38 protein-coding genes and 1 tRNA gene (1 of these 39 only partly in view) are annotated in these 43931 nt (G+C 38.0%); 9 read left to right on the forward strand and 30 right to left on the reverse strand.

From position 1 onward, the window contains the following. The 3 genes from ACG9ZL_RS03130 to ACG9ZL_RS03140 form a co-directional block, all read left to right on the forward strand. Positions 1 to 323 carry the 3' portion of a DNA polymerase III subunit chi gene (locus tag ACG9ZL_RS03130; protein WP_004718406.1) on the forward strand. It extends 85 nt beyond the left edge of the window, so the window shows 323 of its 408 coding nt (coding positions 86-408); the start codon falls outside the window, past its left edge; it ends in the stop codon at positions 321 to 323. Between the two features lie 35 nt (positions 324 to 358). Further along, complete coding sequence (gene blhA, locus ACG9ZL_RS03135; protein ID WP_419359061.1) at positions 359 to 985, forward strand: cell division protein BlhA; 627 nt, start codon at positions 359 to 361, stop codon at positions 983 to 985. 188 nt (positions 986 to 1173) lie between these two features. Beyond that, on the forward strand, positions 1174 to 1392 hold the full coding sequence (locus ACG9ZL_RS03140; protein WP_336952344.1) for a hypothetical protein: 219 nt from the start codon (positions 1174 to 1176) through the stop codon (positions 1390 to 1392). A 102-nt stretch (positions 1393 to 1494) separates the two neighbouring features. Here the strand turns inward: ACG9ZL_RS03140 and ACG9ZL_RS03145 are convergent, their stop codons facing one another. The 7 genes from ACG9ZL_RS03145 to lpxO all read right to left on the reverse strand — a co-directional run bounded on the left by ACG9ZL_RS03145 (position 1495) and on the right by lpxO (position 9038). Further along, the gene (locus tag ACG9ZL_RS03145; RefSeq protein ID WP_419359038.1) at positions 1495 to 2655 is read right to left on the reverse strand and encodes a hypothetical protein; all 1161 of its coding nucleotides are present in this window, start codon (positions 2653 to 2655) and stop codon (positions 1495 to 1497) included. Positions 2656 to 2875: 220 nt separating this feature from the next. Next, positions 2876 to 3463: a CDP-diacylglycerol--glycerol-3-phosphate 3-phosphatidyltransferase gene (pgsA, locus tag ACG9ZL_RS03150; protein ID WP_004718416.1), complete on the reverse strand. Its 588-nt coding sequence runs from the start codon at positions 3461 to 3463 to the stop codon at positions 2876 to 2878. Positions 3464 to 3568: 105 nt separating this feature from the next. Beyond that, a complete protein-coding gene (locus tag ACG9ZL_RS03155; protein ID WP_336952346.1) occupies positions 3569 to 4363 on the reverse strand; it encodes a thioesterase family protein in 795 nt (264 codons plus the stop codon). A gap of 126 nt (positions 4364 to 4489) precedes the next feature. Then, positions 4490 to 6289, reverse strand: a complete 1800-nt coding sequence (gene uvrC, locus ACG9ZL_RS03160; protein WP_336952347.1) for an excinuclease ABC subunit UvrC — start codon at positions 6287 to 6289, stop codon at positions 4490 to 4492. Between the two features lie 510 nt (positions 6290 to 6799). Further along, positions 6800 to 7225, reverse strand: a complete 426-nt coding sequence (locus tag ACG9ZL_RS03165; protein ID WP_336952348.1) for a PH domain-containing protein — start codon at positions 7223 to 7225, stop codon at positions 6800 to 6802. A gap of 136 nt (positions 7226 to 7361) precedes the next feature. Beyond that, a complete protein-coding gene (locus tag ACG9ZL_RS03170) occupies positions 7362 to 7985 on the reverse strand; it encodes a PH domain-containing protein (RefSeq protein ID WP_336952349.1) in 624 nt (207 codons plus the stop codon). A gap of 108 nt (positions 7986 to 8093) precedes the next feature. Then, positions 8094 to 9038, reverse strand: coding sequence for a lipid A hydroxylase LpxO (gene lpxO / locus ACG9ZL_RS03175; protein WP_336952350.1), 945 nt, complete (start codon positions 9036 to 9038; stop codon positions 8094 to 8096). A 508-nt stretch (positions 9039 to 9546) separates the two neighbouring features. Here lpxO and fadB point away from each other — a divergent pair. Both fadB and fadA read left to right on the forward strand, forming a co-directional pair. Beyond that, on the forward strand, positions 9547 to 11700 hold the full coding sequence (gene fadB, locus ACG9ZL_RS03180) for a fatty acid oxidation complex subunit alpha FadB (protein ID WP_004818537.1): 2154 nt from the start codon (positions 9547 to 9549) through the stop codon (positions 11698 to 11700). 12 nt (positions 11701 to 11712) lie between these two features. Continuing rightward, complete coding sequence (gene fadA / locus ACG9ZL_RS03185; RefSeq protein ID WP_004718442.1) at positions 11713 to 12885, forward strand: acetyl-CoA C-acyltransferase FadA; 1173 nt, start codon at positions 11713 to 11715, stop codon at positions 12883 to 12885. Between the two features lie 34 nt (positions 12886 to 12919). On the opposite strand, the gene ACG9ZL_RS03190 is transcribed toward fadA, so the two are convergent. Together ACG9ZL_RS03190 and ACG9ZL_RS03195 are read right to left on the reverse strand one after the other, a co-directional pair. Then, positions 12920 to 15841, reverse strand: a complete 2922-nt coding sequence (locus ACG9ZL_RS03190) for an HD domain-containing protein (protein WP_419359040.1) — start codon at positions 15839 to 15841, stop codon at positions 12920 to 12922. 162 nt (positions 15842 to 16003) lie between these two features. Beyond that, on the reverse strand, positions 16004 to 16513 hold the full coding sequence (locus ACG9ZL_RS03195) for a hypothetical protein (RefSeq protein ID WP_419359042.1): 510 nt from the start codon (positions 16511 to 16513) through the stop codon (positions 16004 to 16006). 241 nt (positions 16514 to 16754) lie between these two features. On the opposite strand from ACG9ZL_RS03195, the gene ACG9ZL_RS03200 reads away from it, so the two are divergent. Beyond that, a complete protein-coding gene (locus ACG9ZL_RS03200) occupies positions 16755 to 17120 on the forward strand; it encodes a MerR family transcriptional regulator (protein ID WP_419359044.1) in 366 nt (121 codons plus the stop codon). A 12-nt stretch (positions 17121 to 17132) separates the two neighbouring features. Here the strand turns inward: ACG9ZL_RS03200 and ACG9ZL_RS03205 are convergent, their stop codons facing one another. Both ACG9ZL_RS03205 and ACG9ZL_RS03210 read right to left on the reverse strand, forming a co-directional pair. Continuing rightward, the gene (locus ACG9ZL_RS03205; RefSeq protein WP_419359045.1) at positions 17133 to 17948 is read right to left on the reverse strand and encodes a DKNYY domain-containing protein; all 816 of its coding nucleotides are present in this window, start codon (positions 17946 to 17948) and stop codon (positions 17133 to 17135) included. A gap of 50 nt (positions 17949 to 17998) precedes the next feature. Further along, entirely contained in the window at positions 17999 to 18748 is a 750-nt protein-coding gene (locus tag ACG9ZL_RS03210) for a hypothetical protein (protein ID WP_419326989.1), read from the reverse strand. Positions 18749 to 18938: 190 nt separating this feature from the next. Here ACG9ZL_RS03210 and ACG9ZL_RS03215 point away from each other — a divergent pair, with 190 nt between their 5' ends. Both ACG9ZL_RS03215 and ACG9ZL_RS03220 read left to right on the forward strand, forming a co-directional pair. Further along, positions 18939 to 19640, forward strand: a complete 702-nt coding sequence (locus ACG9ZL_RS03215; RefSeq protein WP_004818526.1) for a DsbA family oxidoreductase — start codon at positions 18939 to 18941, stop codon at positions 19638 to 19640. A 1150-nt stretch (positions 19641 to 20790) separates the two neighbouring features. Beyond that, positions 20791 to 21936, forward strand: a complete 1146-nt coding sequence (locus ACG9ZL_RS03220; RefSeq protein WP_336952361.1) for a hypothetical protein — start codon at positions 20791 to 20793, stop codon at positions 21934 to 21936. 81 nt (positions 21937 to 22017) lie between these two features. Here ACG9ZL_RS03220 and ACG9ZL_RS03225 read toward each other — a convergent pair whose 3' ends face one another. The 7 genes from ACG9ZL_RS03225 to ACG9ZL_RS03255 form a co-directional block, all read right to left on the reverse strand. Further along, positions 22018 to 22428: a hypothetical protein gene (locus ACG9ZL_RS03225; protein ID WP_336952362.1), complete on the reverse strand. Its 411-nt coding sequence runs from the start codon at positions 22426 to 22428 to the stop codon at positions 22018 to 22020. A 61-nt stretch (positions 22429 to 22489) separates the two neighbouring features. After that, positions 22490 to 24421: a molecular chaperone HtpG gene (htpG, locus tag ACG9ZL_RS03230; RefSeq protein ID WP_419359047.1), complete on the reverse strand. Its 1932-nt coding sequence runs from the start codon at positions 24419 to 24421 to the stop codon at positions 22490 to 22492. A gap of 92 nt (positions 24422 to 24513) precedes the next feature. Then, the gene (locus ACG9ZL_RS03235) at positions 24514 to 24855 is read right to left on the reverse strand and encodes a lysozyme inhibitor LprI family protein (RefSeq protein ID WP_336952364.1); all 342 of its coding nucleotides are present in this window, start codon (positions 24853 to 24855) and stop codon (positions 24514 to 24516) included. Between the two features lie 167 nt (positions 24856 to 25022). Further along, positions 25023 to 25634, reverse strand: coding sequence for an OmpW/AlkL family protein (locus tag ACG9ZL_RS03240; RefSeq protein WP_034617314.1), 612 nt, complete (start codon positions 25632 to 25634; stop codon positions 25023 to 25025). Positions 25635 to 26185: 551 nt separating this feature from the next. Further along, positions 26186 to 26542, reverse strand: coding sequence for a hypothetical protein (locus ACG9ZL_RS03245; RefSeq protein WP_419359049.1), 357 nt, complete (start codon positions 26540 to 26542; stop codon positions 26186 to 26188). Between the two features lie 412 nt (positions 26543 to 26954). Further along, complete coding sequence (locus tag ACG9ZL_RS03250; protein ID WP_004818515.1) at positions 26955 to 28373, reverse strand: Na+/H+ antiporter family protein; 1419 nt, start codon at positions 28371 to 28373, stop codon at positions 26955 to 26957. A 144-nt stretch (positions 28374 to 28517) separates the two neighbouring features. Next, positions 28518 to 29393: an alpha/beta fold hydrolase gene (locus ACG9ZL_RS03255; protein WP_419359062.1), complete on the reverse strand. Its 876-nt coding sequence runs from the start codon at positions 29391 to 29393 to the stop codon at positions 28518 to 28520. 119 nt (positions 29394 to 29512) lie between these two features. Between ACG9ZL_RS03255 and ACG9ZL_RS03260 the strand changes: the two genes are divergently transcribed. Beyond that, positions 29513 to 30001: a PaaI family thioesterase gene (locus ACG9ZL_RS03260; RefSeq protein ID WP_336952368.1), complete on the forward strand. Its 489-nt coding sequence runs from the start codon at positions 29513 to 29515 to the stop codon at positions 29999 to 30001. A gap of 150 nt (positions 30002 to 30151) precedes the next feature. Here ACG9ZL_RS03260 and ACG9ZL_RS03265 read toward each other — a convergent pair whose 3' ends face one another. From ACG9ZL_RS03265 to ACG9ZL_RS03320, 12 genes are all read right to left on the reverse strand, one after another. Further along, on the reverse strand, positions 30152 to 30508 hold the full coding sequence (locus tag ACG9ZL_RS03265; protein ID WP_336952370.1) for a YMGG-like glycine zipper-containing protein: 357 nt from the start codon (positions 30506 to 30508) through the stop codon (positions 30152 to 30154). A 230-nt stretch (positions 30509 to 30738) separates the two neighbouring features. After that, positions 30739 to 31311, reverse strand: coding sequence for a hypothetical protein (locus tag ACG9ZL_RS03270; protein ID WP_419359051.1), 573 nt, complete (start codon positions 31309 to 31311; stop codon positions 30739 to 30741). Between the two features lie 83 nt (positions 31312 to 31394). Further along, the gene (gene rpoC, locus ACG9ZL_RS03275; protein WP_336952374.1) at positions 31395 to 35588 is read right to left on the reverse strand and encodes a DNA-directed RNA polymerase subunit beta'; all 4194 of its coding nucleotides are present in this window, start codon (positions 35586 to 35588) and stop codon (positions 31395 to 31397) included. 144 nt (positions 35589 to 35732) lie between these two features. Beyond that, entirely contained in the window at positions 35733 to 39821 is a 4089-nt protein-coding gene (rpoB, locus tag ACG9ZL_RS03280) for a DNA-directed RNA polymerase subunit beta (protein ID WP_004718475.1), read from the reverse strand. Between the two features lie 304 nt (positions 39822 to 40125). Beyond that, positions 40126 to 40491 (reverse strand): 50S ribosomal protein L7/L12, encoded by a 366-nt coding sequence (gene rplL / locus ACG9ZL_RS03285; RefSeq protein ID WP_004818508.1) that lies wholly within the window; start codon positions 40489 to 40491, stop codon positions 40126 to 40128. Between the two features lie 48 nt (positions 40492 to 40539). Continuing rightward, complete coding sequence (gene rplJ / locus ACG9ZL_RS03290; protein ID WP_336952377.1) at positions 40540 to 41046, reverse strand: 50S ribosomal protein L10; 507 nt, start codon at positions 41044 to 41046, stop codon at positions 40540 to 40542. Between the two features lie 361 nt (positions 41047 to 41407). Then, positions 41408 to 42103: a 50S ribosomal protein L1 gene (gene rplA, locus ACG9ZL_RS03295; RefSeq protein ID WP_004718482.1), complete on the reverse strand. Its 696-nt coding sequence runs from the start codon at positions 42101 to 42103 to the stop codon at positions 41408 to 41410. Between the two features lie 3 nt (positions 42104 to 42106). Next, positions 42107 to 42535, reverse strand: a complete 429-nt coding sequence (rplK, locus tag ACG9ZL_RS03300; RefSeq protein WP_004718484.1) for a 50S ribosomal protein L11 — start codon at positions 42533 to 42535, stop codon at positions 42107 to 42109. Between the two features lie 117 nt (positions 42536 to 42652). Continuing rightward, complete coding sequence (gene nusG, locus ACG9ZL_RS03305) at positions 42653 to 43186, reverse strand: transcription termination/antitermination protein NusG (protein ID WP_004718486.1); 534 nt, start codon at positions 43184 to 43186, stop codon at positions 42653 to 42655. A gap of 7 nt (positions 43187 to 43193) precedes the next feature. Then, complete coding sequence (gene secE, locus ACG9ZL_RS03310) at positions 43194 to 43634, reverse strand: preprotein translocase subunit SecE (protein ID WP_004718489.1); 441 nt, start codon at positions 43632 to 43634, stop codon at positions 43194 to 43196. 74 nt (positions 43635 to 43708) lie between these two features. Continuing rightward, positions 43709 to 43784: transfer RNA gene (locus ACG9ZL_RS03315), tRNA-Trp, on the reverse strand. 50 nt (positions 43785 to 43834) lie between these two features. Continuing rightward, positions 43835 to 43931 (reverse strand): EF-Tu C-terminal domain-related protein (locus tag ACG9ZL_RS03320; protein ID WP_017385214.1); only part of this gene is annotated, 97 nt, incomplete at its 5' end.

Genomic DNA, 43931 nt, shown 5'->3' on the forward strand with positions numbered 1-43931 from the left:
GAAATGCAGCCAAAGTTTGGTTGCATTGCCCTGATGTAGAAATGCAGCAACAACTGGATGAACGTTTATGGAGTTTTGATCCGACCAGTTTTATTGCGCATGGAATTGATCAAATTGATGCACCGATCTGTATTTCTTCAAGATTACCTGAGTCTTTAGACTGGATTGTGTTTAATTTTAACAATCAAGCACTTGAACAAGTGACACAATTTAGTCACATTATAGAAATTATTGAAAATGCTGAATCAGCAAAACAAATTGGTCGAGAGAAATATAAAGCCTATCGACGAATGGGTGTTTCGCCTCAAACATTTAAACTTTAATTCTTCATTCTCATTTTATATCAAGGAGATGCGTGGTGACATTAAATGTCGGTCAAGATTTTAAAAAGCGCTGGTTAGATACGCCTGTAGCCGTACGCCAAACTTTTGTAGATGACCTTAACCGCATCTGTGACCTTCTCAGCCCTACAACAAATGTACAGGACTGGCTAAGTAATGACCAACGCCAAATGCAAGTGGCGCAACTCCAAGTTGAACAAGCCTATGCTGAGCTAAAAGCCCAGCTGATTGAAGAAGCACGTATCCGTAGACAATTGGCACTTGAAAAATCTTTAGCTGAAAAAAGAGCATTACAGCACGCATATAATTTAGAACTACAACAAGATGAAATTCAGCAGTTTGAACATCAAAAATTGACCTTACAAAATTTACGTCAACAAATTGATATTGAAATTTCAGAATATAGTGAAAAATACACTAAAAATCCTGATTATCCAGCAATAGATTATGCCAATGGGCAATTCCGCATCACAGATGCACAAATGACTTCAGAGTTGGAAAGTGTTCGTCTACGTCTTGAGTTAGAAGCAGAAACGCTAATCGAAGAGAGCTTAAATGCTTTACGTAGCAAACTGCAAACTGCGGCAAAAGAAGAGATTGAATATATTTTGGCAAATTCGAATTTCTCGGCAGACAAAAAATAAAGTTTATTTATTATAATCGGATATCCAAGTTTACTTGTCACGAAAATGCAATATTAATGTCACATGATAGTCATCTCGGATGGCTTTAATGCTTATGTGTACAGGTTAAAAATATTTTAAGTGATCAATTCAGTGAATTTTTATTTTCAAGATAAAATTTTCCAATCACTTGGATCAGGATGAATAAAATGGATCTGCTTAACCATATTTCGAACCAAATTGCGCGACTACATTCAGGTGAAAAATGGACTGTTTCTATACAAGACTTACTGATTAGCCGTGTAGATTTTCAATCACTTTCAGTATTTCTTTCTCGGGAGTCTGAAAAAGGGATGTTCTCACTGACAGATACACACAAACTAAAATCACGCTTTGAACATACCTCTTTGACCATTATCAAAAACTAATTAAGCCTGATACTTTGTCTCTTTCTCAAAGCAATTTCTAAGATAAACCAAAGTCTCATTTCGGCTTTGATTTATCTAAATGTAGTGTAGAAAAACAAGACCTCAACAGATAATTTTTGAAATTAGCTTTGCTTCAACCCTCAAGTTCTCATTGTTGTTTTGATCAATTTCAACCAAATATTTTCCATTGGAATAAAAAATAGAATTGTCTTTTAAAGCAAAACTCATCACACCTTTTTTTAATACAATCATTTCACCAGAAGCTGTCATTTTGATCAACTCCCACGAATTTGGAATCATCCCAGGATATTTTTCGCCCGCCTTCTGATTACGTTCTAAATTTTGCTGAGCCTTAATCAAATTACCTTCAACAAATAGTTCTTCTTCTGACTTTTGTTGCGATTTGGCTGGATTATTTCCAGACGTTGTTTTTAATGATTCACCTGTATAGCGTTGAGTAAAGAAATCTAACCACCCTACAATCGCACGAATAATTTTAAAAGGTGCAACAATAATATCTTTAAATGTCGTTAAGGGAGATTGAGGAGAACCATCACGGGAATAGGGGCGTTTAATAAAATACAAATTACCCAGCCCATCCATTTTTGGTTTAAAGAAATCAAACTTTGGATCTGAAGCGATTGTTTGCAACTCGCCTGTTGCCATATCCAAATGAAAAATTTCTTTGGGACTATAGGCAATACGGTATTCACCATAGGCTAAACCACACGAATCATAATATAACTGCATGGTATCTCGTGGATCAAAACATGGATTTGAATCCTGACAATCTCCTTCGGTCAAATACTGTGTTCGATTGGCGTCTAAAGGTAGAATACAAATATGTCGTTCATAGCCCTGTGTGTTAACAGATAGTGCTAAACGCTTTTTGGACTCATCATAAGCCATGTCCTGCACCACAAAATCATTCTTTCTTAACACTAAGCCTTCGGTTTCTTGTAAATCTGTCAATGATTTGATGTTGATCGAAGTGCCTTCTTGCAAACAAGCAGTATAAATCATTTTATGATCAGCGGTCAGAGCTACATCTGTTGGGAAAATATGGGTTAAATCCACCTCATCATCTTGTGAAGATGTTCGCATGAACTGTGCACCCGTACCTTTGGTTTTCCAATCTTTACGTTGTTGAATCTCAACTAAATTCTTTTTATATAAGTCAATGGATTGGCATTGAACCGTAATACTTTTATTTCCATCCAATAAATACAAATTTTGATTCGATAAATAAAGCAATGCTGCCATGTATATTCCTTAATTTTACCTGCACCTGCAATGACGTGTTTCTCAATATTCCAGTTACAGTGTTTCTTGTAATTTGATTAATTTTCAATATAGCACAAGGTGATGTTTAACGATTTGTATTGGTTTTCATCAATCTTTCTATTGTACTAACTTTCAAGCGCAAAAAAAGCCTTTCACGAGAGAAAGGCTTTGATCTATATACTGCATTATATTGCGCAGATTAAGGCTGTTTTAAATATGGCCACGCTGCTTTTAAATAAATAAACATCGACCAGAGTGTCAAAATGACAGCGGTATATAACAAAGCATAAGCCAATATTTCAAGCGGTTGCCAATTTAATAAAAACACCGTGATCGCAATCATCTGAAAGGCTGTTTTATATTTACCTACCGTGGAGACTGCTACATTGGTACGCGCACCTAATTCAGCCATCCATTCACGTAGTGCTGAAACTGTAATTTCACGTGAAATAATCACAATTGCAGCAAATGCCATAGTGATTGATGGTTGCCACTGCACTAACACAATCAGTGCTGCTGCCACCATTAATTTATCTGCAACTGGATCTAAAAACCGCCCAAAAGCTGAGGTCTGATTTAAAGTTCTTGCTAGATAACCATCAAACCAATCTGTGACTGCAGCAACAACAAAAATTGCAGTCAAGATAATATGACGCGTCATACCACCTGTATGTCCAGCCACTCCAATTGCAGGTGGCCAATAGGCAATAATTAAAAAAACAGGAATTAACGCGATTCGAGCAAGCGTCAAGATATTTGGAATATTCAGGATACGACCTGTAGTCATAGACACCGCCAGTGAGTCCCCTACTTACCCGAATGAAGGTAAATAATAATTTAGAGTAAAGCTCTATTTCCTTAGTACTTTAAACGATTCACATTAAACTGTCGACTAGGTAAATACCGTAACCGTCTGTCTTGCAATCGCAATGAGTCGATTTTGTTCATCCCAAAGATAGGCATGTTCAGTTGCATATCCATGCTCAGCAAAGTCTGTAAACACTTTATACTTAAACCAATCATTCAACTGATTTTGTAAAGGATGGATAAACGTCACATGCCAAGTTAGTGTACTTGCAGGTGCTGGCAATTTAAACATCGGCAATACACCAGGTGGCCAAACATCCATTAAGGTCATGATATCTGAAACATTCATTGCTCGATTGGCATGTAGCTCAGGGTCAAAACGACACCAACCTGAAAAATCAGGCTGCTTACTGCCTGACATTGGATAATTCCCTTCAGTCCATGCCAGCTGGAAGTTCTTTACACACTCAGGAAAGGGTAAATATTTAGGGACAATATTAATCTGGTCAAGTGGCGGAAAATCAGGGGCTTGAGGCTCTAAAGATACTTGAATTTTAGAATCGCGTTGGCTACCAAAACTTGCAATTAAAATACTTTGCACAGCCTCATTCTGCCACAGTCTGACTTCAATTGTAGTGACTGATTTACCCTGTCTCAAGATTTCAGCAGTTAATTTCACTGGTGTTTCTTCAACAGGCCCAGCAAAAGTGACACTACAACTCAACAACTTTTTAACTGGATCGTGAATGGTTGCAATTGCTTTATAAACCAACATACCCGCTACAAGACCGCCAAAGATCGTGCGCCCCTGCAACCACCCTTGAGGAATATCAATCCACTCTTCTTGTTCAATCTGCTGAAATAGTGATTCTAATGACATGATCCGTCCAATTTTTCGATCTTTGCTGTACTGTTTCATATTTGACGCGAGATGAAAATGATCAGTGACTCATGCGTCAATGGTTGTTTTGGCAAATGCTACTCATCATCGAGAACAATAACGACGTTATTCATGCAACACTTTATAAATCATTCGTGCCATAACATCACCCAAACCTGGAACATTTTTTAAATCATGTTCAGAAGCTTTAAGTACCCCCTGAATCCCACCAAAATGAGTCAGTAAATCACGACGACGTTTTGGACCTAAGCCCGGAATAGCCTCAAGTACCGATCCTCCACGACGTTTATCTCGCTTAGCACGATGCTTGGTGATTGCAAAACGATGCGCTTCATCACGGACTTGCTGAATCAAATGCAGTGCTTTATGGTCTTCGGGAAGCTGAATCTTAGTGCCGTCGGTAAAATGTAGTGTTTCTAAACCGGGTTTACGTCCTTCACCTTTGGATACACCCACCATAAATGCATCTAAGCCAAGCTCTTGCATAACATCCATCGCCATATGAAGTTGCCCTTTGCCCCCGTCAATCAGTAACAAATCGGGTAACATGGCTTTTTTATAACGGCGTGTTAACGCTTGCCGCATCGCGGCATAATCATCACCACCTGTAATATCTTCAATTGCAAATTGACGATAATCTCGCTTACGTGCTCCGCCTGCATCAAAAACTACACATGATGCAATGGTCGCTTCGCCCATCGTATGAGAAATATCAAAGCATTCAATACGATCTATAGGACGACCACAGACTTGTTCTAGTTGATGAAAGCGTTCATTTAATTCTAAATGATTGGCTAGTTTTCCTTTAATCGCATGCTGAACATTCATCTCAGCCAATTCCAGCCATTCAGCACGAGTTTCTCGAACATTATGTTTAATCTGAATTTTCTTTTCAAATTGCTGATGTAAAGCTTCTTCCAATTCTTTTCGATCTGTAACATTTACATTAACAATGAGTTCGGCTGGAACCTCGTCTGCAACTTGGAAATAGAAATTGGCGATAAAATCAGACAGCATTTGACTCAAATCATCATCCAACATATCTGGAAAATAACTTTTCCCGCCCAGCATTTTCCCATTACGTACATGCATAATCTGTACACATGTCACACCCGCTTGATAGGCAATCGCAAGAATATCAGCTTCACCTTTGACTTTATAAATGGCTTGTTGTGCTTGTACATCACGGAGTAAGGCCATACGATCCCGAAAAAAAACTGCTTTTTCAAATTCTAGATTTTCTGCTGCCTGTTCCATTTTTTGGATCAATTCTTGGTTCAGCTCTTTGGTATCACCATTTAAAAAACGAATCGAATTTTGTACATCCTCATTATAGGCTTCAGGTGAAATCAAACCCACACAAGGCGCAGTACAACGTTTAATCTGATATTGTAAACATGGACGTTTACGCTGTGAGAAATAGCTGTTTTCACATTGCCGGACATTAAATAGTTTTTGTAGTACTAAAAGTGTGTCTCTTGCATTATAAGCACTTGGATAGGGTCCAAAAAACTTACCTACTTGATGTTTGCCTTTGCCTCGTCCTGAAGCAATCCGCGGATAAGGTTTATCTGCGGAGACAAAAATATAGACATAAGATTTATCATCGCGCAACATAATGTTATACGGTGGGCGATGCAGTTTTATCAGATTCTGTTCGAGTAATAAGGCTTCAGTTTCAGAACGGACTACGAGAGTTTCAATATTATAAATACGTGCAACCAAAGCCTGTGTTTTCGGGTGTTCAATGGTTTTTACAAAATAACTCAGTACGCGATTTTTTAGATTTTTGGCTTTTCCGACATATAATAATTCACCATCTTTTCCCAGCATTTTATACACACCAGGTAGCGTCGTCATATTGGCTAGAATCTTTTCGATATTTTCACGTGCGTTTTCGTTCACAGTAGGCTTTTAAATTTGGACTATAAATGGATGATGTAGTTAGATCATGCATTTTTCAAGTCTACTTGAGTGAATTACTTTTTCTTTCTATTGAATAAGATCTTGATTTTTATTTTTCAAATGACTGATAGATAACCAACTTATCCTTAATATTGCAACTAAAATCTAAACAATCGTATTACTGTTGATCTGACAGATTAGATTATGAATATCTTTTGTGATCGATTCACATAAAACATCAACTTTCTTATAGAAATGAAATAAAACCAAAATTTCGAGAAATATAACCACTCTATAAATATTTGAGTTCTTCAGTATCAAATGTTACTCATCCACTAAAAAATATTTCATCCAATGACCAAGGAGCATAAATATAAGAACTCCCTCTCTAGTCAGATAATATTATGCAGCTCCTTCTGTAGAAGTACTATTAACCAAAAGCTTTCTGCCATTCATATTGTATTTTTCCGCTATTAAACCTTCATATCGGAAATGTTTTGTTTGGTATATTTATGTGCAAGAATCAAAAAAAGGATTATTTACAACCTTACTGAAAGCCTGCTGATCTCTTGGAGAAACAAGGACCTGTTTAATTTTCCCATCCTTGATATATTCAATTTTCAAACGATCTAAAGATAATGCAGGTGATGAAATCGAATTATTAGTTTTACTTATTTTCTGAATATTTGCCAATGGAATACGCCATTTTAAGAATAGACTATGAATCGTCAGTATTTCATCTTGAATGATATAACGTGTATTTAAAACTGGCCACCAAATCACCGCAATGGTTAAAATATAAACGACCGAATGCTCAGGATATTCAACCATTGTGCCCTTAGCATACATGGTAAAGAGTAACTGAATGAGTAGGCCTGTCATCGCGATTATAAAGCCTAAAATCCACCAATCAATTTTAGTATGAAATTTTTGCATAATGTGCTTCAAAGTTCCCCCATACAAAATACTATTTTACCTGAATTCTGACTAAAAAATGACTATAAAATCATTGATTTACATAATAGAAAACGCCCTTACGAGCGTTTTAATTCTTGACTAAATTTATAAAAAATCAATTTTTCAAATAACGATCAAAAATTTCAGAAAAATCATAATTTTCGATTTGTCGAATACGCTGATTCGCATAGTCTTCAACTTGTTGTGCAGTCTGGTTAATGATTTCAGGTAAATTTAAAATTGCCTGCTCACTGAGCTCTCGCAAGTTAAACATTTTCTGAACATTGTCAGTACTTTGTAATAGTACATTACGTTTACGATTGATTTCTTTGCAGGTCTCACCAATGGTGAATAATGCTTTATATAGATCACGAATTTTCTCTATTTGCTTTTTATCAATATCAATAGAGAAGTGCTGATCACCTAACTGGAACTTAATTTCAGCATCTAAATCCACGGTACCTGCTGTTTCTAAAAGAACATTTTTCACAGGATTATGTTTGTACAAATAGCGGTACAACATGCGCTTTTTACTGATTGCACTTTTACCATCGAGATGCATAAAGGCGACATTAGTAAAGCAATATTCATCTGTTTTACTTTTGATTACAAAGAAAATTTTCTCGTTATCTTCATGAAAAATATAATCATCAATATCTGTTTTATTGAAATCATGCGGTTCAATAATTGTTCCAATATCACTCATACCCATCATTTCTGAGGCTAAATTTTTAAACATTTTGTGTTTTCCAGCACTTTTATAAATTATGAAAGTAAATTAAAAAAATCGAGCGTTAAACTCAAGTCAAAATTTGTTATTAAAAAACGCCCTGACGGGCGCTTCAAATCAAATCATTTTTTCAAAAAATGCAATGATCTGTGACATATATGGTCGAATAAAAATCAGGAAGAAAATCCCTAACATCAAGAACCACTTTAAAAAGTAATACAACTGACGATTGGATTTTTTCAAGGCTTTGGCTTTAATACGAATTTGATACACATAACCAAAAACTTTGTTTAACCCTCCTGTTTGATCCCCTGCTTCATTTGGAGAGCTGGCAGCAGTCATCACTTTTTTACCGAACCAGTGATTAAAGCGCTGCATAAATCTTGTTTTTAATGGGCGCTCTACATCAGCAAAAAAGATAATACGATTTTGGTCTGTAGTATTTTCTGCATAATGAATATAAGTTTCATCAAAAACCACACTTTCACCATCACGCCATGAATAACGCTGACCATCTACATCAATAAAGCAACGATCATCATTTGGCGTAATGAGCCCCAAATGATAACGTAATGAACCGGCATAAGGATCACGATGGCGTACTAATCGACTATCAGGTGCAAGCTCCGTAAACATTGCCGCCTTGATAGTTGGCAAATTTTTCAGCAATTCAGTTGTTTTTGGACAGAGTTCTGTTGCTGATGGATGCGCTGAATCATACCATTTTAGGTAAAAACGCTTCCAACCTGTTTTAAAAAATGAATTAAAGCCTAAATCATCATATGTACTTGAAGCCTTAATTCCACCTTTGGCATATAACGCTTGCGCCTCTTCACGAATCATTTCCCAGTTTTCATCTAACACTTTTAAATCTTTAAAATGTTGCGTGTCGATATACGGTTGATTCGGCACTTTTGAAAACATATACATGAGAAAGTTAATTGGTGCGAGTATCGTTGAATGGTCAAAAAATTGACGATAAAACGAATGTCGCACTTTACCGCGATTTTGGATATACAAAGCAGAAATCACAAAAATCGCCAATATGATCCATTTAATCATACAGCACTCTTTTCATTAATCAGGTTAATCAAGCAACATGTGCTGATAGAATTTTAAATCTCAAAAAGGGAGAATGTTTCTACAAATTATAACAAATCTATAAATCAAAAAGCCAATCGCATTAAAGCCTAAACTTTATAAACTACCTTACACAGCTTAAAATTGTTTAATAAAACACTCAATTGACCAAAATGACTAAAAATTCATTGGTAAAACCAGTCTATTACAATGTTCTTTTTCGATATAAAAGTCTTATCTTATGATTAAAAAAATTAATTTAAACATATGCTTCATTACATCATTTGAAATAACTACCTATTCAACACATAAATGGATAAGTTTCTGCAACAAAAAAATTGATGACCCTTGCGTCACGGCTTGATACAACTTGTTAGGTTATTTTTAGATATAGTTATCGTAAGATTAGTGAAGTTGAAATGTGTGCGGGAATTGCATACACACTTCAAAACATCAACTTAAGAAGTCCTCCAAAAAAGGAGATCAGGGCATGATCCACGCTGGCAATGCCATTACCGTCCAATTGCTTTCGGACGGAATTGCAGAATTCCGCTTTGACTTACAAGGTGAGTCGGTTAACAAATTCAACCGTGCAACGATTGAAGACTTTAAAGCTGCTATTGAAGCTGTAAAAAATAACAGTGAAGTGAAAGGTCTAATCGTAACCTCTGGTAAATCAACATTTATCGTTGGTGCAGACATCACTGAGTTTGGTGAAAATTTTAAGCAAGGTGAAAGTGCAATTGTAGAATGGGCAATGCCTGTTCACGAGATTTTTAACGCTTTTGAAGATCTAGAGATTCCTAAAGTTGCTGCGATCAATGGTATTGCATTGGGCGGCGGTTTTGAAATGTGTTTGGTATGTGACTACCGCGTAATGTCAAATGCTGCAACAGTTGGCTTACCAGAAGTTAAACTGGGGATCATTCCTGGTTTCGGTGGTACTGTTCGTCTAAGCCGTTTGATTGGTATTGACAATGCGGTTGAGTGGATCGCGACTTCAGCAAACAAACGTCCAGATGCTGCACTGAAAGACGGTGCTGTAGATGCAGTGGTTGCGGCTGACAAACTCCAAGAAGCTGCGATTGATCTTGTTAAACAAGCAATCTCTGGTCGTTTAGACTGGAAAGCAAAACGTCAAGAAAAATTAGAGCCTGTTAAATTAGACATGCTTGAACAAATGATGGCGTTTAACTCATCTAAAGGTGTAGTCCTTGCGAAAGCAAACCCTGCTCAATACCCAGCACCAAAACTTCTTCTTGATTCACTTCAAGCTGGTGTAAGCCAAAAACGTGATGAAGCGTTAAAAATTGAAGCCGAAGCGTTTGCTAAAGCTGCTATTACACCACAAGCTGGCGCATTGATCGGTTTATTCATCAATGACCAAGTTGTAAAAAAAGCATCTAAAAAACATGAGAAAGGTGCTCACCCGGTTAACCAAGCAGCTGTTTTAGGCGCGGGTATTATGGGTGGCGGTATTGCTTACCAAGCGGCAAGCAAAGGCACACCAATCATCATGAAAGACATCGGTAACCCACAGCTTGCTTTAGGTATGTCTGAAGCAAATGGCTTATTGACTAAACAAGTTGAACGTAAAAAGATGACACCTGCAAAAATGGGTGAAACACTTGCACGTATCCGTCCTACTTTAAGCTATGACGAGTTTAAAGAAGTCGACATCGTGATTGAAGCAGTCACAGAGAATCCTAAAATCAAGGAAGCTGTGTTACGTGATACAGAAGCAAAAGTTCGTGAAAATACGATCATTGCTTCAAATACTTCTACGATTTCAATCACGCGTCTTGCAAATGCATTGACTCGTCCTGAAAACTTCGTAGGCATGCACTTCTTTAACCCAGTTCACATGATGCCTTTGGTTGAAGTGATCCGTGGTGAGAAAACATCTGAAGAAGCAATTGCGACAACTGTTGTTCTTGCTCAAAAAATGGGTAAAACACCAATCGTTGTAAACGATTGTCCTGGCTTCCTTGTAAACCGTGTATTGTTCCCTTACTTTGGTGCGTTTGACCTTCTGCTTAAAGATGGCGCAGACTTCCAACAAGTTGACAAAGTCATGGAAAAATTCGGCTGGCCTATGGGACCTGCTTATTTGATCGACGTTGTGGGTATCGACACTGGTGTGCATGGTGCTGAAGTTATGGCTGAAGGTTTCCCAGACCGCATGAAGCCTGACTATAAAGGCGCGATCGAAATCATGTACGAAAACAAACGTCTTGGTCAAAAAAATGACATCGGTTTCTACAAATACGAGCTTGATCGTAAAGGTAAGAAAGCGAAATCTATTGATCCAACTGCGTATGAGCTTGTTGCAACGATGGCAACAACTGAAAAGCACGAGTTTGATGCTCAAGAAATTATTGACCGTATGATGCTCGCGTTCTGTAACGAGACTGTTCGTTGCTTAGAGGACAACATTGTTTCTACTGCTTCTGAAGCAGATATGGCAATGATCATGGGTGTAGGTTTCCCTCCATTCCGTGGTGGTCCAGCGCGTTACATCGACCAAACAGGTGTTGCTGAATATGTTGCGCTTTGCGACAAATATGCACACTTAGGTAAGGCTTATGAAGCGCCACAAATGTTGCGTGACATGGCTGCAAACAACAAAAAATTCTACGGTTAAGGAGCAACGTGAATGGCTACTTTAAATCCACGTGACGTTGTCATCGTTGATGGCGTACGTTCTGCAATGGGTAAAACCAAAAACGGTATGTTCCGCAATGTACGTGCTGACAGCTTATCTGCTGAATTGGTTCGTGCTTTAGTTGCTCGTAACCAGTTTGATGTAAATGAAGTTGAAGATTTGATCTGGGGTTGTGTGAACCAAACCCTAGAACAAGGTATGAACATTGGCCGTAACATCGTGTTATTGGCTGACTTGCCGAAGACTGTTGGTGGTCAAACTGTAAACCGCCTCTGTGGTTCTTCTATGCAGTCAATCCATACTGCTGCGGCGCAAATTGCAACCAACCAAGGTGATGTATTCATCATCGGTGGTGTAGAGCATATGGGTCACGTTGGTATGATGCATGGCATCGATCTTAACCCAGAAGCATCTAAGCATTATGCGAAAGCATCTAACATGATGGGCTTAACTGCTGAAATGTTAGGTCGTATGAACGGCATTAGCCGTGACGAACAAGATGCGTTTGGTGTTGAATCTCATCGTCGCGCTTGGGCTGCAACTCAGGAAGGCCGTTTCAAAAACGAAATCGTGGGTGTTGAAGGTCATGATGCCAATGGCTTCAAAATCCTTTGCGACATCGACGAAGTAATTCGTCCAGATGCAAACCTTGAAGCATTCAAAGCGTTACGTCCAGTATTTGACCCTAAAGGTGGTACTGTGACTGCTGCGACTTCTTCTGCATTGTCTGATGGTGCATCAGCAATGTTGTTGATGTCGGCTGAACGTGCTCAAGCTTTAGGTCTTAAGCCACGTGCTGTGATTCGCTCTATGGCGATTGCAGGCTGTGATGCTGCGATCATGGGTTATGGTCCTGTTCCTGCAACACAGAAAGCGCTTAAACGTGCTGGCTTAACGATGGAAGACATCCAAACCATCGAGTTAAACGAAGCATTTGCTGCTCAAGGTCTTTCTGTAATGAAAGGCTTGAACATCTATGACAAGCAAGACAAGATCAACTTAAACGGCGGTGCGATTGCATTGGGTCACCCATTGGGTTGTTCTGGCGCACGTATCACCACTACATTGTTGAACGTGATGGAACAACAAGATACGCAAATCGGTCTTGCAACCATGTGTATCGGTCTTGGTCAAGGTATCGCGACAATTATCGAACGTGTTTAATTCTTAATTAAATACCAAGATATAAAATCCCCGCTTAATGCGGGGATTCTTTATATTTATCAATCTCTACAATTAATCTCTGATACAAGTCCTTATATTCTTTTACACTAACTAAATCATTTTTTCTATTCGCGACATAGGCGCTTAATTTATCCAAGTCCAAAAGTTCAATATTATTATTAATATTTTGGTAAGGTGATAAAATACCTAACTCACCCAAATACTCTTGATGCTTAAAGAGAAGTTTTTCGAATTTTTTTAGTAAACCTATCTTATCATTACTATTATTCAAATACTCTGTAAATATAGCATTAGATTCCACTTCATAAGTATTTTGCCTTCTCAGACTCACCCATAGACTTTGGAATACATTATCCTCTTCATGATTATGATGTAAATCTTTCTTTTCCCAAACCAAATCGTTATACTTATTATCAGGTTCAATAGATTTACTATAAAATGTTAAACCAAGAGGCTCAGGATAGCGATATGCATTTTCTGACAATCTTAAGGTATAAATATTATATCTTTGTATATCACAAAAATTATCTAGAGAATATAACATCAACTCATCAAAATATTGCCTCCCTTCTAAAATAATATAATCATCAAACAATTTTATTAGATTATCTCTTTTATTCTCATAATCTTCCGGATTAGAATTTATTTTAATTATATAAAATCCATCTTGACTTAAAATATCTTGTACTTTATTCCCATTTATTATTTGACTCTCCCACTCCTTAGACAATTCAAAATCAACATTATAGTCAACACAATAAGTTAATTTCAAAAGATCAGTTTCAAATGTTTTAATTTTTGAAATATGCTTATCAAATAATTCTTTTAAATAATCTGCATGTCTATATTCGAAATCCACATTCCAAAAATCTCTACTTATATTTAAAATCTCTTTAGCATTACTACCATATATATCAACCAGATAGTCAAAATAACTATAACTATGAAGACTATAGCCTCTATAATCATTTATTTCTACTTTTTGACCTTTAAATAAAAACTCATATCTACCCTCATTATTACTAGTTTTAGCTTTTATATAAAATGCTACATTTTTTTCCTTATCCCAAATCACATCTGGTATTACTTCCTTTATAAATCCAAAAGTATAAATTGGTGCATTTTTTAAAATTCGCTCATATATTTTTCCTTTTTGATAATCACCCCATTTTTTTTCAAAAACATCTATATCTATCAAATTAAAATCTTTATTATTCTCTACTTTATCTAGATCAAAATTACTTCTGATATAAAAATTTGTCGTTGTGCCAACTTTTCTAGTATCACTGATATTTTTTGTTATAAAACAATAACCTTGCTTTCCACCTAAGGGTGAAAACATTTCAATATCTAAACTCTCATGTGAAAAATAGCTATACGTATTAAATCTAATACTTTGCATTTCATCAGATAAATCTTTTGTAAGCAGAAATGCGCTATGTAAACCTATGCCAAACTCACCCGAAGGTCGCATCCACTGAGGCATTTCATTAATAATTTTCTTTTTATGAATATTTTTGCTCGATCCTGCCATAGTCTGCATATAGCCAAGATCAATCATACTCATTCCAATACCTTGATCTATAATCTGAAACTCCCAAATACTATCCAATGTTCCTTCAATATTTTTAACCTTATTAATTTCTAATCGAAGCGGATATTTTTGGAGAATTTTTAGAAAGTCTTCATGGTAAGGATGTAATTCTTTAAGAATTTCTTGATCTTCTTCAAGCCATATTCTTAACATTGTTGCATCAATAGAGTTTTGAATAAGTTCACGATAAATACTGTACTCATCACTATACAAGTTTGCTCCTTGTAATAGCTCCATAGCATTTTTTTCATCCAACTTAAATTTCATTGGCTTATTATTTAGAAGTAATTTTTCTTTCTTAACCCCATTTTCGTATTTTATCTCCATTTTTACATCTAATTGTTCAATAGTAGGTAATGAGCCAAATTTCAGACTTGGTACAATTAAATTCCATTGTGACATTTGATTTTGAAATTCTTCACGTATCCATCCAAACCAGTTTTGAGTTTCAACATAAGACATTTCATCAGGACATTCTGCGACAAGTTTTACAGTTCGTTTATCAAGCTGAAATTCACGTAAAGATAGATGCTTATCATAATGATGCTTACTCACTGAAGGCATATTACTAACGTGCTTTGCCATCACAGGGCAAAAACGATTATCATCTAAATCAAATAAATCACCTAAACGAAGTAAACATCCTATAAAACGTGGGTGACAATCTTCCGTACCTAAACCAGTTTGTTTATAAGGAATTGTTTCCATCAAAGTATCAAAATTCATTCCATGAGAAACACAAATTTGTCCTAAATAACGATAAATTCGATTTGGTAATAGTTCAGTTCTAGGTGAAGTTATTCCCAAATCCTTAAAAGGATCCTCAACAATTTTACCAACTCGTTTATCATGACCTCTTCTAAACCACTCCGCGACTAATTGACGATATTGTTCAATTCCATCAAAAGGATGATCAACAGTGCCAATTGCTGATAACCAATTTTGTTCAACATAAGCTTGACAGAATTTTTGAAGATCATGTCCCTTTTCATTCGCTATCGTTTGGATCATGAAATTAAAATCTGGATTGGAATGTACTTCTTTAGCATTTTTTGCATCGACTAACATTCCAACATCATGCCAATATGCTGCTTCAAGAATTAACCATGTATCTGTAGCACTTAATAATTCAATATCGTTACCTAGAATTCGTTCAATATTGACTAAAATTTGCTGTGAATGTGAAGCATTATGATTGCTAAAATGTGGATAAAAACCACCAATATTTTCTAAAGCTTTACCTACAAGCTTTTGATCAAATTCCCACTGCGACAGTAAAATTTTTACATTGTCATCTTCTTCACATTTCTTTTTTAAATGGGCAATTAAATTAGTGCTCATAGCTATTCATCAATTATTATAAAGTTATTGATATACTAACAAATATTCTAATTAAATCACTATTTAGGCGATTATTCTTTTCACTCAAATTTAGATTCATAATTAACAAAAAGCCAATCAATAGATTGGCTTAATGAAATAATGAAAATTTTAAATAACGAATCACTTAGGCAGAGCACTTCGCCATTTATCACCTAACATCAAATCTAAACGGTCAGCATCGATATTCAACTTAAAAGTTCCATTACGAACTGCTTCTAAAGCTTTCTCGCGATTCATACCCATCGAAAGTGGTTCCATCATGGTAAACAAACCTGATGTCGGGTCAGAAGACTGCAAACCAGCAGCCACAGCTAAAACATACTCTCTAAGTAATGGTGAAGAAATTTGATTTATATTCGGTTCAGAGGCTTTGGGCTGTATATCAAGCGTAGTAAAATTATCGCCAATCACATAATTTTGGATCTCATTATCTTTTTTAATGATCTGATGCTGTAACGCCTTACGTACATCTTTATCTTCTTGATAAGGAACAACACCTACAGCTTCTTGACGCAGTTCAGAATCCGCCATCACTTTAATCGTAGGCAATGAGGCAACTTCTTCTGCCTGTACAGTGGGTAACCAAACAGAAAGAGCAGTTACAAGTATCGAAACTTTGATAAAGTTCATACATTTCACCTAAAAAATAAATCATCGTATATATTCAATAAAATGATTCAATACATTTAATATTGTCTATTAAACAGGCTATAACAAATTATAGCGAGATTCACTAAAGCTCAGATAAACGGTAAATACTGTTAAAATTCTGAAATAAAGATTAAATAGGTTTTGCTCATTCAACAGCTTAAATAGAGCCACCAATAATTTTTTTTCCAACTGGTCCGTTTTAGTTTATAAGAGGTCTATTATGAATCTTGCTAAAGTTGCTGAGATAACTCAAGTAAGCCCGCGTATGTTACGTTATTACGAAGAGCTAGGATTAATTCGCCCGCAACGAACAGCGAATCACTATCGAGCTTATAATCAAGCAAACATCGAGGATATTCAAAAAATTAAAGTTCTCAATGATGCCGGCATGCATTTAAAAGACATTAAATTATTATTGCCATGTTTCGATTTGGGTGAGGAAAAATTTACCTTATGCCCTGTTGCCAAAGAAACATTAAAAATAGAGTTAGAACATATTTCAGAAAAATTAGTCAAACTCAAAAAATCTCAAAGCCTATTAACATCTTTTTTAATGCAAGGAAAAGCTGAAGAAACCAAGCGTTAATCGAGATCAATCTTATTGAAGCGCCTGGACCCGCTCTTTTTCTTCACTATTCATATCTTTCCAAGCTTTTCGATTATTCCAAAACCAATAGCCATTTTTATCCTGTGCAACGCATCCCATATCAGATTTGGTTTTAAAACTTGCATAATCTGCACCCTCAAGTTCGCCAAAACGTTCTTCATAAATATGCTGCTTGTCTTTTGCGTAGCAATCTCCGAGTAGTTCAAAACTACTGGCATCTGCACCCTCTAAAATCGAAAACATGCCCCCATCCAGCATGCTAAAGTAGTGATAAACATGCCGTTTATCTTTATACAAATTAGAAGGGTTTAACTGCTTAAAGCTCGCTAAATCTATAGTGTCATTCAAAGAAGGCCCATCTTCACCACCAAAACCCAAATGTCGATAAAAACGCTCACCCATGATCGACAGGCTTTTGCTGGGCAGAACATGTTCAGATAGAAACACGCTACAACGATTTGCATAAGGAAACTTTAACGCCAATTCTCGTTGAGGATTGATATATAAATTGTCCCGCACAAGGCTCCATTGCTGTTTTTCCTGCTCAGCATTTAACCCCGCTTGCTTTTCCTCCACGACACATTGGTCATACTCAATTTGTTCAGCACATAAAATAGGGGCTAAGCCTAAAAAATGCTTCCATCCATAAACCTTTTTATAAGTATCGGCATCCAGCATTGTGTCTTGATCAATTTGATAAACACCAAAATGATAGCGATATAAAGCAACGCTTTTACAATCTTGCTGAACGAGAAATGGCGTCTGGTAGACATAGCCAATCCCACCCAGCAATAGCAGTATAAACATTGTAAAAAGCAAACATATTTTTATATTTTTCATTCATCTACTTCTAAAATTTACAAGGCTTCTTCTAATACTTCCGCATTTTGCTCTTTTTTCTGATTGATTTGGCTATTCAATTTCAGCACATCCTGAAACAACTGGTTAAACTGTTTCACTTGAGCATCGTCTTTAAACAAAATTTGATTACCCTGCTTCTGCCACTCATATTTTTTTAACAAATCAAACATGGTTTCAGCTTTACCTAAAATTTGTAGCTCATTTAGGATTAGGGTATTTTCAGGGTCAAGTTCAACATTCTGTTCGAGCTTATCCTGTAAGGGTTTCTTGAGGTCCTTGCGCAAATCTATTTTTTTTAATTCGTTTAAAGCCTCGGTTTTATTTTGTCTATTTTTTTGCTGATATTGCTGCATTGCTTGTCGTACAGTCACCAGCATCTGTGTTGTTTCTACATAGTTCTGTTTACGGTCTGCATCCAAACGATTTACATCTAAAAAATGATCCCATTTGGCCGCTGCGAGCTGATTTAAATAAGTGTTCCGTGTATCAACATTCTTGGCCCAATATTTCAATAAAAACTCAGACAAGGTTTTGTAATCACCTTTGAGCCGATTATCATGAATATCAATATTTACGGGTTTAGAACGGTCTTGGGCTTGTTCAGAAAGTTGCCGCATTTTTTCAGTCATCACCAAATCAAATGCTTGGCGATTGGCGTCTTCATTCTTTATTGAAGTATGGTCATAGTAGAAAAATCCAATAACAGCCAGAAAGATGATACCGAAAACAATCAAAAGTCGACGCATACCAAACCCCGAACATCCTTATAGATTACTTAGAATATCCTAAGCGACTCTTTTTTGTATATTAATTATGCAAAATAACAATAAATAACCTTTGTTGAATCACCTTAAAATAAGACTGCTTAAAAGTTTCACTTTAAATTTATGCAAACAAACCCCATCATAATCCAGAATTAGATTGTAGAGATTTCCCATGCGCGTAGATATTTGGTCAGATGTGGTTTGCCCTTTTTGCTATATCGGTAAAAAACGTTTAGAAGCTGCTGCTGAACAAGCAGGTATTGAGCTTGAAGTCCATTGGCACAGTTTTGAACTTGATCCTGAAGCACCTACGCGTCAAGAAGTTTCAAACTCTGAACGTCTTGCGCAAAAATATGGGCGTAGTATCCCTGAAGTCGAAGATATGCAACGCAATATTGCAGCAATGGCAAAAGAAGAAGGCATCCAATTTAACTGGGAAAATGCCAACTCAGGAAATACCTTTAACGCCCATCGGATCATTCACCTTGCACAAAGTAAGGGTTTAGGTTCAGAAGCAGAAGAAGCTTTTTTCTATAGCTATATGACTCAAGGTTTACCGATTGGTGAACGGGAAACAATTGAAGATGTCGCATCTCGTATTGGCTTAAATCCAATAGAAGTTGATGATGTTCTAGACTCTGAAGAATATGCTGACTTTGTAAAATTCGATGAACAAGTTGCTCATGAACAATTAAAAGTAACAGGCGTACCATTCTTTGTCTTTGATCAACGTGTGGCTTTAGCGGGTGCTCAACCACGTGAAGTCTTTGTACAAGTGTTAGAAAAAGCCCTTGAAACTGCGAATGATGCTGAAATCGAGCAACAGGATGGCCCTGTTTGTGCTGATGAGTCTTGTGAAGTTCCCAACAAATAAAATCAGCTACTGGAGAAATTCCTTGAAGGAGTTTCTTCAGTATTCAATAAGCATAATAATATTTAAGAAAATGATTAAAAAACCAACCGAAACAGATCATAAAAAATATACTGAATGATTTCTATGTCTTATTTTTAATGAGTCATTTTTTAAATTTTACGTGCCATTTTTGCAATACAGCGTTGCAGAAAAGCAACTATTCATCACCTTTTTCTTAGACTAAGATCAATAAATATTTTTCGTTCCCACGAAATTCATGCGCTGTAGTTTCTTTTTTAATTTTCTTATTTTTTAAGACACAACACCTCCTCTTTTGGAGGTGTTTTTGTTTATGCCGCAATAAAATAGGCTTTGAGGATAAAATTAAAGTTATCCACAACAGCGTATAATTTTTCTTCATTCTCGCTTTTCAAAAGTGCATTGCTACTATAGTCAACCTGTCAAAAACTCATACACAAGAATATAATTTCTCTTGATTAATATTTTCAACTAAATCAATTGCCTTAGGAAATAATTTGTTTGATTATAAAAAGCTTGCAATGCCGTACCATACATTCAAAGCTTAAATACCTTTGCGTAGGCGATGCCTCACTTTTCAGAGATGAAAAGATGACAAAAATCTTTCGTTTAACAGGGCTCTTGCGCTGCAAACAAAGCAGTGCTTTATTTTTGCTCATATACCCCCGCCCAACGGCGACATCCATGTCGCCACACTGTAGGGCAACTATTTATGATTCAAAAGCACAAAAAATGAATTGATAACCCATAGTTTTTAAAAAGTTCATAAAAGATACATGCTTCATGTCTAATCAATGACTTGAAGCAAATCACTTGCATGAATAATTATGCAGTTTGACTATATTTAAAATCGCTTATCTATTCTTGGATAAGTGTAGATTTTGTCTCCAAAGAATTTTTAGCGTAAAAGCTTTACCATAATTGAGCTTTGGATAAAAAAGCGCTTATTTATTAAAAAATAGCTTAAGTCACGCTTTGATTCGCGATAATGTGGATAGAATACGCTTCATTTTAAATAAATTTATGTTTTTTGTACTTAAAATAGCGATTCCATTGAAATTTAGTGTTTTTTTAAGGCATAGTTATATCGAAAATGAAGTACTGAATGACTCAAAGTTTAAGAAGTGGGCATATGAATAAAATATCAATCTTCTCAAAACTACCTTATGTCTTAATATTAGGCGGTTTTTTTGGGAACACTGCGTTTGCAGAAGTAAATAGCAGTCTTGAAGCGAATGCTAAAACGGGGAAAGTCGATCAGCAACCTTCTTTAGCCAGCGCCAAAGAAAATGAGATGGGCTTGCTCAACTATATTCCAAAAATTGTTGACTCAACACCGACCATTTTCCCAGAACAATCTAATCAAGTTATTGTTCCCCCAACGGATGCAACAGAAGATCAAACTTGGGCCGACAAAAAGCAGAAAAAGATTAGCAATTGGGCAGACCGTACAGCCAATAAAATGGACAACTGGTTTGGAAAAACTGATCCTGCACATCCAGCGTCAGCAACGTTGCGGATCATTGTTGATAATCAATGGAATAAGCATGATGGTTATGATGTCAATCCTCGGATACGAGGAAAAGTTAAATTACCCACACTTGAAAACCGTTTAAGTGTGGTCTTTGGTGATGATTCATTAGATGATGAAATTACAAATAATATAGCGATCAACAATAATCATGCTGATGGCGATCCAGATAAACGAGTGGATGGTAAACAAATTCGTGATGATAACAGCTCGATTGCTTTACGTTGGTCACAGCTTTCTAAACGCTTACCTTTTGACTTAGATGCAGACCTTGGTATTCGTTCAGGTGATGATATCTATGCACGTTTAAAGGCTCAAAAGGATTGGAAACTGGGGAATGATTTTACTTTTCATGCGGAACAGATTTACCGCTATGGGATCGACAGTGAAAACTATTTGAGAACCAACTTAGAGCTGACCCATGCTCGCCCCAATCAGCCCTTTATTTCCAACCAATTCTATGTGACGTATGCAGATGAACAAGACGATGATTTAACTTGGGATAACCGTACTTATCGACAACATCAGTTCTTTAAAAATAATCGCTTTAACTATGGTATCTATACTGGCGGTTATTATAATAATAATGACCTTAAGCTCAACAGTTGGGGGCCTTTTGTTTCTTGGCGACAACCTGTTTGGCGTGAATGGTTTTACGTACAAGGCGACTTAAATTATTTTAATGATCGTCGTGAAGATCGTAGCCATTTCCCAAGCGCTTTGGTACGTTTAGAAGCGTTATTTTAAGCATAAGCTGAATCTTTAAGCTGAACTGTGGATAAGTTTCGACTTATCCACTGATGTTGGTAAAATGCCTGCCACACCCTTTTAATTCAATGGGGCAATTGAAAACAATTCAAAAGTAAAACTATAAGCGGGACCAAAGTCGCTAGAATTGGGCATATACATTGTTTCATAAGTCATTCGCCCAATCGCCCTAACTTCTTTATCGACTAAAGCATCGTCTATTTTAAGGCTTGGATGTACCGCTATCGGTAACGCCATTCCCCCTTTCCCATCGCTAGCAGCAAGTTCATAGTTCTGGCCATTTTTTTTCAATATACCCATCACAGCAGCCTGTGTATTTTGTCTTAAGAACATGGCGTTATGTACTGAAATATCTGTGGTATTTGCATTACGCTTTTCAACTGGTGGAAGTTCATATGCCATCACAACTGTTGTAGCTAAACTGAGCAATACAAAACAACCTATACATTGAATTCTTTTAAAATTATTCATTGAATGTGTTTATATAAAAAAGCCTATCTTAAAGATAGGCTCTGTTAAAACAAATTACGACTTATTTAAGCAATAAATTGTTAATACGTTTTACATATTCAGCAGGATCATCAGGTAAACCACCCTCAGCAATTACTGCCTGATCAAAGATCACATTGGCTAAATCATCAAACTGGGCTGAACTTTCAAGTTTTTTTACTAAAGGATGTTCAGGGTTAATTTCCAGAATTGGTTTAGATTCAGGTACAGCCTGACCCGCTTGTTTTAACATACGAATTAACTGCGGCGAAAGCTCACCATCGCTGGTCACTAGACATGCTGGTGAGTCCACTAAACGCGTTGTCACACGCACTTCTTTGGTCTTGGCTTTTAATGAATCAGAGAGTTTTTCAACCACAGGTTTAAACTGTTCTGCGGCAGCTTCGAGTGCTTTTTTCTCTTCCGCATCTTGTAAATCACCAAGATCGACTGCACCCTTTGCAACATTTTGCATAGGAGTGCCATCAAAGTCATGCACAAACTCCATCGCCCATTCATCAACACGATCTGCCATAAGCAAAACTTCAATGTCTTTTTTACGGAATAATTCAAGTTGCGGAGAGTTTTTCGCAGCCGCTAAGCTATCGGCAGTCACATAATAGATAGCTTTTTGCCCTTCTTTCATACGTGCTTTATAAGCTTCCAATGATGTTGATACCTCATCATTGCTCGAAGTAGAGAAGCGTAAAAGTTTTAGAATACGTTCACGATTACCAAAGTCTTCACCTAAACCTTCCTTGATCACTGAACCAAATTCAGCATAGAAAGTTTTAAATTTGTCTTGATCAGCTTGATCTTCTGATTTTACTAAAGCATCCAATGTTGTCAATACACGACGTGCATTACCTTCACGGATGGTTTTCACATCACGGCTTTCTTGTAGAATCTCACGGCTTACATTAAGCGGCAGATCAGCACTATCCACCACACCTTGTACAAAACGTAGATAATTTGGAATCAGATTATCTGCATCATCCATAATAAATACACGTTTTACATAAAGTTTGATGCCTGCTTTAGCTTCACGCGTGAAAATATTACTTGGTGCTTTACTTGGAATATAAAGCAATTGGGTATATTCAGTACTGCCTTCAACTCGGTTATGTGCCCAAGCCAATGGTGCATCAAAGTCATGAGTTAAATTCTTATAGAATTCTACATACTGCTCTTCAGTAATTTCGCCTTTGCTACGTGTCCACAAGGCACTTGCTGAGTTAATCGCTTCCCATTCATCTGTTTTAACATAATGACCTGGTTTTTTCTCTTCACCTTCAGCTGCTTCTTCTTCCTGCCAAACTTCCTTCTGCATTTCGATAGGTAAGCTGATATGGTCTGAGTATTTATTGATAATTTGTTTAACTTTATAAGATTCTAAATAATCCAGTGCGTCATCACGTAAATGTAAAATAATCGAAGTTCCACGTGAAGCCTTCTCAATTTGTTCGACTTCAAAGTCACCCGTACCACCACTGATCCAACGTACACCTTCTGATGCATCTAAACCTGCACGGCGAGATTCAACGGTAATTTTATCAGCAACGATAAAACCAGAATAAAAACCTACACCAAACTGGCCAATCAGTTGTGCATCAGCTTTTTGGTCACCAGATAACTTTGACATAAAGTCTTTGGTGCCTGATTTAGCAATCGTTCCTAAGTTATCAATTGCTTCTTGTTGGCTTAAACCAATACCGTTGTCTGAGATGGTGATTGTTTTCGCATCTTTATCTAGGCTTACACGAACATGTAAGTCTGGATCATTCTCATAATATTCAGGATGGTTAATTCCTTCAAAACGTAACTTATCACATGCATCTGAAGCATTTGAAATCAGCTCGCGTAGGAAAATTTCAGGGTTAGAATAAAGTGAATGCGTCACTAAATGTAAAAGCTGAGCCACTTCTGCTTGAAAGCTATGCTTTTTTGAACTGTGTTGTACGTTCTGTTCACTCATAAAATCACTCCGTAAATTCATAACGCTTTTTTATTGAATGCATTAGAAATGGAGTGGTTTAAGCATATTTCAATAGGCAAATTTAATTTTTTTTAAAATGGACCTTGTTGGTAAACTCGATTCATATAAATCTCTAGTTTTTGCTGGCGCATCTGATACGCATCGGTTAAACAACGTAGATTGTCCTGACATTGATTGCGCAGTTGTAACCATTTCACTTGCTGATCCTGTATCACACCCCGTGTTCCCATCGGAACAAGTTTACGGATAATGGTATAGGTGGTCGCCATTTTGACATCTGCATCGTTTAAACTGCGATGCTCACAAATGGCATGTTCGCTTTTGGTCTGAGCATGCTCACAATTAAAACTTGCTGCATTGGCTATTGTGCTGCTACTTAACCCTACCAATATTATAAAAATTAAATTTTTCATATCATGTCAAAGTCTTATTGATGTTCTGATAGATTAAATGGATTTAATCAGCGCTTATATAGCTAAAAATAACTATTTTTTATTGCTTCTTGTTTCAATATATAAGGCTCTGTAAAAATAAAAAAACTCGGTAAATTTACCGAGTTTTTTATGAGTCTAAAGCGAACTTAGAATCTATAGCTATAACCCAAAGTATAGATAACTGGATCAATATCTAAATCAAATTTTGCAGCAGTAGTATTACCCGCTTTAACAGTCACTTCTGGGCTTAATTGAGCATAACGGGCATCAAAGAAAACACCCCAGTTTTTTGCATCAGCAGGTTGGAAGTTAAAACCGATTTGACCAGCAAAACCAAAATCATCTTTAACTTTAACCTTAGTGCCCGCCAATGCCCCAGATGATTCCTCATCCCATGCAAGGAATGCTGTACCACCAACACCAATATATGGTGTAAAACGTGTAGAGTTTTTGAAGTTATATTTAAACGTTACAGTTGGTGGTAAGTGTTTAAGGTTAACTGCTTTTTCACCATCTAATTTCACATCGTGGCTAATTGGTGTAGCTAATAAAACTTCCGCAGAGAAAGGTGTTTCACCAAAGATATATTCTACAGAAGGCGTAAAAGCATATTCATGGTCTGCTTTCACAGTACCAACACCAGCAACTTTGGTGTCTTGTGTTGGTGCAATCACCGAACCACCAACCTTGACTTGCCAATCTGCAAATGAAGCAGAAGAAATTGCCATTAATGCAATAAGAGCAGTTTGCTTTAACATTATAAATACCCCAGCGTTGTTATTAATAAACATTAAACATAGGTATTAATAATATTGCAACATTTATTTAAATTAAGAATTAATATATATTTTCAAGTAACTGTTATACAATAAAATTTATTTTAATCATATCAAAACAGTTGGTTTTAAAACCCAACCAAATTAATCAGGATTATTGAGTGAAATTTAATATAAAATGGATTCTTTATTATAAATTAATAATATCTATAAAATAAATTTAAACCTCATTTTCAGGGCTGTATCTTCAGAGAAAAATCTTGCCTCCATGTCCTAGATGATAGATTCAGCCAATCAGATTGGCATCTCTGAATTTTTTATCGAGAAAGATAAAAGTGTATTGAAAACAGAGAGTTCATCGAAAAATTGTTTTTTGTTATTTTTATACATTAGGAAATTAAATCAACCTATACTGTCAATAAAACATCAATATAAAGTTATGTTACATAGTCTAAATCATATTGTTTAAAGATAAACAGTTCATTTTAAGATAAAAGAATTAAAGTATTTTAATCAATAAAAAATATAGTAATTTATATATTCAAACGAATTTCATTATAACCTTTTGGAATCATAGTACCTTGCTTAATATCATTTACTAAATTATTCCATTTATTATCAACACAATTCTCCAAAGGTTCTGGATAATTTCCTGTTCGATTAAAATTTTCCCATCCATCTATTGAAACCCCTAAAAACTGTTCAATTGACTGTATCGCTTTATCTAATGATTCATATTTAAGATTAATATCTATCCCTGTATCCTCATCACTTTCATCATAATAAAAGTAGGATATTAATATTTGTTCTTTGTCCAAAAAACCAATTACTCTCATATAATTCCCATACTCTTCTAATAAAACTCTATCTACTACAACAGGTTTGGTCATACCAACTTCAATATAACTCACTAATTCACATATATTCATATTTACTTTTTCCAATAATTACAATGATATCTTATTACCATCAGGTATCTCTATGCAGTGATCCTGAAGTATTTTTATGAATTGGGGCAGTATGATCACAAAGGTTTATAACTCACCTTTATATGTATCTCTTTGATCAGCCAAATCCCCACTCACCTTATTATTTAGGCTTAGATAATTGATAATCTTGATCTGCTGATCTTAATTCAGGCATATTATTTAAGATTTTTCCTGCTGTTTAAATATCAAAAACTAGAATACTCCCATTTTTACAAAGAATATCAACCCATCTATTTAAATGATTTTAGTCGAACAGATATAAAAAAGGCTGTTTAGATCTCATCATAAACAGCCTTAACTTAAAAAATAAACGCTACAGCACCATCGCAGCAATCCAACCAAACACCAATAATGGAATATTAAAATGGATAAATGTTGGAACAACCGTATCCCAAATATGATCATGTTGCCCATCTACGCCCAAACCAGCAGTAGGCCCCAAGGTCGAATCTGAAGCTGGTGAACCCGCATCTCCTAATGCTGCCGCAGTACCAATCAGAGCAACGGTTGCAAGTGGAGAGAAGCCGAATTGTACACATAAAGGAACATAAATGACTGCAAGTACAGGCACACTTGAAAATGATGAACCAATTCCAATCGTTACAAATAAACCAATAAATAACATCAAGAAAGCAGCTAGCGCTTTATTGTCACCAATCAAATGAACAACACCGTTGACCAACTGATTAATATCCCCAGTATGGGTCATCACGGATGCAAACCCCGCAGCAGAGATCATGATAAAACCGACCAATGCCATCATACGCATCCCTTGTACAAAAACATCATCCGCTTCTTGCCATTTAAAAATCCCTGCGGCAGATAAGACAGAAAAGCCCACTAATCCGCCAAGGATCATTGAGCCTGAATACAATTGAGAGATCAGGGTTAAAATGATTGCCAGCAATGCCATAAGAATAGTTTTCTTGGCAATCACAGGGGCTTCTTGCTTGGCTTCTTGCTCTAAGGCTATGCCATCAGCTTTTAATACCTCAACATTTACCGCACGAAGTGGTTTATCTAAATCAATCGTGGTAATTGGTGCAACATTACGATCAACATAAATACGCGGTTTACGATAACTGACAAAAACGGCAAATAAAGTACCAATCACCATACCCAATACAGGAATAGCCATCCCCATAGGCATCATGCTTCTTTCAACATGCAGATGATAAGCAGCGCCAATTTTGTTGATATTCCCCATCAGAATTTGTTCAAGAAAAATTGCACCAAAGCCTACAGGCAAGAAGATATATGTGCCGACTAAACCTAAGGTCAGTACACATGCTGCGGCACGACGGTCGAGTTTCAAGTGATTCATCACTTTTAAGAGCGGTGGAACAAGCACAGGAATAAACGCAATATGCACAGGAATTAAATTTTGTGAACAAATCGCGGCAATCAGTAAAATACCCAATAATAAGAATTTTACTTTGGTTGCTTGTTTCTGCGTGGCTTCCATACCGAGTAAGCCGATCAGTTTATAGGCCAATAAATCAGGCAAGCCTGACTTTGAAAGTGCCAAAGCGAAAGCGCCTAATACCGCATAGGCCAAGGCAACTTCTGCACCATCACCCAAGCCCGCATTAAATGCTGTAACAGTATCTGACAAGCTTAAACCTGCAACCAACCCACCTATAATTGCTGAAATAACCAATGTTAAAACAACAGAAACTCGTGCCAGTGACAAGATAAACATCACGGCAATCGCAATAACGACAGCATTCATGGAGAAATTTACGAAAATTTGAAAGCCGATATTTTATCAGATTCACTTCAATGAAGCTGTAATTTAGTCGAACTGGTCATAAAATGAATAGGCCATGTGAAAACATGGCCTATTTTTATAAGAGCTCACATCACTTTAAGCGAATCAACTCTCACTATTTTTGAGTGCAAATGTTTCAATATATTGTGCAATCTCTTGTGGTTGACTAAGTACTGCCCAATGGTTTGCATCAACTTCTACACGTTCAAAATCTGTTGCCCATTTAGGCACTTCATCAATCAATTCTGGACTTACAAATTTATCTCTTAACAGTACAACCGCCTGTACAGGACATACTGCATAACGCTCACGTGGACGAGTTAAACGTGGAAGAAAGTTAGCACGGTATAGTCCGATACCATGTTCACCATCTTTTGCAATATTTTGGTTTAAGGGTAAGCCTTTCTTTTTCTCAAGTTGCGTTAAAATTGCACCCCAGCGTTGTGGGCTAAAAAAATGCCAAACGGTCGGGGCAAGAAATGGTAACTGGAATGCAACGATATACCAAGATTTAAATAACTGCTTAAAAAATTTAGGCTTTTCATGTAAAAACTGTTCACGCATCCAAAAAGCCGCATGATCTAAACAAGGTCCAGACATAGTGGTATAAGACAAAATACGATTTTTAAATTTAGGTTCAGTCACAGATTCCCACGACTGAATCGAGCCCCAATCATGCGCTGCAAGATGAAAATTACGATTGGGCAGTAGCTCATTTACCACGCACTCAAAATCCAAAGATAAGCGTGCTAAAGCATAATCACGAATTCGTTTTGGTACAGAAGACTGCCCTGCCCCACGTACATCATAAGTAATGATGTAAAATTTTGAGATCAATTGTTCAATAATCGGTTCCCAAACTTCTTGATTATCGGGATAGCCATGCACCAAAACCAACGCAGGGTTTTCAGCATTACCCCATGTTTTTGCATAAAGTTTTTGTTTGTCTTGGGTGGATATCCAATAAGTTTGCACTTGCATTGAGTCACCTTTTATTGTTTTACCATTGGCTGTGATTTCGTTGTAAAGGGCATTTAGATCAATGCCACATTCCATTCTGTTCTTTATTATGGTTTAAAAATCGATAACTAGAATTGACCATGAATGCGCTAATCAAAAAACTACAGACAATCCCATTTGTTTCCAAATTTATGTTGAATCATTTTTCTCCATATAAAGGTGCAGGGATTGAAATCGAAAAAATTGATCTAAAAAACTATCACGTTCGGGTCAAAATGCCACTGACGCATAGCAATCAAAATATTGTTGGCGTGCACTTTGGCGGTAGTTTGTATTCAATGGTTGATCCATTTTATATGCTTCTTTTAATGCATCATTTAGGCCCGAAATATATGGTTTGGGACAAAACCGCAAACATCAATTTCCTTTCCCCTGGTCGCAGTACGGTTTATGCAGATATCCGTTTAGATGCGATTGAAATCGAACATGTGAAGAACTTGGCCGAAAACTATAGTCCAGTCTATCGTAACTATACAGTGAATATTTTTGACGACTCGGGCTTAAGAATTGCTGAAGTACAAAAAACGGTGTATATCCGTCGTAAAAACCCTCACCCATTAAAACGCTGAAGTCTGTTTGAATGAGCCATTTTAAAGCCAAATAGTCAATAAATTGTGTAATAGTGAAGAGATGCTGAACTCTTCTAAAATTAGATATTGATAAAAAAATAAGCGCATGACGTTATAAACGTTGCGCTTATTTTGATTTGGTTTTAACGACTATTTATTTTGCTCAATTGCAGCACCAGCACCACCACCGATCGCACCACCAATGGCAGCACCGGCATCACCGCCGAGTACACCTTTACCAATGACTGAGCCAATACCTGCACCTATACCACTATATGTTGCATTACGGTTTGAACCATTGTTGGCTTTGCTTCCTACAGCAGCACCACCACCTGCACCAACAGCAGCACCCACACCATTACCAGCATGATTACCTATACCACCACCAACAGCACCACCAAGTGCCGCGGAAGTAATACGCTTATCATTTGCTGACATGTTTTCACAACCTGTAAGCATCACAATAGGTAAACTCACACACATCATAGTCATTACTATTTTTTTCATGTTATTCATCCTTTCTATCTGAACTTACAAATGCAATTAATTACAACTGATTTTATGAAAACACTAATTTATGGATTAAATTAAATTTTCATGTTGCTATTTGTAGTCTATAATTATCAAAGATGCACAGTCGAATTTAAATAACATTCATGTTAATAAGAAATTATCATTGAATGACGATTTCCTCATAAAGCATTAACTTAATCACAAGATTTTTAAAACTAAAAGCATCATTCTATTCGTTTAAATTTTTCTTTGAGAAAATGATAACTTGCATAAACAAGCATTAAGATTGCCAGCTGGCTGAATACCAAGAAAAGCATAAAAAAGAGTTCAGCAAAGACAACACCAAGTTGATAGTGATACAAGGATTGGAATAAATAACCATTTCGACCTAAACCTATGGTCATATCTTGTTTCGCGAAATGCCATTGCATCATCGAAAAACTAAACCAGATAAATCCAATAACACATACAACCATAATTACCCCATCCAACAACTTAAATTGCACTGTCTGAGTGGTTGTTTGAGGTGCAGTTTCACGCTCTTCTTGCCAAATCATGCAAAATAAAAAAACGGCCCAGATGCTGCTCAATAGCGAAAAATATGCAGTAATCGATACTGTATAAAAACCCAAGGGGCCAAACATTCCCGTTTGAACCTTTAATTTTTCTGTGATGAATTGAAATACATTATGCTGCCAATTCATTTCTGGCTGAGCTGGTAAAAACATCAACAAACAGGCGGGAACCAACATGACTGCCAGTAAAACCATCAATGTATGTCTAATTTTTATTGCCATTTTAAATGCTTATGACTTGAGTCTACTCAGTATATAAAAAAAGACGCCCTAAGGCGTCTTCTTCATTTCAAAAGCTGTTTAACTTAGAAAGTATCTTCATTTAAAGCTTGAGAGAATGCTTGATCAACTTCAGAGAAGTCATTTACAAGCTCATGCTCTGCAGCTTCTGCTTCTTGACGACGACGTTCTAAATGGTATGCAAGACCAGTACCAGCTGGAATCAAGCGACCTACAACAACGTTTTCTTTCAAACCACGTAACTCATCTTCTTTCCCTGTTACAGCAGCTTCAGTTAACACACGTGTTGTTTCCTGGAACGATGCAGCAGAGATGAACGAATCAGTAGAAAGCGATGCTTTCGTAATACCCATCAATTGACGTTCATACTTCGCAGGGAACTTGTTCTGAGCCAATACTGCTTGGTTTTCGCCCACAACGCGGATGTAATCCACTTGTTCACCTTTGATAAAGCTTGTATCACCACCGTCGGTAATGTCTACTTTACGCAACATTTGACGAACGATTACTTCGATATGCTTATCGTTGATTTTTACACCTTGTAAGCGGTAAACGTCTTGAACTTCGTTCACGATGTAGTTGGTTAATGCAACTTCACCTTTCAAACGTAAGATGTCATGTGGATTTTGTGGACCATCAGAAATGGTTTCACCACGGTTAACATGCTCACCTTCAAACACGTTAATGGTACGCCATTTTGGAATCAACTCTTCATAAATTTCAGAGCCATCATCTGGTGTAATCACTAAACGGTTCTTACCTTTGGTTTCTTTACCAAAGCTTACAACACCTGAAATTTCAGCAAGAATTGCATGTTCTTTCGGCTTACGTGCTTCGAACAAATCAGCTACACGTGGTAGACCACCGGTAATATCACGAGTACGTGAAGTTTCTTGTGGTACACGACCAATAACGTCACCAACACCAATCGTTTCACCATCACGAACAGTAACGATCGTGTTCTGTGGCAAGAAGTAGAACTGTTCGCCGCCATCTGTTGTATCCAACACGATTGCAGGACGCAAATCTTTACCAGAAGCAGGACGTGCTGTTACAGGTAAGATTTCAACAGTCGTCATACCCGTTGCATCATCAGTTTTAGATGTTGCAGTTACGCCATCCGAAATTTGGCTGAAGCGTGCTTTACCAGCAACCTCTGTCACCAATGGATGTGTATGCGGATCCCAAGTCGCAACAATACCGCCGCCTTCTACAGGTTGACCATCTTTAATCAAGATAGACGCACCGTATGGAAGTTTATAACGTTCACGTTCGCGACCTAAGTCATCTGCAATACCGATCTCACCTGAACGTGAAACAGATACCAAATGGCCTTTAGCATGTTGAACAGTTTTAACGTTATGAAAACGAACCGTACCTTTATTACGTACTTGTACGCTATTTGCGGCAGATGTTCGGCTTGCAGCACCACCCACGTGGAATGTACGCATGGTTAACTGTGTACCAGGTTCACCAATTGATTGTGCAGCCATAACACCAACAGATTCACCTGGATTTACCAAGTGACCGCGAGCCAAGTCACGTCCATAACATTTCGCACATACACCGAAAGTGGAAGCACAGTTTACAACTGAACGTACTTTAACTTCATCAACACCAGCATCTTCAATATATGCAGCGATTTTTTCATCAATCAATGTGTTACGTGGAAGAACAACTTCATCTGAACCCGCTTTTTTCACGTCTTCAGCAGTTACACGTCCTAATACACGTACACTTAATGGCTCAATAACGTCGCCACCTTGAATGAACGGAGTCATTACAAGACCTTCAAGCGTACCGCAATCTGGCTCTGTAATAACCAAGTCTTGTGCTACGTCTACAAGACGACGAGTCAAGTAACCAGAGTTCGCAGTTTTAAGTGCTGTATCGGCCAAACCTTTACGTGCACCATGTGTTGAAATGAAGTATTGAAGTACTGTCAAGCCTTCACGGAAGTTCGCTTTAATCGGCGTTTCAATAATCGAACCATCTGGTTTCGCCATCAAACCACGCATACCCGCAAGCTGACGAATCTGAGCTGCCGAACCACGGGCACCTGAGTCAGACATCATGTAGATACTGTTGAATGATTTTTGCTTCTCGTCTTCGCCCTGTTTATTTTTAACAGTTGTGAAGGACAAGTTATCCATCATCGCTTTCGCAACTTGGTCGTTGGTACGCGCCCAAATATCGACAACTTTGTTGTAACGCTCACCTGCCGTTACGAAACCTTGCTCAAATTGTTGTTCAATTTCACGAACTTCAACTTCTGCTTTTTCGATAATTGCTTGTTTTTGTGGTGGAATCAACATGTCTTCCATACCCACAGAAACACCTGAACGTGTTGCTTGACGGAAGCCCAAGTACATCAATTGGTCAGCAAAGATAACAGTATCTTTCAAACCTAATTTACGGTAGCAAGAGTTAATCAATTTAGAGATGTTCTTTTTCGTCATCTCAACGTTGATTTGTTGGAAATCCATACCTTCAGGCACAACTTCCCAAAGTAAGCAACGACCAGGCGTCGTATCTACAACAATTGTTTGATGCTCACGGTTACCGTTTTCATCAATCACTGTTTGGTGTACACGTGCTTTTACACGCGCATGTAAGTCAACTTGACCAGTTGCAAGTGCACGGTTTACTTCATGAGTATCCGCAAACACCATGCCTTCACCTTTGGCATTGATTGCATCACGTGTGATGTAATACAAGCCCAAGACAACGTCCTGAGAAGGTACAATGATCGGCTCACCATTTGCAGGTGACAAGATATTGTTAGTCGACATCATTAACGCACGAGCTTCTAATTGAGCTTCAAGTGTTAATGGAACGTGAACCGCCATTTGGTCACCATCGAAGTCGGCGTTAAACGCAGCACAAACGAGTGGATGTAAACGGATCGCTTTACCTTCAATTAAGATAGGTTCAAATGCTTGAAGACCTAAACGGTGAAGTGTTGGCGCACGGTTCAACATGACTGGATGTTGACGAATTACAGATGCAAGAACGTCCCAAACTTCAGGGGTTTCACGCTCAACCATTTTCTTCGCAGCTTTAATGGTTGTTGCTTGGCCAGAAGCTTGTAGCTTAGCAAAGATAAAAGGCTTGAATAATTCAAGAGCCATTTTCTTTGGAAGACCACATTGGTGTAAACGTAAAGTTGGACCTACAGTAATTACCGAACGACCAGAATAATCGACACGCTTACCAAGTAAGTTTTGACGGAAACGACCTTGCTTACCTTTGATCATATCTGCCAAAGATTTAAGCGGACGTTTGTTCGAACCAGTAATTGCACGACCACGACGACCATTGTCCAATAACGCATCCACAGACTCTTGTAACATACGTTTTTCGTTACGTACGATAATGTCTGGTGCAGCAAGGTCAAGAAGACGTTTTAAACGGTTGTTACGGTTGATCACACGACGATAAAGATCGTTCAAGTCAGAAGTCGCAAAACGACCACCTTCAAGCGGTACCAACGGACGAAGATCAGGTGGAAGTACAGGAAGTACATTCATCACCATCCATTCAGGCTTGTTGTTCGACTCTTTGAACGCTTCCATCAACTTCAAACGTTTAGAGGCTTTTTTAAGCTTCGTTTCTGAAGTCGTGTTCGGAATTTCTTCACGTAAACGAGAAATTTCAGCTTCAAGATCGATGTCTTTCAACAAATCTTGAACTGCTTCTGCACCCATTTTCGCGCTGAATTCATCACCATGTTCTTCTAACGCTGTGAAGTATTCTTCATCGTTAAGAAGTTGGTACTTTTCCATTGGCGTCATGCCAGGATCAGTGACCACATAAGATTCGAAGTACAATACACGTTCGATATCACGTAAAGTCATATCAAGTAATAAACCGATACGGCTTGGTAATGATTTCAAGAACCAAATATGCGCAACTGGAGAAGCAAGCTCGATGTGACCCATACGCTCACGACGAACTTTTGCAGTTGTTACTTCAACGCCACATTTTTCACAAATGACGCCTTTATATTTCATACGCTTGTATTTACCACACAAGCATTCGTAATCTTTTACTGGACCAAAGATTTTGGCACAGAATAAACCATCACGTTCTGGTTTAAACGTACGATAGTTAATGGTTTCTGGCTTTTTAACTTCACCGTGAGACCATGACTTAATCATTTCTGGTGACGCAAGACCAATACGGATACGGTCAAACTCTACTGGAGCGTGACCATCTGAATCCGTCTTTTTGCGCATGATATCGAGCAAGTCTTTCAATTTTTTTCTCCGTGTGTCGAAGCGCTTTTCAGGCTACGACTGGGTCACAAATATTGTTTTTTCACTGAGATTTGGCATCTCCCCTACCCCCTCTTTCTTAAAGAGGGGACATTCCCCCCTTTAACAAAGGGGGAATGGGGGGATTTAGTCACCATTTTTCAGTTCAATGTTGATACCTAAAGAACGGATCTCTTTGGTCAATACGTTAAACGATTCAGGCATACCCGGATCCATATAATGGTTACCATCTACAATATTCTTATAGATGCGAGTACGACCTTCAACGTCATCCGACTTCACAGTAAGCATTTCTTGAAGTGTATAAGCAGCACCATAAGCTTCTAGTGCCCAGACTTCCATCTCACCGAAACGCTGACCACCGAATTGTGCTTTACCACCAAGCGGTTGTTGAGTTACAAGTGAATAAGAACCAGTAGAACGCGCATGCATCTTGTCATCAACCAAATGGTTCAACTTGAGCATATACATATAACCAACAGTTACTGGGCGGTCAAAACGCTCACCTGTACGTCCGTCATACAATACTGTTTGACCTGTACGTGAGATACCACCAAGCTCAAGCAACTCTTTGATCTGACTCTCTTCTGCACCATCAAATACTGGCGTAGCTAAAGGAACACCTTTACGCAAGTTACCTGATAACACCAAGATTTCTTCATCGGTCAAGCTATCAAGATCTTCTTGCTCGCCACCAACTTTGTTATAAATCTTGTCTAAGAAATCACGAAGCTCAAGAACAGTACGTTGCTCTTTCATCATCTTGTCGATCTTATCGCCAAGACCTTTTGCAGCCATACCTAAGTGAGTTTCAAGAATCTGCCCCACGTTCATACGTGATGGTACACCCAATGGGTTAAGTACGACATCAACTGGAACACCATGGATGTCATGCGGCATGTCTTCAACAGGCAAGATGTTTGATACAACACCTTTGTTACCGTGACGACCCGCCATCTTATCACCAGGCTGGATACGACGTTTTACAGCTAAGTAAACTTTAACAACTTTCAAGACACCTGTTGTAAGCTCATCACCTGTAGAAAGTTTGCGTTTTTTCTCAGCAAATTTCTCATCGATCTCGTAGCTCTTTTCTTTCAAGAACACTTGAATTTGAGTTAAGCGTTCAGCAATACCTTCATCTGTTGGTTGAACTTCTAAAAGATCAACAAGCTCTAAACCAGACAATACATCTTCAGATAGCTTATCACCACGCTTCGTAGTACCGCCGCCATTCGACTCTTGGCCTTTTAACAAACGGATAATACGTTCACGAGCAGCTTCTTCGAAAATTTTGAATTCTTCTTTCAAGTCTTTACGGTAAGCATCAAGTTGCGCTTTCTCAATCGCTTGAGCACGTTCATCTTTCTCGATACCGTCACGTGTAAACACTTGAACGTCGATGACTGTACCTTTAACGCTTGAAGAAACACGTAAAGATGAATCTTTAACGTCTGCCGCTTTCTCACCAAAGATTGCACGAAGTAATTTTTCTTCAGGAGTTAATTGTGTTTCACCTTTAGGTGTCACTTTACCAACAAGAATATCACCCGCTGCAACTTCAGCACCGATATAAACAATACCTGATTCATCAAGTTTAGATAACGCTGCTTCACCTACGTTAGGAATATCGGCAGTGATTTCTTCCGCACCTAACTTCGTATCACGTGCAACACATGATAATTCTTGAATATGAATTGAAGTTAAACGATCTTCTTGAAGAACACGTTCAGATAATAAAATCGAGTCTTCGTAGTTATAACCATTCCAAGTCATGAACGCGACACGCATGTTCTGACCTAGTGCTAATTCACCACCATCAGTTGATGGACCATCAGCAAGAACGTCACCACGACCGACTTTATCGCCCATGCTCACAAGCACTTTTTGGTTAATACATGTGTTTTGGTTTGAACGCGTGTATTTGATCAAGTTGTAGATATCTACACCTGCTTCACCCGCAATCATTTCATCCTCATTGACACGAATAACCACACGTGATGCATCTACAAACTCAATGCGTCCACCACGTTTCGCAATCACACATACACCAGAGTCGTGCGCTACGTTTGCTTCCATGCCGGTACCCACAAGTGGTTTATCAGCAAGCAATGTAGGAACAGCCTGACGTTGCATGTTTGAACCCATCAAGGCACGGTTAGCATCATCGTGTTCAAGGAATGGAATAAGAGATGCAGCGACAGAGACAACCTGTTGAGCCGATACATCCATATGCGTCACTTTTTCAGGTGGCATACGAACGAAGTCACCTTGGTGACGTACTGAAACGAAGTCTTCAGTTAAATGTCCATCTTTATCCAATGCAGAATCGGCCTGTGCAATCACAGTACCAACTTCTTCAATTGCAGATAAATATTCAACATCATCTGTTACACGACCATCAACAACGCGACGGTATGGTGTTTCCAAGAAACCGAAGTTGTTCGCTTTTGCATAAACAGAAAGCGAGTTGATCAAACCAATGTTTGGTCCTTCAGGCGTTTCAATTGGACATACACGACCATAGTGAGTTTGATGTACGTCACGTACCTCAAAGCCCGCACGTTCACGTGTCAAACCACCAGGCCCAAGCGCAGATACACGACGTTTGTGTGTAATTTCTGACAATGGGTTGTTTTGATCCATAAACTGTGACAATTGGCTTGAACCAAAGAATTCTTTGATTGCAGCAGCAACTGGTTTCGCATTGATCAAATCTTGTGGAGACAAGTTATCTGTTTCAGCTTGGTTTAAACGCTCTTTAACAGCACGCTCAACACGAACCAAACCAACACGGAATTGGTTTTCTGTCATTTCACCAACAGAACGTACGCGACGGTTACCCAAGTGATCGATATCGTCGACTTCACCTTTACCGTTACGAATTTCTACCAATGTTTTCAGTACATCGATGATGTCATCGTTAGAAAGAATACCTTCTACTTCACGAGACTTCTGATCTGTACCTACTTCGTAAGGACGACCCAAACGACGGTTAAACTTCATACGACCCACAGGCGATAAATCATAACGCTCTGTAGAGAAGAATAAGTTATTGAATAAGTTTTCAGCCGCTTCTTTCGTTGGTGGCTCACCTGGACGCATCACTTTGTAGATTTCTACAAGTGCTTCTTCACGGCCAGATGTTGTATCTGCACGTAAGGTGTCAGCAACAAAAGAACCGCGATCGATGTCATTGGTGAACAGGATATTAAATTGTTTAATACCACCTTCAGCAATTCTGACCAAAATCTCATGACTTAATACAGTGTTAGCAGTAATCACTTCACCATCTTTAAGCACGATATCTTCAGCAGTAATACGCTCATACAAATATTCATCTGGAACTGGAAGTTTAGTTAAACCAGCAGCTTCCATTTGACGTACATGGCGAGCATTAATACGTTTACCTTGTTCAACAATGGCTTTACCATCATTGTCCACGATATCAAATTGAGCCATTTCACCACGAAGACGTTCAGGCACAAGGTCAATCTGATAGCTACCCATATCAAGATATACAGGTACTTTTTCGTAGAACATATTCAGAATTTGTTCATTGCTATAGCTCAATGCACGTAACACAACAGTCGCAAGCAATTTGCGACGACGGTCAATACGTACAAAGACTAAATCTTTAGCATCAAACTCAAAATCTAACCATGAACCACGATAAGGAATAATACGTGCTGAATAAAGCACTTTACCGCTTGAATGCGTTTTACCTTTATCATGGTCAAAGAATACGCCTGGTGAACGGTGTAATTGAGATACGATTACACGCTCAGTACCATTGATGACAAAGGTACCATTCTCAGTCATGAGTGGCATTTCACCCATGTACACTTCTTGTTCACGTACGTCTTTAATAGATTTCGTTTCACGATCTTTGATGATCAAACGAATTTTAACGCGCATTGGTGCCGCAAAGGTTGAGCCACGAAGAATACATTCGCGAACATCAAACTCTGGTTTACCAAGACTATACTCAACGAATTCTAAAGCAGCATTGCCCGAATAACTTTCAATAGGAAAAACTGAACGAAATGCAGCTTGGAGACCGATATCTTCGCGATTTTTTGGAGTTTTGCCATCTTGCAAGAATGTTCTGTACGAGTCGACTTGAATCGAGAGCAGGTACGGAGCATGCATGACTTGGGGCAATTTACCAAAATTCTTACGGATCCGTTTCTTTTCGGTATATGAGTATGCCATCTGGAGTCCTCGGAAAGTAAACTAAGTCCGCCTGCAGAACGAACTTAGAAGGAATTACGCAGGTCGATATGACCACCACTTTTATACAAATGCTGCAAATTTCAGTGGTACAAAACGCTTAACAATATTTTTAAAGTGGAAAAATATTGGTAAGCGTTTGATTATGTTTATTTATTTTAAAAATTGATGGTTTTTCTACCAATCAATCTAAAATCGAGCCGGTTATTGTAACGCAAAAAGGCTGATGACCCAAGAGCCATCAGCCAATTTTTGGGGTCAAATTAAAATTCGACCCCTAGCGAAATTACTTAACAGTAACTGTAGCACCAGTTTCTTCAAGTTTTTTCTTAAGTTCTTCAGCTTCTTCTTTAGAAACGCCTTCTTTAAGATTTGAAGGAGCGCCTTCAACTAAGTCTTTAGCTTCTTTCAAGCCAAGACCAGTAACTTCACGTACTGCTTTAATTACAGCAACTTTGTTAGCACCGAAAGAAGTCAATTCAACATTGAATTCTGATTGCTCTTCAGCAGCAGCAACAGCAGGACCTGCAGCTACAGCTACAGCAGCAGCTGATACATTGAATTTCTCTTCGAAAGCAGAGATAAGTTCAACAAGTTCAAGAACAGTTTTTTCAGCAACTGCGTTTAAGATTTCTTCGTTAGTTAAAGCCATGAGAATAACTCCAAATGGATATTGAATGGTGTGTGAAATTTATTAAGCTTATGCAGCTTCTGACTCGTTTTTCTCTTTGAGCGCTGTAATAAGGCGACCCAATTTCGAAATAGGAGCTTGAAGAACATTGGCAAGCATAGTAAGTGCTTTTTCTTGGTTCGGAAGATTCGCGATAACGCTAACTTCAGCACCTTGATAAAGTTTGCCGTCAAATGCAGCAGCTTTAAGTTCAAATGCTTTGTTAGTTTTAGCAAATTCTTCAAACAAGCGAGCAGCTGCGCCCATGTCATCTTCAGAAGTTGAAAAAGCTAGAATAGTTGGACCAACAAGGTTTTCGTCTAAGATATCAAATTGAGTACCTTCGAAAGCACGTTTAGCCAAAGTGTTACGCACGATACGTGTCTTAACACCTAACTTACGAGCTTCAACACGAAGTGTAGTCAATTGTTCAACTGTTAAACCTTGGTAGTCAGCAACAACAGCAGCAAACGCGGTAGAAGCAACTTCATTTACTTCCGCAACGATCTGTTTTTTGTCTTCGATAAGAAGAGCCATTGTAAAACCTCCTAACGGTGATTTATGCAATCCACGGACTGCACTCCCAATTCGTAAATCAATCTCTTGACTTACACGCGGAGGAGGAATCAATCACACCACCGCGTCTACTCAGACTGGTATTTTAAGAAGCGAATCCGAAGACTCCCCTCGCCTGAGGTCTTTGACGCTGATAAATTTACATCTATCAATTCAAAGTCCGCCTGATGATTAACAAAGCAATGCTTTATCAATCCACAAGAAGAAAAGCTCAACCTCAATAGAAGTCATCACTCTTTCTTGCGTAAAATTTGAAGTAACACTTCAAATTTCACTCAGGACTTTAAAATTCTTTTATCTCAATATAATTATTGAAAAATAATTATTTAGAAACGTTTTGTACATCAACAACAAGACCAGGACCCATAGTTGAGCTCAAAGTGATCTTTTGGATGTAGATACCTTTAGAAGTCGCAGGTTTTGCTTTCTTAAGGTCAGCGATAAGCGCTTCAACGTTTGAACGAACAGCTTCAGCAGTGAAACCTACTTGACCGATCGCAGCATGGATGATACCCGCTTTGTCTACACGGTAACGTGCTTGACCAGCTTTTGCATTTTTAACTGCAGTTGCTACGTCAGGAGTTACAGTACCCACTTTAGGGTTTGGCATTAAGCCACGTGGACCAAGGATCGTACCCAACTTACCAACAACACGCATTGCATCTGGAGCAGCAATCACAACGTCGAAATCTAAGTTACCCGCTTGAATGCTTTCAGCAAGATCATCAAAACCAACGATGTCCGCGCCTTCAGCTTTAGCAGCTTCAGCAGCAGCGCCTTGAGCAAACACAGCAACACGTACAGTTTTACCAGTACCTGCAGGAAGTGTAGTCGCGCCACGAACAACTTGGTCAGATTTACGAGGATCAACACCTAGATTTACCGCAACATCCAAAGATTCTTTGAATTTTGCAGCAGGTAGGCTGCTAAGAACTTGTACTGCTTCTTCCAAAGTGTAAACTTTGTTTGCTTCAATAGCTGCAGCAATGGCTTTTTGACGTTTAGTTAACTTTGCCATGTCTTATAGCTCCACTTCCAAGCCCATAGAACGCGCAGAACCAGCAATGGTACGTACACGTGCGTCTAAATCAGCACCAGTTAAATCTGGTTCTTTAGTAGTCGCAATTTCTTCTAACTGAGCGCGAGTCAACTTACCAACTTTAGTTTTGTTTGGTACAGCAGAACCCTTTTGGATACCAGCAGCTTTCTTAAGAAGAATCGCAGCAGGTGGAGTTTTCATGATGAATGTGAACGACTTATCGTTGTACACAGTGATCACTACAGGAATTGGAAGACCTTGTTCAACTTTTTGTGTCGCAGCATTGAATTCTTTACAGAATGCCATGATGTTAACACCACGTTGACCTAGTGCAGGACCAATCGGTGGAGATGGATTCGCTTTACCAGCTGGAACTTGCAGCTTGATATAGCCGTCAATCTTCTTAGCCATTTCAAATTACCTCTGGGTACAAACGCCTTTTAGAGCTCCCCAACATTTCAAGTAACGATACCGTTACAACAACAATGCCCGATCCATAACAAATCGGGCGCTTTCAAACAGTGCAAATTAAATTGTTTTTTCGACTTGGCGAAATTCCAATTCAACTTGAGTTGGTCGATTAAATACATTAATCGTCAACGTTAAACGTGATTTTTCGTACTGAACTTCTTCCACCACACCTTTAAAGTCTGTGAATGGACCGTCAGTAACAAGTAATTCTTCACCCGGCTCAAACATCGTCTTAGGACGAGGTGCTTCGCCTTTGTTGTGTACACGTGCAAGAATCGCATCAGCTTCTTTTTGCGTAATTGGTGCTGGCTTTTCAGCTGTACCACCGATGAAACCTAATACTTTTGGACATTCTTTAACAATGTGCCAAGTTTCATCATTCATTTCCATTTCGACTAACACATAGCCAGGAAAGAATTTACGCTCTGATTTACGTTTCTTACCATCCTTCATCTCTACCACTTCTTCGGTAGGAACAAGGACTTCACCAAAACTATCAGCAACAGCGCTACGCTGGATTCGATCATTAAGTGAACGCATCACTTGTTTTTCATAACCTGAATAGGCATGAATAATGTACCAACGTTTCATAGCTCTCTTACCCGATAATAAACTTCATAAACCAACCGATGATATAGTCAAAACACCACAAAATAATTGCGGCAACTACAACAACGAGGAGAACTTGCCATGAAGTGGTTACTGTTTCATGTTTCGTAGGCCATGTAACTCGACGCAATTCGATACGAGAGTCTTTAAGCAAACGAACAAAGCCTTTGCCTTGATGGGTGGCGTATAATAAACCTAAAGCTACGATGATACAAGCTAAAATTACCCCAATACGCACCCAGACACTATTTGCAGGTGCCCAATACGCTGGAAGATATTGATTTGTCATCAACGCACCGCCAAATAAAGCTAATGCAATGATCCACAAAATAAAATCAAATGGAGAACTTGTCTTCACCATTTCAGCAGAATTGTTGCTTTGAGGAATTGCCGCGCCGCCCATTGCGTCACGTGATTTATCATTCGACATTTTTGTACTCGTCGTAGGTTTCGCGACTTATTATATGACCAGTTTAGCCGACATCAAGTTTTTTATTTAAAAAATGGCAGGTCAGGAGGGACTCGAACCCCCAACATTCGGTTTTGGAGACCGACGCTCTACCAATTGAACTACTGACCTATAAACAAACCGAGAGCCTAAACTCTCGGTTAGAATAAACATATTAGCGGTTATGCAGTTACTTTAGCAACTACACCAGCACCAACTGTACGACCACCTTCACGGATCGCAAAACGTAGACCTGGGTCCATTGCGATTGGGTGGATA

The sequence above is a fragment of the Acinetobacter legionensis genome, from assembly GCF_048551735.1.
Classification (GTDB): domain Bacteria; phylum Pseudomonadota; class Gammaproteobacteria; order Pseudomonadales; family Moraxellaceae; genus Acinetobacter.

Coding starts and splice junctions, on each gene's coding strand:
- ACG9ZL_RS03140 (WP_336952344.1), top strand. CDS start 1,174: ATGGATCTGCTTAACCATATTTCGAACCAAATTGCGCGACTACATTCA.
- ACG9ZL_RS03145 (WP_419359038.1), bottom strand. CDS start 2,655: ATGGCAGCATTGCTTTATTTATCGAATCAAAATTTGTATTTATTGGAT.
- pgsA (WP_004718416.1), bottom strand. CDS start 3,463: ATGACTACAGGTCGTATCCTGAATATTCCAAATATCTTGACGCTTGCT.
- ACG9ZL_RS03155 (WP_336952346.1), bottom strand. CDS start 4,363: ATGTCATTAGAATCACTATTTCAGCAGATTGAACAAGAAGAGTGGATT.
- ACG9ZL_RS03165 (WP_336952348.1), bottom strand. CDS start 7,225: ATGCAAAAATTTCATACTAAAATTGATTGGTGGATTTTAGGCTTTATA.
- ACG9ZL_RS03170 (WP_336952349.1), bottom strand. CDS start 7,985: ATGTTTAAAAATTTAGCCTCAGAAATGATGGGTATGAGTGATATTGGA.
- lpxO (WP_336952350.1), bottom strand. CDS start 9,038: ATGATTAAATGGATCATATTGGCGATTTTTGTGATTTCTGCTTTGTAT.
- fadB (WP_004818537.1), top strand. CDS start 9,547: ATGATCCACGCTGGCAATGCCATTACCGTCCAATTGCTTTCGGACGGA.
- fadA (WP_004718442.1), top strand. CDS start 11,713: ATGGCTACTTTAAATCCACGTGACGTTGTCATCGTTGATGGCGTACGT.
- ACG9ZL_RS03190 (WP_419359040.1), bottom strand. CDS start 15,841: ATGAGCACTAATTTAATTGCCCATTTAAAAAAGAAATGTGAAGAAGAT.
- ACG9ZL_RS03195 (WP_419359042.1), bottom strand. CDS start 16,513: ATGAACTTTATCAAAGTTTCGATACTTGTAACTGCTCTTTCTGTTTGG.
- ACG9ZL_RS03200 (WP_419359044.1), top strand. CDS start 16,755: ATGAATCTTGCTAAAGTTGCTGAGATAACTCAAGTAAGCCCGCGTATG.
- ACG9ZL_RS03205 (WP_419359045.1), bottom strand. CDS start 17,948: ATGTTTATACTGCTATTGCTGGGTGGGATTGGCTATGTCTACCAGACG.
- ACG9ZL_RS03210 (WP_419326989.1), bottom strand. CDS start 18,748: ATGCGTCGACTTTTGATTGTTTTCGGTATCATCTTTCTGGCTGTTATT.
- ACG9ZL_RS03215 (WP_004818526.1), top strand. CDS start 18,939: ATGCGCGTAGATATTTGGTCAGATGTGGTTTGCCCTTTTTGCTATATC.
- ACG9ZL_RS03220 (WP_336952361.1), top strand. CDS start 20,791: ATGAATAAAATATCAATCTTCTCAAAACTACCTTATGTCTTAATATTA.
- ACG9ZL_RS03225 (WP_336952362.1), bottom strand. CDS start 22,428: ATGAATAATTTTAAAAGAATTCAATGTATAGGTTGTTTTGTATTGCTC.
- htpG (WP_419359047.1), bottom strand. CDS start 24,421: ATGAGTGAACAGAACGTACAACACAGTTCAAAAAAGCATAGCTTTCAA.
- ACG9ZL_RS03235 (WP_336952364.1), bottom strand. CDS start 24,855: ATGAAAAATTTAATTTTTATAATATTGGTAGGGTTAAGTAGCAGCACA.
- ACG9ZL_RS03240 (WP_034617314.1), bottom strand. CDS start 25,634: ATGTTAAAGCAAACTGCTCTTATTGCATTAATGGCAATTTCTTCTGCT.
- ACG9ZL_RS03245 (WP_419359049.1), bottom strand. CDS start 26,542: ATGACCAAACCTGTTGTAGTAGATAGAGTTTTATTAGAAGAGTATGGG.
- ACG9ZL_RS03250 (WP_004818515.1), bottom strand. CDS start 28,373: ATGAATGCTGTCGTTATTGCGATTGCCGTGATGTTTATCTTGTCACTG.
- ACG9ZL_RS03255 (WP_419359062.1), bottom strand. CDS start 29,393: ATGCAAGTGCAAACTTATTGGATATCCACCCAAGACAAACAAAAACTT.
- ACG9ZL_RS03260 (WP_336952368.1), top strand. CDS start 29,513: ATGAATGCGCTAATCAAAAAACTACAGACAATCCCATTTGTTTCCAAA.
- ACG9ZL_RS03265 (WP_336952370.1), bottom strand. CDS start 30,508: ATGAAAAAAATAGTAATGACTATGATGTGTGTGAGTTTACCTATTGTG.
- ACG9ZL_RS03270 (WP_419359051.1), bottom strand. CDS start 31,311: ATGGCAATAAAAATTAGACATACATTGATGGTTTTACTGGCAGTCATG.
- rpoB (WP_004718475.1), bottom strand. CDS start 39,821: ATGGCATACTCATATACCGAAAAGAAACGGATCCGTAAGAATTTTGGT.
- rplL (WP_004818508.1), bottom strand. CDS start 40,491: ATGGCTTTAACTAACGAAGAAATCTTAAACGCAGTTGCTGAAAAAACT.
- rplJ (WP_336952377.1), bottom strand. CDS start 41,046: ATGGCTCTTCTTATCGAAGACAAAAAACAGATCGTTGCGGAAGTAAAT.
- rplA (WP_004718482.1), bottom strand. CDS start 42,103: ATGGCAAAGTTAACTAAACGTCAAAAAGCCATTGCTGCAGCTATTGAA.
- rplK (WP_004718484.1), bottom strand. CDS start 42,535: ATGGCTAAGAAGATTGACGGCTATATCAAGCTGCAAGTTCCAGCTGGT.
- nusG (WP_004718486.1), bottom strand. CDS start 43,186: ATGAAACGTTGGTACATTATTCATGCCTATTCAGGTTATGAAAAACAA.
- secE (WP_004718489.1), bottom strand. CDS start 43,634: ATGTCGAATGATAAATCACGTGACGCAATGGGCGGCGCGGCAATTCCT.